Origin of the sequence: Curtobacterium sp. ZW137 (assembly GCF_003762905.1) — a bacterium.
Lineage (GTDB): Bacteria > Actinomycetota > Actinomycetes > Actinomycetales > Microbacteriaceae > Curtobacterium.
On sequence record NZ_RJKS01000007.1, the window covers coordinates 57,013 to 98,435 of the forward strand.

Annotated in this window: 37 protein-coding genes (1 of these 37 running past the window's edge); 19 read left to right on the forward strand and 18 right to left on the reverse strand. The window is 72.9% G+C overall.

The window, feature by feature from the left end; translation table 11 throughout:
• A protein-coding gene (locus tag EDF55_RS18380) for a MarR family transcriptional regulator (protein WP_123656429.1) crosses the window boundary here: on the forward strand, positions 1-438 show its 3' portion. Its footprint begins 30 nt before the window's first position; only the last 438 of its 468 coding nucleotides appear in the window; its start codon lies off the left edge, out of view; the stop codon is at positions 436-438.
• Positions 439-520: 82 nt separating this feature from the next.
• Here EDF55_RS18380 and EDF55_RS18385 read toward each other — a convergent pair whose 3' ends face one another.
• Together EDF55_RS18385 and EDF55_RS18390 are read right to left on the reverse strand one after the other, a co-directional pair.
• Positions 521-1,459 carry a PD40 domain-containing protein gene (locus tag EDF55_RS18385; RefSeq protein WP_123656430.1) on the reverse strand — a complete coding sequence of 313 codons (939 nt, stop codon included), beginning with the start codon at positions 1,457-1,459 and terminating at the stop codon, positions 521-523.
• 71 nt (positions 1,460-1,530) lie between these two features.
• Entirely contained in the window at positions 1,531-2,244 is a 714-nt protein-coding gene (locus EDF55_RS18390; protein ID WP_123656431.1) for an alpha/beta hydrolase, read from the reverse strand.
• 133 nt (positions 2,245-2,377) lie between these two features.
• On the opposite strand from EDF55_RS18390, the gene EDF55_RS18395 reads away from it, so the two are divergent.
• From EDF55_RS18395 to EDF55_RS18415, 5 genes are all read left to right on the forward strand, one after another.
• Positions 2,378-3,295 (forward strand): helix-turn-helix domain-containing protein, encoded by a 918-nt coding sequence (locus EDF55_RS18395; RefSeq protein WP_123656432.1) that lies wholly within the window; start codon positions 2,378-2,380, stop codon positions 3,293-3,295.
• Complete coding sequence (locus tag EDF55_RS18400) at positions 3,252-3,653, forward strand: cupin domain-containing protein (RefSeq protein WP_123656433.1); 402 nt, start codon at positions 3,252-3,254, stop codon at positions 3,651-3,653. Before EDF55_RS18395 ends, EDF55_RS18400 begins: the two co-directional genes overlap by 44 nt.
• Positions 3,650-4,642, forward strand: a complete 993-nt coding sequence (locus EDF55_RS18405; protein ID WP_311317155.1) for an aldo/keto reductase — start codon at positions 3,650-3,652, stop codon at positions 4,640-4,642. The genes EDF55_RS18400 and EDF55_RS18405 overlap by 4 nt, the downstream gene beginning before the upstream one ends.
• Before the next feature lie 132 nt (positions 4,643-4,774).
• Entirely contained in the window at positions 4,775-5,815 is a 1,041-nt protein-coding gene (locus EDF55_RS18410) for a hypothetical protein (RefSeq protein ID WP_123656434.1), read from the forward strand.
• A complete protein-coding gene (locus EDF55_RS18415) occupies positions 5,812-6,894 on the forward strand; it encodes an NAD(P)-dependent oxidoreductase (RefSeq protein ID WP_123656435.1) in 1,083 nt (360 codons plus the stop codon). The genes EDF55_RS18410 and EDF55_RS18415 overlap by 4 nt, the downstream gene beginning before the upstream one ends.
• A gap of 64 nt (positions 6,895-6,958) precedes the next feature.
• Here the strand turns inward: EDF55_RS18415 and EDF55_RS18420 are convergent, their stop codons facing one another.
• The 3 genes from EDF55_RS18420 to EDF55_RS18430 form a co-directional block, all read right to left on the reverse strand.
• Complete coding sequence (locus EDF55_RS18420; RefSeq protein ID WP_123656436.1) at positions 6,959-8,980, reverse strand: DUF6807 family protein; 2,022 nt, start codon at positions 8,978-8,980, stop codon at positions 6,959-6,961.
• Between the two features lie 126 nt (positions 8,981-9,106).
• Complete coding sequence (locus EDF55_RS18425; RefSeq protein WP_221180783.1) at positions 9,107-9,769, reverse strand: bifunctional 2-polyprenyl-6-hydroxyphenol methylase/3-demethylubiquinol 3-O-methyltransferase UbiG; 663 nt, start codon at positions 9,767-9,769, stop codon at positions 9,107-9,109.
• 280 nt (positions 9,770-10,049) lie between these two features.
• Positions 10,050-10,796, reverse strand: coding sequence for a FadR/GntR family transcriptional regulator (locus EDF55_RS18430; protein WP_123656437.1), 747 nt, complete (start codon positions 10,794-10,796; stop codon positions 10,050-10,052).
• A gap of 115 nt (positions 10,797-10,911) precedes the next feature.
• Here EDF55_RS18430 and EDF55_RS18435 point away from each other — a divergent pair, with 115 nt between their 5' ends.
• From EDF55_RS18435 to EDF55_RS18465, 7 genes are all read left to right on the forward strand, one after another.
• Positions 10,912-12,294 carry an MFS transporter gene (locus EDF55_RS18435; RefSeq protein ID WP_123656438.1) on the forward strand — a complete coding sequence of 461 codons (1,383 nt, stop codon included), beginning with the start codon at positions 10,912-10,914 and terminating at the stop codon, positions 12,292-12,294.
• Complete coding sequence (locus tag EDF55_RS18440; protein ID WP_123656439.1) at positions 12,291-14,012, forward strand: dihydroxyacetone kinase family protein; 1,722 nt, start codon at positions 12,291-12,293, stop codon at positions 14,010-14,012. Before EDF55_RS18435 ends, EDF55_RS18440 begins: the two co-directional genes overlap by 4 nt.
• Before the next feature lie 29 nt (positions 14,013-14,041).
• On the forward strand, positions 14,042-14,524 hold the full coding sequence (locus tag EDF55_RS18445; protein WP_123656440.1) for a ribose-5-phosphate isomerase: 483 nt from the start codon (positions 14,042-14,044) through the stop codon (positions 14,522-14,524).
• A complete protein-coding gene (locus EDF55_RS18450; RefSeq protein WP_123656441.1) occupies positions 14,521-15,312 on the forward strand; it encodes a triose-phosphate isomerase family protein in 792 nt (263 codons plus the stop codon). Before EDF55_RS18445 ends, EDF55_RS18450 begins: the two co-directional genes overlap by 4 nt.
• Positions 15,309-16,139 carry a sugar phosphate isomerase/epimerase gene (locus EDF55_RS18455; protein ID WP_123656442.1) on the forward strand — a complete coding sequence of 277 codons (831 nt, stop codon included), beginning with the start codon at positions 15,309-15,311 and terminating at the stop codon, positions 16,137-16,139. Before EDF55_RS18450 ends, EDF55_RS18455 begins: the two co-directional genes overlap by 4 nt.
• Positions 16,136-17,050, forward strand: a complete 915-nt coding sequence (locus EDF55_RS18460; RefSeq protein ID WP_123656443.1) for a phosphogluconate dehydrogenase C-terminal domain-containing protein — start codon at positions 16,136-16,138, stop codon at positions 17,048-17,050. Before EDF55_RS18455 ends, EDF55_RS18460 begins: the two co-directional genes overlap by 4 nt.
• 286 nt (positions 17,051-17,336) lie before the next feature.
• Entirely contained in the window at positions 17,337-18,176 is an 840-nt protein-coding gene (locus EDF55_RS18465) for an alpha/beta fold hydrolase (protein ID WP_123656444.1), read from the forward strand.
• 84 nt (positions 18,177-18,260) lie between these two features.
• Here EDF55_RS18465 and EDF55_RS18470 read toward each other — a convergent pair whose 3' ends face one another.
• The gene (locus tag EDF55_RS18470) at positions 18,261-19,253 is read right to left on the reverse strand and encodes a LacI family DNA-binding transcriptional regulator (RefSeq protein ID WP_123656445.1); all 993 of its coding nucleotides are present in this window, start codon (positions 19,251-19,253) and stop codon (positions 18,261-18,263) included.
• Between the two features lie 223 nt (positions 19,254-19,476).
• Between EDF55_RS18470 and EDF55_RS18475 the strand changes: the two genes are divergently transcribed.
• From EDF55_RS18475 to EDF55_RS18485, 3 genes are read left to right on the forward strand one after another with little or no spacing between them, the layout of a single operon-like run.
• On the forward strand, positions 19,477-20,223 hold the full coding sequence (locus EDF55_RS18475; protein ID WP_123656446.1) for a glutamine amidotransferase: 747 nt from the start codon (positions 19,477-19,479) through the stop codon (positions 20,221-20,223).
• Entirely contained in the window at positions 20,205-20,882 is a 678-nt protein-coding gene (locus EDF55_RS18480) for a TenA family protein (RefSeq protein WP_123656447.1), read from the forward strand. The genes EDF55_RS18475 and EDF55_RS18480 overlap by 19 nt, the downstream gene beginning before the upstream one ends.
• The gene (locus EDF55_RS18485; protein WP_123656448.1) at positions 20,879-22,057 is read left to right on the forward strand and encodes a M28 family metallopeptidase; all 1,179 of its coding nucleotides are present in this window, start codon (positions 20,879-20,881) and stop codon (positions 22,055-22,057) included. The genes EDF55_RS18480 and EDF55_RS18485 overlap by 4 nt, the downstream gene beginning before the upstream one ends.
• A gap of 13 nt (positions 22,058-22,070) precedes the next feature.
• Here the strand turns inward: EDF55_RS18485 and atzF are convergent, their stop codons facing one another.
• The 12 genes from atzF to EDF55_RS18545 form a co-directional block, all read right to left on the reverse strand.
• Positions 22,071-23,780: an allophanate hydrolase gene (gene atzF / locus EDF55_RS18490; protein ID WP_123656449.1), complete on the reverse strand. Its 1,710-nt coding sequence runs from the start codon at positions 23,778-23,780 to the stop codon at positions 22,071-22,073.
• Positions 23,777-24,829, reverse strand: coding sequence for a M20 family metallopeptidase (locus EDF55_RS18495; RefSeq protein WP_185017539.1), 1,053 nt, complete (start codon positions 24,827-24,829; stop codon positions 23,777-23,779). Before EDF55_RS18495 ends, atzF begins: the two co-directional genes overlap by 4 nt.
• Positions 24,819-25,613 (reverse strand): DeoR/GlpR family DNA-binding transcription regulator, encoded by a 795-nt coding sequence (locus EDF55_RS18500; protein ID WP_123656451.1) that lies wholly within the window; start codon positions 25,611-25,613, stop codon positions 24,819-24,821. The genes EDF55_RS18495 and EDF55_RS18500 overlap by 11 nt, the downstream gene beginning before the upstream one ends.
• 42 nt (positions 25,614-25,655) lie before the next feature.
• Positions 25,656-27,098 carry an amidase gene (locus EDF55_RS18505; protein ID WP_123656452.1) on the reverse strand — a complete coding sequence of 481 codons (1,443 nt, stop codon included), beginning with the start codon at positions 27,096-27,098 and terminating at the stop codon, positions 25,656-25,658.
• Entirely contained in the window at positions 27,095-29,149 is a 2,055-nt protein-coding gene (locus tag EDF55_RS18510; protein WP_123656453.1) for an amidase family protein, read from the reverse strand. Before EDF55_RS18510 ends, EDF55_RS18505 begins: the two co-directional genes overlap by 4 nt.
• 92 nt (positions 29,150-29,241) lie before the next feature.
• Positions 29,242-30,261 carry a substrate-binding domain-containing protein gene (locus EDF55_RS18515; protein WP_123656454.1) on the reverse strand — a complete coding sequence of 340 codons (1,020 nt, stop codon included), beginning with the start codon at positions 30,259-30,261 and terminating at the stop codon, positions 29,242-29,244.
• Positions 30,262-30,336: 75 nt separating this feature from the next.
• Positions 30,337-31,380 carry an ABC transporter permease gene (locus EDF55_RS18520; protein WP_123656455.1) on the reverse strand — a complete coding sequence of 348 codons (1,044 nt, stop codon included), beginning with the start codon at positions 31,378-31,380 and terminating at the stop codon, positions 30,337-30,339.
• Positions 31,377-32,120, reverse strand: a complete 744-nt coding sequence (locus tag EDF55_RS18525; RefSeq protein WP_123656456.1) for an ATP-binding cassette domain-containing protein — start codon at positions 32,118-32,120, stop codon at positions 31,377-31,379. Before EDF55_RS18525 ends, EDF55_RS18520 begins: the two co-directional genes overlap by 4 nt.
• Positions 32,117-33,592, reverse strand: coding sequence for an aspartate aminotransferase family protein (locus EDF55_RS18530; protein ID WP_260236106.1), 1,476 nt, complete (start codon positions 33,590-33,592; stop codon positions 32,117-32,119). The genes EDF55_RS18525 and EDF55_RS18530 overlap by 4 nt, the downstream gene beginning before the upstream one ends.
• Positions 33,593-33,595: 3 nt before the next feature.
• The gene (locus tag EDF55_RS18535) at positions 33,596-34,546 is read right to left on the reverse strand and encodes a phosphotransferase (protein ID WP_123656457.1); all 951 of its coding nucleotides are present in this window, start codon (positions 34,544-34,546) and stop codon (positions 33,596-33,598) included.
• Positions 34,539-35,870: a M20 family metallopeptidase gene (locus tag EDF55_RS18540; RefSeq protein WP_185017541.1), complete on the reverse strand. Its 1,332-nt coding sequence runs from the start codon at positions 35,868-35,870 to the stop codon at positions 34,539-34,541. The genes EDF55_RS18535 and EDF55_RS18540 overlap by 8 nt, the downstream gene beginning before the upstream one ends.
• A 132-nt stretch (positions 35,871-36,002) precedes the next feature.
• The gene (locus EDF55_RS18545) at positions 36,003-37,487 is read right to left on the reverse strand and encodes a PLP-dependent aminotransferase family protein (RefSeq protein WP_123656459.1); all 1,485 of its coding nucleotides are present in this window, start codon (positions 37,485-37,487) and stop codon (positions 36,003-36,005) included.
• 57 nt (positions 37,488-37,544) lie between these two features.
• Between EDF55_RS18545 and EDF55_RS18550 the strand changes: the two genes are divergently transcribed.
• From EDF55_RS18550 to rlmN, 3 genes are all read left to right on the forward strand, one after another.
• Positions 37,545-38,318, forward strand: a complete 774-nt coding sequence (locus tag EDF55_RS18550; RefSeq protein ID WP_123656460.1) for a pyridoxamine 5'-phosphate oxidase family protein — start codon at positions 37,545-37,547, stop codon at positions 38,316-38,318.
• A gap of 172 nt (positions 38,319-38,490) precedes the next feature.
• Positions 38,491-39,429, forward strand: coding sequence for a C40 family peptidase (locus tag EDF55_RS18555; protein WP_123656461.1), 939 nt, complete (start codon positions 38,491-38,493; stop codon positions 39,427-39,429).
• A gap of 30 nt (positions 39,430-39,459) precedes the next feature.
• On the forward strand, positions 39,460-40,701 hold the full coding sequence (rlmN, locus tag EDF55_RS18560; protein ID WP_123656462.1) for a 23S rRNA (adenine(2503)-C(2))-methyltransferase RlmN: 1,242 nt from the start codon (positions 39,460-39,462) through the stop codon (positions 40,699-40,701).
• Positions 40,702-41,423 lie beyond the last annotated feature (722 nt).

Consider the following 41,423-nt stretch of genomic DNA (forward strand, 5'->3'; position numbering starts at 1 on the left):
CTCGAGCAGCGCATCGGCGCGATGACGACACGCTTCGAGAGCGAGGGGCTCGCCGACATCGTCGAGCCGCTGCTCTCGCTCCGGCTGACGCTGCAGCAGCTCAAGGTCCTCACCGTGCTCGTGACCGCCGAGGACGGCATGACCCTCACGACGCTCGCGTCGTCGTTCGGCGTCTCACTCGCCTCGATGTCCGGCGTCGTGGACCGCCTGGTCGAGCAGGACGTCGTCGCACGGACGGCGGCCGAGGGGGACCAGCGGGTCCGGCGGCTCCGTGCCACGGCCCGCGGACGCGATGCGGTCGGGCAGCTGATGGCGCGGCGGCCCGAGTACGGGTTGCGCGTCCTGCGGCGGCTCGACCTCGATGACCTGCGGGCGCTGGACCGCGGCATGTCGGCGGTCCAGCGTGCCGTCTGGCCGGAGGGCGGCGAGCGCTCCTGACCCGGCGATGCGCCGGGCCGACCGTCCGGGTCGACCTTCCGGTCTGGCGGTCCGGACTGGCGGTCCGGTATGGCCGTCCGGATCACCGCGCGGGGGCGCCGATCGGGTAGTCGACGAAGGCGAAGGCCGACCCGTCGGGCGCCCAGCCGTTGACGTTGAGGGTGCCCTGACCGCCGTCGAGCTCGACGATCGTCTCGGCGGCCTGCCACACCGCCGGTCCCCAGTCGCTGACGGTGCCCGGCCCGGTCACCAGGCGGAGCCGGACCCGCTCGTCCGCCGGGTGCCCTTGGGTACCGGGTGGGAACGACAGGAACACCGCGGCGTCACCCGTCGGCGTCGGGTGCGGGAACCAGTTCACGTGCTCGTCGACGGTGAGCTGCTCGAGCTCCGTGCCGTCGGGACGGACACGGGCGATCTGCGCATGGCCGGGCGCTTCCTCGAACTGCGCCGTGTTGAACAGGATCCAGGCACCGTCGGGCGTCCACTCCGGGCCGTCGGCGGGACCGGGGGCGGTGGTGACGGCGCGGTCAGCGGTGCCGTCGACGGCGAGCACGTGGATCGTGCCGGAGGACCACACGTCGTCGCCGTCCGGGTCGAGCCGGACGTACGCGAGTTCGGTGCCGTCCGGGCTGACGCCGTGCAGGAAGTGCATCGCACCGTCGTCCGGCGTGACCCGGGTCGCCGGACCGCCGGCGAGCGGGGCGCTCCAGATGTGGAAGTCCTCGGCGCTGACGTGGACCGTGACGCCGTCCGGGTCGAGGACGTGGTCGTTGTTGAGCGGCGGGACGCCCTCGATCGCGACCCGCTCCGGTGCGCTCGCGCCGTCGGACGGCATCGTCCAGAGGACGCCGTCCGCGTTCAGGACGAGTCGCCCGTCGGACGTCCAGTTCGGGGCTTCGTAGAGGCGCTCCGTGCTCTCGTGCACGGTCGTCACCGAGCGGTCCGCCCGGTTCCAGATCCGGACCCGGCAGCGCTGGCCCTCCAGCAGGACTCGTCCGGGCGGGGTGGTGTCGGTCGGCATGGGTTCCCTCGGGATCTGCGGCGTCGTTGCTCGTGCCGGACGATCCAACCACACGGTCGTGCGCTCGCGGCTCACCCTGCGAGCAGCGCCTCGATCCGGTCCACGACCAGGTCGGGTCGGGTGATGAACGGGTGGTGGCCGGTCGGGACCTCGACGGCGCGGGTCGCTCGCGACGCATGCTCCCGTTGCAGTGCGGTCGACGTGCTCCGGTCCTCGGTGCACACGAGGTAGGTCGAGTCGACGCCCTCCCAGCCGGCGGCCGTGGTCGGCGTGACGAAGGCGGCCGCGGTCTGCGCCGTGACCCGCTCCCACGCCGCGCGCTGGGTCGCGTCGTCGGCGTCCTGCAGGAACCGCGCCCCGAAGGACGACCGGTCGTACCCCGCGACCGCCAGGGTCCCGTCGCCGACCTCGGCGATCGACACCGGGTCGGGCTCGCCGCTCATGATCGCGGCCTGCGCCTGCCCGACGTCGGGCAGGTACGACGACACGTACAGCAGGTGCCGGACCGCGGGGTGGTGGCCGGCCTCGGCGACGACGGTGCCGCCGTAGGAGTGTCCGACGACGACGGCCCCGTCGGCCCCGTCCACCTCGTCGAGTGTGCGCCGGAGTGCGGCGGCGTCCTCGACCAGACCGCCCTCGGGGACGCCGGACGCGGTCTCGCCGCAGGACGGCAGCGCCACCGCACGGCTGCGGACACCCGTGCGGGCGAGGAGCAGGTCGGCGGTCGGCTGCCACCACCAGGCACCGTCGCGGACCAGGGCGCCGTGGACGAAGAGGAGTTCCATGGGGCCGACGCTACGGCCTCGTCCGCGACGCCGTCACGACGACCGCGACGGACCGGGCCGGCACGATCCCGACCGCCGAGGGTGTACCAGCAGGGCATTCCTCGTCCAGTTGCCGGCTCGTAGCGTGGTGGGCATGTCGCACAAGGACGACGTCAAGGAGTTCCTGACGTCACGCCGAGCCCGGATCACGCCCGAGCAGGTCTCGCTGCCCGGAGGACCGGGACGGCGCGTGCCCGGACTGCGTCGCACCGAGGTCGCGATGCTCGCCGGCATGAGCGTCGAGTACTACGCCAAGCTCGAACGCGGCGACCTCGTCGGGGTCTCCGACACCGTGCTCGTGGCGCTCGCGGACGCGCTGCTCCTCGACGACGCCGAGCGCGAGCACCTCTTCGACCTCTCCCGCGAGGCGAACGACTCCCCGGTCCGTCGGCGCCGGCGCCAGGTCCCCAAGGACGTCCGCACGAGCGTCCGCTGGGCACTCGACGGCTTCACCGCCGGCCCGGCGTTCGTCCGCAACGGCCGGATGGACGTCCTCGCCGAGAACCAGCTGTTCCGGGGCCTCTACTGGGAGATGTACGAGCAGGAACACCGCCCGGTGAACCTCGCCCGGTTCGCGTTCCTGCACCGCGAGCTGTCCGAGCGCTTCTACCCGAACTGGGCGACGGCGGCCGACATCAACGTCGCGATCCTCCGGACCGAGGCCGGCCGGAACCCGCACGACCGAGCGCTGCAGGACCTCATCGGCGAGCTCTCCACGCGGAGCGACGAGTTCCGTGTCCGCTGGGGCGCGCACGACGTCCGCCACCACGCGCACGGCGACAAGCACTTCCACCACCCGGTCGTCGGCGACCTCGACCTCGTCTACGAGGCGATGGAGCCGATGGGCGAGCCCGGACTGAACTTCCTCGTGTACTCGGCCGAGCCCGGCTCGCCGACCGAGGAGTCCCTCCGGCTGCTCGCCAGCTGGGTGGCGACGAAGGAACGAGAACGAGAACAGGAGCAGCACCATGCGGATCGAACCGAAGCAGCCCACCACGAAGAACCCGCCTGAGCAGTTCACCGGGGACGTGTACCTCGACCCGATCGCCGCGCCGAAGGAACCCGGGCAGACGATGACGGTGGCGAAGGTCCGCTTCATGCCCGGGGCACACACCGCGTGGCACTCGCACGCGAAGGGGCAGACCCTGCACGTCACCGAGGGAGTGGCCCTGATGGGGACGCGCGACGGCGGCGTGATCGAGGTGCAGCCCGGAGAGACCGTGTACACCCCGGCGGGCGAGGAGCACTGGCACGGTGCGACCCCCGACCGGTACATGGAGCACCTCGCCATGCTCGACCTCTCCGACGACCCGGCGACCACGACCACCTGGCTCGAGCACGTCGCCGACGACGACTACCACCGCCCGTGATCGCGCACCGGACCCTCGGCCAGGGGCTCGACGTCTCCGCGCTCGGCCTCGGCTGCATGACGATGACCGGCGGGTACGGCGGCGACCCGGACCGCACCGCGATGACGGAGCTGCTGCGGAGCGCGGTCGACCAGGGCGTCACGCTCTTCGACACCGCCGAGATCTACGGCCCGCACGCGAACGAGGAACTCGTCGGCGCCGCGCTCGCTCCCGTCCGCGACGACGTCGTCATCGCGACGAAGTTCGCCGAGGCGATCGACCCCGACAGCCGGACCCTCCTCGGCCGGATGCTCAGGCCCGACGAGGTCGCGTCCGCTGTCGAGGGCTCCCTGCGTCGGCTCGGCACCGACCACATCGACCTCTACCACCAGCACCGGATCAACCCCGAGTACCCGATCGAGGAGTTCGCGGGCGCCGTCCGGGAACTCATCGCGGCCGGGAAGGTCCGGCACTACGGGCTCTCGGAAGCCGCCGAGGGCACGATCCGCCGCGCACACGCCGTCCAGCCGGTGACCGCGGTCCAGAGCGAGTACTCGCTGTGGTGGCGTCGGCCGGAGGACGGGGTGCTCGCAGCGTGCGCCGAGCTCGGCATCGGGTTCGTGCCGTTCAGCCCGCTCGGCAAGGGCTTCCTGACCGGGACGATCGACCCGTCGGCGACCTTCGGGGCGAACGACCTCCGGGCGAGCATCCCGCGGTTCGGACCGGAGGCGCTCCGGACCAACGTGGAACTCGTCGACGGCGTCCGCGCGATCGCCGGAGAACACGATGCCTCGCCGGGCCAGATCGCACTCGCCTGGCTCCTGGCACGGGCACCGTGGATCGTGCCGATCCCGGGCACGACGAAGGCGCACCGGCTGGCGGAGAACGTCGGCGCGGCCGAGGTCGCCCTGTCCGCGGCGGACGTCGACCGGCTGACGGCGCTCTCCGACTCCGTCGAGATCGTCGGCGGACGCTACCCCGAGTGGCTCGAGTCGCAGACGAACCGCTGACGCCGGGCCCTGCGGTTTCCCGCACGATCGGGGATCCGTCATCGACCACCGGCACCTCCCGGGATCACACTGTGCTCACCGCGGCGCACTTCCCCGCGGGCAGCGGCAACACCGTCCCGCGAGGAGCAGGCGATGTCCGAGCCCCACCCCGAGCCCGACCCCCGGATCTCGCACGCGCCACCCCGCCTGGCCTACGTGCTCACCTCCTACGGTGACGGCGAGCAGCTGCTCCGCCTCGTCCGGACGCTGCGCCGCGGCGACCCGCGCGCGGAGGTCGTCGTCCAGCACGACGAGACCCACCACCCGTTGGACCGTGCACCGCTCGAAGCGCTCGGCGTCCACGTCCTCCTCAGCCCGGAGACCATCGGCTGGGGCGACATCACCCTCGAACGCGCCCGCTGGCGACTGTTCGACTGGGTCCTGACGAACCTCGACGTCGACTGGGTGATGCTCCTCTCCGAGCAGGACTACCCGACGGCCCCGTTCGCGGTCCTGCACGCCCGCCTCACCGCCGCGACCGCCGCCGGGGACAACGCCGTCATCGAAGCCTGGCCGATCGCCGAGGTCCCGGACCCCGCGATCCGTGCCGAGGCCGAACAGCGCTACCGGTTCCAGTACCGCGCGCTCCCCGACATCGGGTTCGAACGCCGCCTGCCGGAGCCGCTCGCGAAGGTGTTCCGCTGGGTGCGCGGTGTCGCGATCCACCGGCTCCGCGAGCACCGGCTGCCGGTCCGCCTGTACGCCCCGGCACCCGCGGTCGGCGCGCCGGCACGCATCGGGTTCCTGGCGCTGCGCAGCCCGTTCACCACGGACGCGCCGTGCTGGTTCGACAGCTGCTGGTTCGCCATCGACCGCCGCGCGATGCAGGCCGTCGTCGACCGCACCACGAACGACCCCGCGCTGGTCCGGTACTTCGAGCGCACGATGATCCCGGTCGAGTCCGCCACGGCGACGATCATCGGCAACGACCCAGCCCTGCACCTGGAGCGGGCGAGCCTGCACACCATCCGCTGGTCGGACACCACCTCCGGCCGACCGGACGTATTCACCCTGGACGACGTCCCGATGCTGACGGCCGCCGGGCTGCCGTTCGCGCGCAAGTTCGGCCCGGACCCCGCCGTGTTCGTCGCCCTGGACGAGCACGTCCTGCAGCATGCCGAGGAGGCATCATGACCCGAACCGTCCTGATCACGGGAGGCGCCGGCTTCATCGGCTCCCGTCTGGCCGCCGACCTCGCCGGAGCCGGCGACGACGTCGTCCTGCTCGACTCCCTGCACCCGCAGGTGCACGCCTCCGGCTGGCCGGCCCTGCCCGCCGGCATCACGGCCATCCCGTTCGACGTCACCGTCCCGACGATGTGGGACGCGGTGCTGCGGTCGGTGCACCCGGACGTGGTCGTGCACCTCGCCGCGGAGACCGGGACCGGACAGTCGCTCACCGAGGCCAGCCGCCACACCCGCGTGAACGTCGTCGGCACGAGCGAGCTCCTCGACGGTCTGCACCGCGCCGGGGTGGTCCCGGAGCGCTTCGTCCTGGCGTCCTCCCGCGCGGTCTACGGCGAGGGCGACTGGGCCACGGCCTCGGGGGAGCGCTTCGCCGCCGACGCACGCGACGTACACCAGCTGGAGCGCGCGCAGTGGGACCCGGCGTCGCCGGACGGCTCGGTCGCGACACCGCTCGCCCACGCCGCCGCCACCACCCACCCGCGTCCGTCCAACGTGTACGCGGCGACGAAGCTCGCCCAGGAACACGTGCTGCACGCCTGGGCCTCCGCACACGGTGCGCCCCTCTCGGTCCTCCGGCTGCAGAACGTCTACGGACCCGGCCAGTCGCTGACGAACCCGTACACGGGCATCGTCAGCCTCTTCGGTCGCCTGGCCCGCGATCACCGCTCGATCCCCGTCTACGAGGACGGCTCGATCACCCGCGACTTCGTCTTCGTCGACGACGTGGTGCGGGCGCTCGCCGCGGCCACCCGCAGTGACCGCGCCGGCACGACGACCGTCGACATCGGTTCCGGTGCGCCGATGACCCTGCTCGACCTCGCCGGCGTCATCGCCGAGCAGGCGGGCGCACCGGCACCCCAGGTGACCGGCCAGTACCGGCTCGGCGACGTCCGCGCCGCCTTCGCGGACGTCACCGCGGCGGGCGCGCTGCTCGGTTACGAACCGCGCTTCGACCCGTCGCGCGGCGTCGCGCTCCTGCTCGACTGGATGGCGACCCAGGACGCACCGACGTTGCGAGCGGCCTGACGCGGTGGTCTGACCACGACCCGACGGGAGGCTCGGTGCCAGCTGGCACCGGGCCTCCCGTCCGTCAGTGGGCTGCGGAAGACCGCCCGAGCAGCTCGACGGGATCGGCTCGCCCGTCCGCGACCACCGCGCGGAACGCCCGCACCAGCGGGACGCCGGGGCGGACCACGGCCGGCGTCGACCACGCGAGCGCCGACCCGATCGCCGGGTACTCCGCGGCGCGGACGAACCAGGGGTCGCGGTGCCCGAGCGCCTCGAGCGCGATGGTCGCCGCACCGCCGTCGAAGTCCGCAGACCAGGACACCCACGGGGCGACCGAGCCGTGCACCGCGGCCTCCCCGGTCGCGGAAGCCGTACGCACCTCGACGTCGTCGCACGCCGGGAACCGCCAGAAGAACCCGCCGTACCCGGCACCGACGCGACCGTTGCTGCCGGGGCCGCCGAGCCGCACCGGGGCGTCGCCGGGAGTCCGGAACGACGACGCGATCCGGAGCTCCCACGCGTCGGGCCCGAGCGCCCTGGCGCTCGTCACACGTTCCTCGTGCAGGACCGGCCGACCGTCCGGGCCGCGCCAGGAGACGTCGACCGTCCGGGTGTCGCCGAGCGCGGCGGCCCAGTCGACGGTGACGGTGCCGTGGTCGTCGCGCCAGACGTAGCCGGCGCCGTGCACGTACGTCCGGCCGCCCCAGCAGTTCACGCCGTCGACGTCCGGGATCGCCGGGCCGACGCCCGCGTGCCAGTCGTGGTCACCGGGGTGGTGCGCACTGACGTGCACCCCGCCGAGCGTCCGGACCGGGTGCAGGTACGGCCGGGGGACCGAGCTCGGGACGGTGCCGGCGCCGTCGAGGGACGTCGCGACCTCGGTGCGGGCGCCGTCCGGGCCGTCGACGACGAAGCGGTGGAGCACCTCGTCCCTGACGGCGTGCGCCCACGGTGCGCCGACCTCGGAGAACAGCGCGAGCTCGTCCGCGGCGCGGGCCACGATCGCCTCGACGTCGGCGACGACCGGGTGCCGCTCGGCGCCCTCGCCCGTCCAGGTCACGTGCGGGTGGTCGATCTGCACCGGCTCGGTGGCGCGCACGGCTTCGAGCACCTCGACGAACGCACCCGTCGACGCGAGCGGCACGAGCAGGTCGGCGCCGGTGCGGCGGTGGTCGAGCAGGTTCTCGAGCAGGTCCGTCCGGTCGTGGTGGACGGTGTCCGTGTCCGTGTCCGTGCCCCGGCCGTCGCCGTCGTCGCGGGTGACCTCGTCGAGCGTGTACGCGAACGTCGCCGCGCCGGTCGCGCCGCGGACCCGGACGCGCGGGATCGTCTCCTCCGGTGCGCAGAGCGTCACGGCGGCGGTGGCCTCGAGACCCGCGGCCGTCGTGACCCGCACCGCCGAGGTGTCGTCGCCGTCGATGGCGTTCGCCCGGTACAGCTCGACCTCGACGCGCACGACGTCCTCGGCACGACGGCACCCGACGACCGCCAGGGCCGTGGCCACCGCGTGGGCGAGCGGGTTCGCGACCACGCCGTCGAGCACGTCGACCCCCGCGATCCGGCGCTTCCCGGCCCACGAGGACCGCTCCCAGTACCCGGCGTCCCGTCGCCAGGTCCCGACCGCGGCGGCCGAGCGGACCCGGCCGACGACCGCGCCGGAGCGGAAGGCGGGGACGGCGGCGGACCCGAGGCTCTGGAACCCGACCTGCACCACCCTGCCGGTGCGCCGTTCGGCGTCGAGGAGCTCGGCGAGCGCAGCACGGGTCGTCACGGGCGGCTTCTCGAGGAGCACGTCGGCGCCGGCATCGAGCGCGGCGAGCGCCAGCGGGAGGTGTGCCGCGATGGGGGCCGCGACCACGACGACGTCGACGGGGCCGACCGACCGGGCAGCGGCGACGTCCGCGACGACCGGGACGCCGCCGTCCTCGGTGCTCCCGAGCGTCGGGTCGACGACGGCGGTCAGCGTGCACGCCCCGGCGGCGACGAGACGGTCGATGTTCGCGCGGTGGTGCAGGCCGTAGCCGCGGGCACCGACGAGCACGACGCCGGGCGGCTCCGCTCCGGCAGCCGCTCTCGTCCGGTCACCACCCACGTCGGTCGTCACCTCGCGAACCTATCGCGCGGCGTGCCGATCGGCTGCGCGACTGCCGACGCGGAACGACAGCAGCGCTGTCGTACGACGACGACGGTGTCGTTCCGGGTCGGCACCTCGCGCCCGCTCGACCGAGCGTCAGGCGCGGCGGACCAGCACGACGCTGTCCAGGAGCTCGTGGACTGAGCCGTCGTCCCGCGGTACCGCGCGCGGGCGGAGCTCGGCGGCGACGACCTCCCACGAGGCGTCCAGGTCGAGCACGCGCAGGTCGTCCTCGGGCGTCGGGAAGCGGTACCCGTCCAGCTCGTGCTCGTGCTCGTGCTCCTGTGCGTGCTCGTGGTCGTGCGCGTGCGGCGCCGCGGCGTGCGCCGTCACCAGGAGGTGTCCGCCCGACTCCACGAACCCCGTCGCCCGGCGCAGGATCGCCTCCCGCGGGATCTCGACCGGCCAGGACTGCAGGAACGACGCGGTCACCAGGTCGAAGCGTTCCCCGGGCTCCCACGTCGCCAGGTCCGCCGCGACGAACCGGGTCCTCGTGTCGAGGCCCGCGGCTGCAGCAGCGGCGTCGCCCCGTGCCGCGGCGGTGGGGGAGAGGTCGACCCCCGTGGCCGTCCACCCCTGCTCGGCGAGCCAGAGCACGTCGCCGCCCTCTCCGCACCCGAGGTCGAGCGCGGTCCCGGGCACCAGCTGCGCGGCGACGTCCGCGAGCACGGCGTTGACCCGGCCGGACCACATCCGCTGCTCGTCGGCGTACCGCTGCTCCCAGTAGGTGGCGGCGGAGGGCTCGGCATCGATCGGCATACGCCGAGTCAGACACAGCTGGGGTTCCGGGGCAAGTCCCGTTGCCGGACCGGCAACGGACCGGAGGCTCGGTGCCGGACGTGCCCCGAGCCTCCCGTCCGGCACAGCGCACGCCGCGCCTGCTGGTGCGGTCCGCCCCGCGGGTGTGGTCGCGCAAAGCGACAGTGCTCGCGGGTGCCGCGACCGAGGACTGTCGCTTTCCGCGACCACTCCGCGACAGGGCCTCCGCGCCCCGGCCCAGCGCAGCCTCCCGCCCGGCCCAGCGCAGGTCCGCGCCCCGCTACTCCGCGGGGACGGGGTCCGCGTGCTCGATGCGGGCGCTCGCCGTCGCCATGTGCGCGTCCATCGCCCGCTGGGTCGCCGCGACGTCCCGGGCGCGCATCGCGTCGTAGACCTCCCGGTGCTCCCGGTACGCCGCCTCGGTGGCCTCGCGCGTGGTGACCCGGCGGCCGACCCACACGCTGAGCATCGAGCGGAGGCTCTGCAGCAGGTCGGCGAGGACGTCGTTGTCGCCGGCCCGCGCGAGCAGGATGTGGAAGCGGACGTCGGCCTCGATGAACACCGGCGGGTCGTCGAGGGCCGCGGCCTGCTGGTCGAGCGTCGCGCCGAGTGCGTCGAGTTCCTCGTCGCTGGCACGCTGCACGGCGAGGATCGCGGCGGTCCGCTCCAGCGAGGACCGGATCTCGAGCAGCTCACGGGTGCGGTTCGACGCGAGCATCAGCCCCCAGGACAGCGTCGTCGGCAGCAGGTCGGACGTCCCGCCACGGAGGTACGTGCCCGATCCGGGCCGGATCTGCACGATGCCGAGGATCTCGAGGGCGGCGAGGGCCTCGCGTACCGCCGACCGGCCGACGCCGAGTCGTTCCGCGAGCACGCGCTCCGACGGCAGCCGTGAGCCGGGTGCGAGGTCGCCGGCGGTGAGCAGCGCGACGAGCTGGCGGGCGACCTCGGAGGCGGGGGACCCGGTCGGCACGGACTCGAGTTCGAGCCGGATGTTGAGGGGGTCGTTCTCGCTGAACGCGGGCATGGGGGAAGCGTACCGGTCGGTCAACTGGTCAACCGGTTGACAAATCGCGACGACGCGCTGCACACTGTTCTGGGCACACCGAAGCGCCCGTCACCATCACCGAGCAGGAGTCATCGTGGACATCCCCGCCACGCGAGGCATTCCGACCTCCATCGTCGAGAAGACGACCATCCGGAAGATCGCCATCCGCATCGTGCCCTTCGTGGCGCTGATGTTCTTCATCAACTTCCTCGACCGCACCGCGATCTCCTTCGCGGCGCCGAACGGGATGGAAGCCGACCTCGGCCTGACCGCAGCGCAGTTCGGCTTCGCGTCCGGGGTGTTCTTCATCGGCTACCTCGTGCTCGAGGTGCCCTCGAACCTCGCGCTGCACAAGTTCGGTGCTCGCGTGTGGCTCGCCCGCATCATGATCACGTGGGGCCTCGTCTCGCTGCTCTTCACGTGGGTGCAGAACTACCCGCAGCTCGTCGGGCTGCGCTTCCTGCTCGGCGTCGCGGAGGCCGGGTTCTTCCCCGGCGCGATCCTGTTCCTCTCCACATGGGTCCCGGCACGGCACCGCGGCAAGATGCTCGCGCTGTTCTACCTGGCGCAGCCGCTCACGAGCGTCATCGGCTCCCCGCTCGCCGGCTGGCTGATGACCCACGAGGGACTGCTCGGCGGCCTGGCCGGCTGGCGCTTCATGTTCCTCTGCGTCTCGATCCCGGCGATCATCGTCGGCATCCTCTGCCTCTTCGTGCTCCGCGACAAGCCGTCCCAGGCGAAGTGGCTCGACGAGGACGAGAAACTCTGGCTCGAGTCCGCACTCGCCAAGGAGAACACGGCGAAGGACGACGGCCACGGCAAGGGCGGCCTCCGCGCGGCCTTCGGCAACGGCCGCGTCTGGATGCTCGCGTTCGTCTACTTCGGCTTCATCTACGGCCTCTACGCCCTGAGCTTCTTCCTGCCGACGATCATCGACGGCTTCCAGGAGCAGTTCGGCACCACGTTCGACCTGTTCCAGAAGGGCCTCATCACGGCGATCCCGTACGTGCCGGCGGCCGTCGTCCTCTACTTCTGGTCGCGTGACGCGTTCCGTCGCGGCGTGAAGGTCTGGCACATCGCGCTCCCCGCCCTGGTCGGTGGCCTCAGCATCCCGGTGGCGCTGTTCATGAACTCGCCTGCCGCCACGGTGGCCGTGATCGCGATCACCGCGTGCTCGATCTTCGCGGCGCTGCCGAACTTCTGGACCGTCCCGACGCAGTTCCTCTCCGGGGCCGCAGCGGCCGCCGGTGTCGCACTGATCAACACCGTCGGCAACCTCGGTGGCTTCGCCGCCCCCTACATCACGGGTGCGGTGAGCGAGTGGACCGGTGGCTACCAGGTCCCGATGTTCATCGTCGGGTTCTTCATGGTCCTCTCCAGCGTGCTGATGGTGATCGTCTCCCGCCGGCACCGGCTGGGCGACGCACCGACGACGACCGACGCCGAGCGTGCGGTCACGCAGGAGGCAGGAGCATGACCCGGCTGTTCAACGACCCGGCGGACTTCGCCGACGAGATGGTGGACGGCTTCGTCGCCGCGAACCGGGCACGGGTCCGGAAGGTGCACGGCGGCGTCGCCCGCTCGACCACCAGCCCGGACGGCACGGTCACCCTCGTCGTCGGCGGTGGCTCCGGCCACTACCCGGCGTTCGGCGGGCTGGTCGGCCACGGACTCGCTGCCGGAGCGGCGATGGGCAACCTCTTCGCCAGCCCCAGCGCCCAGCAGGTCACCGCGGTGGCGAAGGCGGCCGAGCACGGCGGGGGCGTCCTCCTCTCCTACGGCAACTACGCCGGTGACGTCCTGAACTTCGACGCGGCGGCCCGCGCCCTGACCGAGGCCGGCATCGACGTCCGCACCGTTCGGGTGACGGACGACATCGCCTCGGCGCCGAGTACCGAGGCGCACAAGCGGCGCGGCATCGCCGGTGACCTCTGCGTCTTCAAGGTCGCCGGGGCCGCGGCCGAACGCGGCGACTCCCTCGACGAGGTCACCGCGATCGCGAGCCGCGCCAACGACCGCACCCGGAGCTTCGGCGTCGCCTTCTCCGGCTGCTCGCTCCCCGGCGCCGACGAGCCGCTCTTCACCGTCCCCGAGGGCCGGATGGCGATCGGCATGGGCATCCACGGCGAGCGCGGCATCGACGAGGCCGACGTCCCCACGGCGTCGGAGCTCGCGACGCTGCTGGTCGGCAAGCTCCTCACCGAGCTGCCGTCCGGTGTCGCGGTCGACGGTGCGCGGGTCGTGCCGATCCTCAACGGCCTCGGTTCGGTGAAGTACGAGGAGCTCTTCGTCGTCTTCGGTGCCGTCCAGCAGCAGCTCACCGCCGCCGGTGCGATCGTCGTCGAGCCCGAGGTCGGCGAACTCGTCACGTCGTTCGACATGGCCGGCGTCTCCCTGACGCTGTTCTGGCTCGACGCCGAGCTCGAGGAACTGTGGGCAGCGCCCGCCGACAGCCCCGCCTTCCGCAAGGGCGGTGCGGTGCCGCAGGAGCGCCTGCCCGAGGCCGTGCTCGCCGCAGGCGTCGAGGTCCCGGTCACCCCCGGCACCCCCGAGTCCCAGGAGTCCGCCCGCGTCGTCGCCGAGGCGATCACCGCGGTCCGCCGCACGATCGACGCGCACGCCGACGAGCTCGGCCGGATCGACGCGGTCGCCGGGGACGGCGACCACGGCATCGGCATGCAGCGTGGGTCCACCGCCGCCGACGCGGCCGCGACCGACGCCGCAGTGCGCGGTGCGGGCGCCGGCAGCGTCCTCGCGATCGCCGGAGACGCCTGGTCCGACAAGGCCGGTGGCACGTCCGGTGCGATCTGGGGAGCCGCCCTGGAGGCCATGGGTCGCGTCATCGGGGACGAGGAACGTCCGGAGCCCGCCACCGTCCAGAGCGCGGTGCACGCCGCGGTCGACGCGGTCCTCGCCTTCGGCGCGGTCGTCGGGGACAAGACCATGGTCGACGCGCTCGTCCCGTTCGACGACGTGCTCGCCGCCCGGATCGCTGCCGGTGACCCCCTCGTGACCGCATGGTCGGAGGCCACCGCCGCTGCGACCGCCGCCGCCGACGCCACCGCCACACTGCTGCCGAAGATGGGCCGCGCGCGGACCCACGGCGAGGACGCGGTCGGCACGCCCGACGCCGGAGCGATCTCGTTCGCCCTCATCACCGCGGCCGTCCTGTCGACGATCTCCGTCCCTGCCTGACCCGCACGCACCACACGAAAGGCACACCCATGAGCACCCAGTTCCGTCTCGTCGTCGGCTCGGACGACGCCGGCTTCGACTACAAGGAGATCATCAAGCGGGACCTCGAGGCGGACCCGCGCGTCGTGTCCGTGGTCGACGTCGGTGTCGACGCGGACGGGCACACCGCCTACCCGCACGTCGCCGTCGACGCGGCCCGCATGGTCGCCGCCGGTGAAGCGGACCGGGCGATCCTGATCTGCGGCACCGGCCTCGGTGTGGCGATCGCGGCGAACAAGGTCCCCGGCATCCGGGCCGTGACCGCGCACGACTCCTTCAGCGTCGAGCGTTCGGTCCTCTCCAACGACGCGCAGGTGCTCTGCATGGGCCAGCGCGTCGTCGGGGTCGAGGTCGCCCGCCGGATGGCCAAGGAGTGGCTCGGCTACGAGTTCGACACCGCGTCCGCCAGCGCCGAGAAGGTCGCTGCCATCTGCTCCTACGACGGCAGCGCCCCGGTCGGGACCGACGCATGAGCCTGGCCACGGCGACGCCCCGGCTGACGATCGGGGTGTCGCTGAAGATGTACTTCGGGCACGCCCGGACGTTGGCGTGGGCATCCGCCGTGGCCGACATCGCCCGGCACCACCCCGCCGTCACCAGCGGTGCGGTCGAGCTGTTCGTGATCCCGACGTTCCCGTCGCTCGTCCCCGTCCGTGCCGCGCTCGAGGGGACTCCGGTGCTCCTCGGCGCCCAGGACCTGGCGTGGGCGGACGAGGGCGCCTTCACCGGTGAGGTCTCCGGCCGCGAGCTCGCCGAGATCGGCGTCGACCTCGTCGAGATCGGGCACGCGGAGCGTCGCGGACTGTTCCACGAGACGGACCAGGACGTCGCCGGGAAGGTGCACGCCGCCTTCCGCAACCACCTGCGACCCCTGATCTGCGTCGGGGAGCCGACCCGCGCCTCCCGGCAGAGCGCGATCGCGGACGTGACCGGCCAGCTCGACCGGTTCGTCTCGACGGCCGTCGCCGACGGCATCGCCGGTCCCGTCATCGTGGCGTACGAGCCGGCCTGGGCGATCGGGGCACCGCAGCCGGCGCCGGACGACCACATCGTCGAGGTCCTCGCGGGCATCGAGGAGCACCTCGCCACCCGGCCCGAGCTCGCCGGCAGCGTCGTGGTCTACGGCGGCAGTGCCGGACCGGGCCTCCTCACCCGCGGGCGGGGCCGCATCGGCGGCCTGTTCCTCGGGCGGTTCGCGCACGACCCCGCCGCGATCCGCACGATCCTCGACGAGGCCCAGGCACTGGCGGTGACGGCATGACCTCCCTCCTCGGCCTCTCCACGTACGCGTACTTCTGGCGGATGTCGGACCGCGTCCCGTCGCCGATGTCCCTCGACGACGCGATGCGCGACGCCGCCGCACAGGGTGTCGACCTCTTCCAGATCTGTGACCACCTGCCGCTCGACACCGCGTCGGACGAGCGTCTGGCGTCGATCCGCGGGCTCGCGGCGTCGCTCGGGCTCACGCTCGAGGTCGGGACCAGGGGCACCGCGCCCGCCCACCTGGCGCGCTGGCTCCACATCGCGCTCGCGCTCGGGGCGACGCTGGTCCGCTCCATGTGGAGCTCCGGCGACGACCTGCCCTCCGCAGCCGAGACCGAACGACGCCTGCGCGAGGCCCTTCCCGCGTACGAGGCGGCCGGCGTGATGCTCGCCCTCGAGACGTACGAGGTCGTGCCCACCGCGGAGCTCGTCACCGTCGTCGCCGCGATCGGCTCACCGTCGCTCGGGATCTGCCTCGACCCGGCGAACACCGTGGCGAACCTCGAGCACCCGTCCGACGTCGTCGAGGCGTGCCTGCCGTACGTCGTGAACTGGCACGTGAAGGACGCCGACTTCACCCGCTCGCCGGGCTGGGTCGGGTTCCAGTACACCGGCGTCCCGATCGGCACCGGCCGCATCGACCACGACGCCGTCCGTGCCGCGATCGCCCCGGAGGTCCGCGGCATCAACCGGGTCATCGAGTTCTGGCTGCCGTGGCAGGACGCCACCGTCGGAGCGACCGGCGACCCCGCACAGACCACCACCCGCACCGAGGCGGCGTGGACGACACAGACCATCGAGTACACCAGGAGCAAGGAATCATGACCGACACCGCCATCAGCCACACCACCGCAGCCGGCTCGGGCACCGCCGACGTCACCGTCGCCGTGATCGGCGCCGGCGGCAAGATGGGCACCCGCGTCTCGAACAACTTCGCCAAGAGCGAGTACACGACGCTCTACAGCGAGGCCTCGCCCGCAGGGCAGGAGCGCATCGAGGGCCTGGGCCGTTCCATCACCGACAGCCTCGAGGCAGCAGCCGCGGCGGACGTCGTGATCCTCGCCGTCCCCGACGTCCTGCTCGGCAGCATCTCCGAGCAGCTCGTCCCGGCCATGAAGGCCGGCGCGACGATCCTGACGCTCGACCCGGCCGCCGCCTACGCCGGGCTGCTCGCGAAGCGCTCGGACATCCACTACGCCGTGGCGCACCCGTGCCACCCGTCGGTGTTCCTCGAGCGCACCACCAAGGAGGAGTGGGACGACACCTTCGGTGGCATCGCCGCCCCGCAGGAGGTCATCGCGGCGTTCGACGCGTCGGAGTCCCTCGGCGACGAGGGTGACCGCGCGAAGGCGATCGCCGAGGCCGTGATCTCGACGATGTACGCGCCCGTCATCCAGGTGCACTGGGTCACCGTGAAGCAGCTCGCCGTGCTCGAGCCGACGCTCGTCGAGACCATCGCCTGCATGATCGGCGACTTCCTCAACGACGCGCTCGAGGAGACCGTGACCGGTGTCGGCGTGCCCCGCGATGCCGCCCGAGCGATGCTCTACGGCCACACCTGGATCGCGCTGACGAACGGTCTCCGCGGCTCGAACCCGTTCTCCGACGCCTGCCACATCGCGATGGGCTACGGCCGCGAGAAGCTCATCAAGGAGGACTGGAAGCAGGTCTTCGACGACAGCGAGCTCGACTCGGTCATCGCCAAGATGCTGAAGATCGACGCCGTCAAGCGCTGACGCGCGCTGCGGCCGCGCGCTGCCGCTGCGCGCTGCCGCGACAGTCCCCGTCCGGATCCCGGGCGGGGACTGTCGCGTTCGCTGTCGCGTTCGTGCTGCTCGCCGTGCGAGCGATGCGACATCGGGTACACGATTGCGCGCCGCTTTGCCTGGGGCGCTGTCGCTTTCCTCGCGCGCGGGGCGCACCTGGCCTCGATCGTGGCCGCGCTGTCCTGAGCCGCACGTCCTGAACGACGTCTCCGGTTGGTGGCAGCGTGCGCATGGGCGCGGCCACTAGGTTCGGTGCATGCACGTGGAGGCCACGACCAGGGGCGCCGGTGTCCCCGTCCTCGTGCTCCACGGCTCCCCGGGCGGGATCGACGCCGCCCGGGTGATGTCCCGCTTCCTGCCGGAGGACACGTTCCGGAGCGTGCTCGTCTCCCGGCCCGGCTACCTCGGCACCCCGCTCGACCCGGCGCACGCGTCGATCGACGACGAGGCCGACCTGCTCGCCGGTGTGCTCGACGGCCTCGGCATCGACCGGGTCGGGGTCCTCGCGTGGTCCGGTGGGGGACCGGCCGCCTACCGGCTCGCGGCGCGCCACCCGGACCGGGTGCACGCGGTCGTCGGGGCCTCGGCGGTCAGCGGTGCATGGGCCCCGGCGCGACCGCACCCGGCGGAGTACGTCGTGTCGCACACCGCCGTCGGCGCCCGGGTGTCCGGGTGGCTCGCCGCGCACGCCCCGCGGGCGACCGTGCTCGGCGCGATGTCCGGCGTGAGCTCGCTCCGCGGTCGAGCGCTGCGGGACCACGTGTCGGACGTCCTCGCGGACCCGGATCAGCGCGCCTTCATGCTCGACGTCGCCGCGACCGGGAACACCTCGGGCCGGCACCGCACCGGGTGGTCGAACGACGTCCGGACCCTCGGGGCGATCACGTCGCTCGGACTCGAGGAGGTCCGTGTGCCGGTGCTCCTCGTCCACGGCGACGCGGACACCGAGGTCCTCCCCGTCCACAGCACCCGGGCGGCGTCGGAGCTGCCGGACGCCGAGCTCGTCATGCTCCCCGGCGGCACGCACTTCGCCTTCTGGGACCACCGCGACGCCGCAGCCGTGCAGGCCCGCGCGCGGGCGCACCTCACCCCGTGACCCGAGCGCCTCCCACCGAGCGCGTCCCAGCGAGCCTGCCCGCCGCCCGCAACGCGCCGAACGCGCCCAGCGGAGGCACCTGCCTCACGCGGAAGCGCGCACCACGAGCTCCGGCGGCAGCATGACCCGCTCGCCGGGCGTCCGCTCGGCACCGGACCGGTCGAGCAGCCGGAGCACCTCGGCCGCCATCCGCGCGACGGGCTGCCGCACGGTCGTCAAGGGCGGCGCGACGTACGGTGCGAACGCCAGGTCGTCGAGTCCCGTCACCGCGACGTCGTCCGGCACCCGGATCCCGGCGGCACCGAGCGCGTGCACCACACCGATCGCGATGAGGTCGTCCGCGCACACGACTCCCGACGGCAGCGTCGGCAGGTCGAGCAGTACCCGTCCGGCCGCGATGCCGTCCTCGATCGAGAACCCGCACGGCACCACCCACGCCGGGTCCGTGCGGATGCCGTGCCGGGCGCAGGCGGCGTCGAATCCGGCCTGCCGCTCGCGGACCGACGAGTTCGACCGTGCCGCGGTCACGAAGGCCGCGGACGTGACGCCGCGCGCGGCGAGCCGTCCGACCACCAGGTCCATCGCTGCCCGGTCGTCGATCCCGACCCAGTCGGCCACCGGTTCCGGAACGTGCCGGTCGAGCTGTACGAGGGGCACGGCGGCAGCAGCGGCGACGACGGCCGTGGTGCTCTGCTCGTCGGCGCAGGGGCTCACGACGATGCCGTCCACCCCTCGGGTGACCAGGGAGCGGAGGTGCGCGGCCTCGACCCCGGGGTCGTCCCGGGCGTCGCACAGGTAGAGCACCCGGTCGCTCGTCTGGAGCGCCTGCTCGACAGCGTCCACGAGCGCGGTGAAGAACGGGTTCGTGATGCTCGGCACGACCATCCCGACCGCGTCGGTGCGCTGCCGGCGGAGTGCCCGCGCCACGCTGTTGCCCGCGTACCCGAGCTCGTCGGCCGCCCGTGTGACCGCGGCGGCGACGGCGGGGGAGACCGCGCGTGAGCGCGCCAGCACCCGGGAGGCCGTCGTGATCGAGACGCCCGCGCGGGAGGCGACGTCGGCGAGGGTGACGGCCATGCGACCTCCTGAGGACGATCTGGGCAACGATTGCCGAGCCTCCCGGCCCGGCGTAACGCAACCGTAACCCATGGCGAGCCGATGCTGGGTACCGTGATCGGGCAATCGATTGCCAAGCAGGGTGGCGACGAACCAGCTCCACCCCACCAGGCAGACAGCTCCAACCCAGACAGCTCCAACCCAGACAGCACCAACCCAGACAGCACCGACCCAGAGGACGACCATGGCCCGCATCCTGATCGCCGGCGAGAGCTGGATCACCACCACCACCCACGCCAAGGGCGTCGACGAGTTCACCGTGCACTCGTACGCCGAGGGCGTCACCCAGCTGCGGACCGCCCTCACCGCGACCGGTCACGACGTCGTGCACCTGCCCGGCCACCTCGTCCCCACCGACTTCCCGGAGACGGCCGAGGCCCTCGGTGAGTACGACGTCATCGTGCTCTCGGACATCGGCGCGAACTCGCTGCAGCTCGCACCCGGCGTCTTCGAGCGGTCGATCCCGGGCGCCGACCGCGTCGCGACCCTGGCCGACTGGGTGACGGCCGGCGGCGCGCTGCTGATGATCGGCGGCTACCTCTCGTTCTCCGGCTGGCAGGCTCGCGGTGCCTACGCGGGCACCCGGATCGCGGAGGTCCTCCCCGTCGACATCGCCCCGTACGACGACCGCGTCGAGCTGCCCGCCGGCGGCGTCGCCGCCGTCGTGGACGCCCACCCCGTGATCGACGGCGTGGACGGCGCCTGGCCCGCGCTCCTCGGGTACAACCGCACCGTCGCGAAGCCCGACGCCGTCGTCCCCGTCCTGATCGACGGCGACCCGCTCGTCGCCGTGCGCACCGAGGGCTCCGGGCGCACCGCCGTCTTCACGAGCGACTGCTCGCCGCACTGGGCACCGCCCGCGTTCTGCGAGGACTGGGCCGGCTACCCGGCACTCTTCGACGGGCTCGTCCGGTGGCTGACGGCACGGTGACGACGCCCTCGCGCCGCAGCGTCCGCGTCCTCGCCGCGTCGGCCGACGCGCTCCGGGCGTCGGCCGACGTCCGCTTCGTCCGCGAGGCCACCGACGGATCCATCGACGACGACGCCTTCGCCGCGTACCTCGCCATCGAGGAGCGCTTCGTCCGCACCGCCACCAGGGTCACCGGGTACCTCGCGTGGGCGTCCGACGACTGGCCCGCCGTCGCCGGTCACGCCCGCGCCGTGGCCGGGCTGGTCGGCCAGCAGCTCGGGTGGTTCCGCACGGTCCGGTCGCGATGGCCGGGAGGCCCGGGTCGCCTCGCCGACGCCGTCGCGCGTTCCGAGGTGCTCGCCTCGCAGGTCCTCGGTCTCACCAGCACGCACGGTGCGCCCGGCGCCGTGACCGCGATGTTCGCCGCGGAGACGCTGTACTCCGAGTGGTGTCGCCGTGCTGCGGCCGCACCGGTCGAACGGTTCACGGACCTCCGGGCCTGGATCGACATGCACGCCGCACCGCCCTTCACCGCCGGCGTCGAGGAGCTCGCGACGGCCGTCGACGCGATCCCGGACACCATCGACGACGACACCGTCACGCGCTGGTTCCGCGACACCCTCGCCGCCGAGGACGCCTTCCACGACGCCGCCTACCCCGCACTGGAGACCACCGGATGACCACCCCCGCCCGCGCGCTGGCGCTCCTCGAGGAACTCGTGTCCCACGGTCCCCGGTTCCACGGCACACCCCAGATGGCAGCCGCGGTCGACTGGGTCGCGTCCTCCGTCCGCGGGCTCGGACTCGCGGTGCGCCGCGAGACGGTGGCGCTGCCCGGGTGGGACCCCGGCACGGTGCGGAGCGTCCGGGTGACGTCGCCGGTCACCCGCGACCTGCCCGCCTGGCCGATGCTCTGGAGCGCCGGGACGTCCGGCGAGGTCACCGGCACGCTCGAGGTCCTCGGCCCCGAGGGCATCTGGGGCGACTCCATCGTCTGGCAGCGCTTCGGCGTGCGGGACGACGCCGGACGGATCGTCGTCGTCGTCCACGCCCGGGACGGCGGGCCCGCCGCACCGCAGCCGCTCCCGAGCGGGTCGGCGCCGGACGTCGCGCACCTGGCGATCGGGCACCTCGACGGGCTGCAGCTCGCCGAGTGGATCGCGGACCGGGGGCCTGGCGGCGTCACGGTGTCGGTCGACCTCGACTCCGGGCCGCGCGACCGGTCCGCGTCCGACAACCTCGTCGTCGACATCCCGGGAACGGACCCGTCCGCGGGGACCGTCGTGGTCTGCGGACACCTGGACAGCTTCTACAACACGCTCGGCGCGTACGACAACGGCAGCGGCTCGATCGCACTGCTGGCGCTCGCGGAGCTCTGGGCAGCCGCGCCGCCGGCCCGGTCGATCCGGATCGTGTGGTTCACCGCCGAGGAGTGGCACCTGCTGGGCTCCAGACACCACGTCGCCGGACTCTCGGAGGGCGACCGCGCGGCGATCGACTTCGTGCTGAACCTGGACGGGCTCGGGCGGGGCGACCACCTCGAGACGTTCGTCGGGCCGGAGTCGTTCGGCTTCGACGTCCGCGACGCGATCGCGGCACACGCGGCGGCGACCGGGCGGACCCTCAGCACGGTGGACCGCTTCCCGCCGACCCGTGGCACCGACGACGCGTCCTTCCACGCGGCGGGGATCCCCTCCGTGTTCCTGACGTTCAACGACCTGCACCGGCTGCACCAGCCGACGGACACCCCGAACGCGGGGATCGCGGCGAACATCGCATGGACGGTGCCGCTCGCCCGTTCCCTCGCCGAGACGCTCCCGCGGCCCGCGCGGGTCCCGGCCCCCGACCTGCTCTGACGCCCGGGGGTCCCTACGCCAGCAGCCAGTCGCCGGCGGCGGTGACGTCCTCGGCGCCGTCGAGCGCGCGGGGCTCGCAGAGGAACCCGAGCACGTCCGAGCCGTCATCGAGCTCCACACGACCGATCGTCATCGGCGCCGCGAGGCCGGCGACGAAGGTCGCGAAGCCGGCGCGGGGGAGCGCCCAGCGTTCGCCGACGAGCGACGCGCCGCCGGACGCCACCCGCCACACCCCGGGCTTCGGCGGCGTCGTGGCGAGCCGGGCCATCCGGTACTCGGGCGACGTCGTCACGGTGCCGAGCAGCCGAGCGCCGGCCCGGACGAGCTCGTGGTGCAGCGGCTGCCCGGTGCGGTGCGCGCCGAACACGACGAGGTCGACGCTCGGCGCTCCCCACAGCGCGTCGGGCGCCCCCGCGGACGCCGCCAGTCCGAGCCCCACCGCCAGGTCCGCCAGTGCGTGGTCGCCGAACGCCGGCCCGACCAGGCTCACACCGACGGGTTCCGCCGCGGTGGACCCGACCGCCGGCACGGCCAGCGCACTGAGGTCGAGCAGGTTCACGAAGTTCGTGTACGTCCCCACCCACGCGTTCACCCCGACCGGGTCGTCGGCGAGTTCCGCCAGTGTCGGGTGCCCCGGCGCGGTGGGGAGCAGCAGCGCGTCGACGGACTCCCAGAGCGCGTCGGTCGTGGCCCGCGCAGCGACGAGTGCCTGCTGGTCGCGGACCAGGTCGACCGCGGTGAAGTCCATCGCGGGGAGCACGATGCGTGCGACGGTCGGGTCCGCTGCTCCGCCGAGTGCGGCCAGTGCCTGGCCGAACGCCTGTGCCCGCTCGGCCAGGAGCGCGCCGCCGTAGAGCAGTGCGGCGACGTCGACGAGGGGCGACACGTCGAGCTCGACGACGGTGGCCCCGGCGGTGCGAGCGGCGGCGACGGTGGCGTCGTACGCGGCACGCCAGGACGGCGACATCGGCGTGAGGTCCGCAGACCGTGCGATGCCGATCCGCCGACCGGTGGCCCGGAACGGCGCCGAGGAGGGCCAGGGACGCGGTGTCCCGGCGGCGGTCATCACCTCGGTCGCGGCGGCGGCGGTCGCGAGGTCCCGTGCGAACACCGACACGGTGTCGTACGACGGCGACGCCGGGACCACGCCCTCGGCGGACAGCAGCCCGAGCGTCGGTTTGATCCCGACGACGTGGTTGAACGCCGCCGGCACACGACCGGACCCGGCGGTGTCGGTGCCGAGCGCCACGTCGACGATGCCGTGCGCGACGGCGAGGCCGGACCCGGCGCTCGACCCGCCCGACACCCGGGTGGCGTCGCCGGCTGCGTGCGGGGTGCCGTACGGCGACCGCGCGCCGACGAGTCCGGTGGCGAACTGGTCCAGGTTCGTCTTGCCGACGACGACCGCCCCGGCTGCCTCGAGCCGCGCGACGGCCGGCGCGCTGCCGTCCGGCGTCCGGAGCACCGACGGCGACCCGGCGGTCGTCGGCAGCCCGGCGACGTCGATGTTGTCCTTCACGGCCACGGTCCAGCCCGCGAGCGGCAGGTGCGCCCCGGCCGCGACCCGCTCGTCCACCGCGGCGGCGAGCTCGCGGAGCACCGACGCCGGTCGAAGGGTGATCCAGATCTCGGGCTGGCCGAGCTCCTCGATGCGGACGAGTGCGCGCTCGACGGCGTCCGCGGCGCTCGCCGAGGTCGGGACGGTGGTGGTCGTGGTGCTCATCGGGTTCCCCATCGGGTGATCAGGTCGGTGTACTGCGCGACGGCATCGTGCAGGGCGTGGATCGCGACGGACTCGTCGCGGCGGTGTGCCAGGTCGGTCTCGCCGGGCCCGAGGAGCACCACGCGGTCGCACCCGAGCGCTCCGACCAGGACCGCGGCGTCGGTGAAGTACCCGACGATGCGGTCGTCGGGCTCGATGCCGAGGGCGTGCACCACGGGGTCGGTGGCGTCGAGCAGCACCGCGGGCAGGTCGAGCACGGGCTCGACGGTGGCCAGGTCCGGCTGCGCCCGCCACCACGCGGCGGGGTCCGCCCCGGGTGTCGTCGTGCGGAGGTCGATCTCGGCCCACGCACGGTCCGGCACGACGTTGACGGCGGTGCCGCCGCCGATCGTCCCGACGTTGAGGGTGTCCCACCCGGAGCCGGACCGCGCTGCGCGGTCGAGCACGTCCGCCAGCCCGGTGATCGCGTTCCGCCCCAGGTGCGGCGCGCTGCCGTGGGCGGCGACACCCGCCGTGGCGATGCGGAGCCAGGTGACCCCGCGGTGTCCACGCACCACGCGGCCGTCGGTGGGTTCCGCGACGACCAGGAGGCCGGCCTCCCGTCCGTCGAGCAGGGTCGCCGCCTCCGCGGCGCCGCGACTCCCCGTCTCCTCCTCGACCGTGAACAGTGCGGCCACGGCGGCGTCGTCGGGTGCGGCGTCGAGCGCCGCGACGATCGCGGCGACGCCACCCTTCATGTCGGTGGTGCCACGGCCCCACACCCGGCCGTCGACGACGTCGGCACCGAACGGCGAGTGGGTCCACGTGGCGGCGTCCCCGGTCGGGACCACGTCGACGTGGCCGGTGAAGACGAGCAGTTGACCGGTGCGTGTGCGGGGGACGGCGGCGACGGCACGGAGGGCACCGTCGGCGCCGGAGCTGGTGCGCACCTCGTACCGGTCGCCGAGGAGCGACACGAGGTGTGCGAGCACCTCGGACTCCCCGGGGGTCCCGGAGACGGAGGGGATGCGGACCAGCTGGCGGGTGAGTTCGACGACGTCAGTCGCCACGGTGCGTCTCCAGCGCACGGATCACCTGGATGCCACGGGACTCCAGCGCGTCGGCGGTGTCGTTCGGGCCGACGGCGTCGGTGACGACCGTGGTGACGCCGTCGAGCGTGGCGACGGGCGCGAAGGAGACCTGCCCGAGGTGCCGGCCCTCGCAGAGGACGACGACCTGGTCGGCGCTGCCGATCATGGCCGCCTTCAGCCGTGCGTCGGTCTCGTTGAAGTCGCTGACCAGGTCGCTCTCGGCGCTGATGCCGGCGACGCTCACCACGGCGACGTCCCATCGGTGCGCGCGGAAGAACTGCTCGGTGACGGAGCCGTGCAGGCTCAGCTCGCCGGCCTTCAGCTCGCCGCCCGGCACCAGGAGGTGGATGTCCTCCTCTTGTCCGAGGGCCTCCATCACCTGCACGCTCGTCGGGGCGACGAGCGCCTGCAGGTGCCGACCGCGCATCTCCATCGCGACGTGGTACGCCTTCGTGCCGAAGTCCAGGGCCACGTTCGCCTTGCGGGGGATCAGGTCGACGACCGCGCGGGCCATCGCCTGCTTCTCGGGGACGTTGGTGCGCACCCGCAGGCTGAACGGCGGCTCGAAGCTGCGACCGGCCGCGAGCACCGCGCCGCCGTACACCCGGCGGGCGATGCCCTGGGTGTCGAGGTGGTCGATGTCCCGGCGGATCGTCAGCTCGGTGACGCCGAGTTCGCCGGCCAGGGTCGCGGTCTCGACCTTGCCGCCCTGCTCGAGGAGGTCGACGATGCGCAGCAGCCGCTGGTCGCGCTTGTCACCCACGTCGTCCCACCCCTTCGTCGCTGATCACTGTAGTGGCCGACATCAGCCGAGCTCGGGGTGCACGCCGGCGACGCCGAGGATCGTCTCGAGCCGGTCGCCGAGCGCCAGGAGCTCGTCGTCCGCGCCGTACCGGCCGACGACCTGGATGCCCACCGGCAGGTGCCCGGAGAACCCGGCCGCCATCGCGAGCACCGGGTGCGCCGAGGGGACGAGCCGGCACGCCAGGCGCTGCCAGAGGAAGTACCGGTCGAAGGCCACGCCGTCGACCTCGGCGACCCACGGGACCTCGGCCGGCGGCGCGACCACGGGCGCACCGGGGACCACGAACGCATCGAAGCCCTCCAGGAGCGATGCCATCTCGGTGTACGCGCGGTAGCGGCGGTCGAGCGCTGCGACGATCTGCCCGCTCGGGTAGCCGGACGCCTCGGTGACGTTCCGCACGAAGTCGTCCCGGTACGACTCGGGGTGCTCGAGGGGGTCCGTGCCGAGGAGCGCGAACCACCCGAACAGCTCGATGGTCTGCCAGGTCTCGTCGAGGCCGTCGGTGTCGAGCTCCACGTCGACGACCTCGACCCCCGCTGCCTCGAGCGTGGCACGCGTGCGGGCGTGGGACTCGCGCACCTCGGGCGAGATCGGCAGCCCGCCGAGGTCGGCGCTCCACGCCAGGCGGATCGGGCGGGTCGACGGCGCCCCGAGCTCGGTCGTGACCGTGCGGCCGGCGGAGAGCGGGGCGAGCTGGTCGGTGCCGGACATCCCGGTCAGGAGGAGCGCGACGTCACGGCAGTTCCGGCCGACCGGGCCGTTCACCGAGTGCGGCTCCCACGAGGTGGCGCCCTGTGCGGCCGGCACGAGGCCCGGCGTGGTGCGGAGACCGACGGCGTTGCAGAACGACGCCGGGTAGCGCAGGCTGCCGCCGGAGTCGGAGCCGTCGGCGAAGGGCAGCATCCCGGCCGCGACCGCAGCGACGCCGCCGGTCGATCCGCCAGCGTGCCGGGACAGGTCGAACGGGTTCCTGGTGATCCCGAAGACGTCGTTCCAGGTGACGGTGCCGACGCCGAACTCAGGCGCGTTCGTCTTCCCGATCACCAGCGCCCCGGCGGCCTTGAGCTTCGCGACGTGCGGCGCGTCCGTCGGCATCGGGCCGCGGTCCGCGAATGCCCGGGATCCGCGGGACGTCGGCATCCCGGCGACGTCGACCAGGTCCTTGATGGCGATCGGCAGGCCGTGCAGCGGGCCGAGCTCCGCGCCGGACTCCCGGGCCGCGTCCGCTTCCGCAGCGAGGACGAGTGCCTCGTCGCGCGGCAGCCGGTACACGATCACGTTCACGGCGTCGTTCGTCGCGTCGATGCGGTCGTAGAAGGCCGTCATCACCTCGACGGCGGTCAGGGTCCCGTCCGCGATCGCGTCGCGGAGGTCCGTCGCGGTCCGGAACCACAGCGGCGTCGTCGTGGTCGTGGCGGTGTCGGTGGCGGGGATGGTCGTCACGGGGTGCTCCTGATCGGTACGGAGTGGGCGGGTGCCGCAGCGGGGGCGGCGGGGCGGTGGAAGGGGAGGTCGATGGTGTCGGCGGCGGCGACGAGGCCGTCCGGGCCGACGACGGTGAGCAGGGCGAGGACCCGGGTGGCGCGGTGCAGCCGACGGACCTCGGGGCCGAGCCGGAACCGGGCGGCGGTGGTGCCCGTCGGGGGGACGACGACCGACTGGGAGCCGACCTCGACCCACGCGGTGACGGCGGCGACCTCGTCCAGGCCGTCGACCGTGGCCCACACCTCGACGACGACGCTGCCGTCCTCGTCGATCGTGGCCGTGCCGGTCAGCGCGGCGCGCGCCGAGGTGACCGGACGCGCGGGAGCCGTGGGAGAGCGCACCGCGCCCAGCTCGGCAACCTCGGGGAGCCGCGCGCGTGCACGGGGGGCGAGCCGGGCCTCCAGGGCGGCTGCGACGTCGACGAGGTGCGCGTCCGTCCAGGCCGGACCACAGATCGTCGCACCCACCGGCATGCCGGTGTCGGCCATCGTGCCCATCGGGATCGTGACGCTCGGGATCCCGACCCGGCGCATGACGTGGTTCGTCGTCGAGAACACGGCGCCGTCGGCCCACGCCGCCCGGGCGGCGGCCGGGTCGACGTCGGCGTCGTGCGGACCGATGTCGGAGTTGGCGGGGAAGGCGAGGACGTCGAGACCGGACGCCGTCAGCCAGTCCTCGAAGAGCTCACGCCGGGCGCGGTCGAGGCCCGCGATCGCCGGGGCGGCGACCCGGGCGACCTCGTCCTCCGACAGCGGTGTGGAGCGCGTGATCGCGGTGAAGTCGAACACGTCGCGGCCGGGGTGGACCCGGCCGTTCTCGATCGCGTCGACGGCGTCGGGCGGATCCGGACGGATGGCGCCGGGGGCCAGGTCGGCGAGCGCGAGCGGCTCACTGGCGTGCTCGTCGAGGAAGCGCTGCCACGAGTGCGTCACCAGCTGGTCGAGCTCGAACGCGGTCCAGTCGGCGGGCAGGTGGCCGGAGTCCTCCAGCGAGGGCAGGTCGCCGCGCTGCTCGTACGCCTCGACCAGGGGGAAGCGGACCCGGGTGACGTGGGCGCCGGCGGCGACGAGCTGCGCTTCGAGGTCGTCCCAGAGCGCGCGGATCGACGGCCGGAGCGGCACGGACGGCGGGGCGTCGGACGGACCGGCCGCCTCCGGCACGTACAGCAGGGGGACCCCGACGCGCAGCCCGGCGAGCGGTGCCGCGACAGGCGGGGCGTCCTGCGTCCGGAAGGACGCGGCGACCTCGGCGGCGGGGAGCACGTCCACCGCGTCCTGCCGCCACCACACGTCGCGCTCGTCCGGCCCGGCGATGACGGCGAGGACCTCACGCAGGTCCGCGACCGATCGGGTGTGCGGCACGACCACGTCGCGGTACGGGTGCAGCGGCCAGTTGCCGGTGCTCGGGACGACACCCCACGACGGCGTGTACGCCACCAGGCCGTTGTTCGACGCCGGGGAGCGGCCGGAGGACACCGTCTCCTCGCCGAGCCCGAAGGAGCAGAGCCCGGCGGCGACCGCGACACCGCTGCCGATCGAGGACCCGGAGTGCCACGCAGCAGCGAGCCACTCCGGTGAGTACGGACTGCGGGTGCGGCCGTACAGCCCGGCCTGCCCGCCGCCGATCGCCATCGGCGGCATGTTCGTCTTGCCGACCAGGACCGCGCCGGCACCCAGCAGCCGCTCGATGACGACGGCGTCCCGGCGGGAGACGACCCCGGCGAACGCGGGGGAGCCGGCGGCGGCGGTGAGGCCGCTGACGGCGAAGCTGTCCTTCACGGTGAACGGGATCCCGTGCAGCGGACCGGTGCCCGCACCGGCGACTCGGGCGGCGTCGCTCGCGGCTGCACGTTCCAGCAGCCGCGGATCGAGTACGGGGACAGCGCCGAGCCGGGGCCCGTCGCGGTCGATCCGGGCGATCCGGCGGAGGGCGTGCTGGGCGAGTGCGAGTGCGGTGGTCGCACCGGACTCGAGCCGGTCGCGCAGCGCCTGGATGTCGGTGTCGAGCATGAGCACCTCCTGGGATCGAACGGGACGGACGGGTGGGGGCGGTGAGCAGGGGACCGGGCGCGGGGGGATCAGGGCCCCGCGCCCGGCGCTGGTCAACCGAGCGCTGAGCAGTCGGTCGAGTAGAGGTACTTCTTGACGTCGGCGTCGTCGACGTTGTCCTGCGTGACGAGCTTCCACGGCGAGTACACCGTCTGCTTCGTCACGTCGTCCGCCTTCGTGTCACCGTTGACGAGCTTCGCCATCAGCTCGGTGGCCTCGTAGCCTTCGGTGTACGGGTCCTGCGCGACGAGCGCGTCGTACTCGCCCTTCTTCAGCGAGGCGACCTGGTTCGACGCGGTGTCGTAGCCGACGTGCACGATGTCGTCCTTGCCGGAGGACGAGATCGCGTTCGCCGCACCCGTGCCGGCACCGATGTTCGTCGAGAAGACGAGCTTCACGTCGGAGTTCGCGGACAGCTGCGACGAGACCGTCTGGGATGCCTTCGCCGAGTCGCCGCCGACGTACTGGATGTCGAGCGCGGTGAGCTTGCTCTCCTTCTCGATGGCGTCCTTGAAGCCCTTCGCACGGTCGGACTGCACCTGGTTGCCGGGGGAGTCCGTGACGATGACGACCTTGCCCGATGTGAGCTTGAAGTCCTTGATCGCCTGCACGGCCGCGTCGTACGACGACTGGTAGTTGTCGGTGCGGATCGACTGCACGTAGTCCTTGTTCGACAGGAACGAGTCCGGCATCACGAGCGGCTTGCCGCTGTCCGTGTAGGACTTCAGGGTCGAGTTGAACGCGGTGTTGTCCCAGACGGTGAGCAGGAGTCCGTCGGGGTTCGTCGCGAGCACCGACTGCAGGACCTGCATCTCGGCATCCGTCGTCGTCTCGGGGGTGCCCTGGATCTTCAGGGTCACGCCCTCCTTCTTGGCGGCGGCCTTCGCACCGCAGTACATGGTGCCGTAGAACTCACCGGTGGACTCCGGGGTGACCATCGCGATGGTCTTCTTGCCCGACGACGATGCGTCGCCGGCGGCTGCGGTCGATCCGGTGGAGCAGCCGGCGAGGACCACGGCGATGCCGATGGCCGACGCGGCGGCGAGGACGGAGGTGGTCTTGGAACGGAACACGGGGGTCTCCTAGCAGGGAGGGGGTGGACAGGAGGTGGTGCCGTGGAGCGGGGTGGTTCTCGGACTGCGGGGCCGCTAGGTCGTTCGTCTGTTGCGGCTGCTGCGGTCCAAGCTGACCGCGACGAGGAGCATGGCTCCGATCGCGATGGTCTGGTAGAAGGGCGACAGGTTGATGATCACGAGCCCGGACTGCAGGATGATCGCCAGGAACGCGCCGACGATCACGCCGAGGAAGTTGATCCGGCCGCCGGTCAGGGCGGTCCCGCCGATCAGGGCTGCGGCGATCGCGGCCATCGAGTCGTTCGTGTGCCCCGAGATGTTCGTCGTCGAGTAGCGCGCCAGGTCGATGAACCCGGCGAGGCCGGCCAGCCCGGCGGAGAGGACGAAGATGCCGATGGTGTTGGTGAGGGTCTTGATGCCGACCCGGCGGGAGGCCAGGAAGTTCGAGCCCATCGCCAGGGTGTGCGTGCCCCAGGCGGTGTACCGGTAGAGCAGCCAGATCACGACGAGCAGCGCGAAGCCGAGCAGCGTCGGGACGGGCAGCGCTCCGATCGTCGCCGACCCGAAGGACGACGCGAGTTCGGCGGGGATGCCGACCAGGTTGACGCCCTTCGTGGCGACCTGTGCGATGCCGGTGGCGAGCGAGAGCATCCCGAGCGTCGTGACGAGCGAGTTGATGCCGACCACCCCGACGAACAGGGCGTTCACCGTCCCGAGCACCGCGCCGGTCAGGATCGCGACCACGAGTCCGACCAGGATGACGACCCCGACCGGGGACGACGTCCCCATCGCGATCATCACCTGCCCGGAGACCACCGACGACAGGATCAGCACCGCGCCCTGCGAGATGTCGATCTGCCCGGCGGACATCAGCACCGCCTGGCCCGCCGCGAGCAGGAGCACCTGCGATGCGGTGAGCATGATGCCGCGGATGTTCGCCTCGCTGAGGAAGGCACCGCTCGGGGAGAGGATCTGGAAGACCGCGATGAGCACGATCTCCACCGCGATGATCTGCACCGCGCGGTTGCTGAAGACCCGGGCGATGCCGTGCTTCAGCGCGGGCGCCGACCGCATCGAGGTGTCGGGTGCCGCTCCGGCACCGGGGGCTGCTGCGGTCATGCTGCTACCTCGTCTCCGACCATCACGGTCATCACGTCGGCCACGGAGAGTCCCTCTGGCTGCAGGTCGGCGATGATCGTCCCGTGCCGCAGGATCACGATGCGGTCGGCGAGCTTCAGGACGTTCGGGATGTCGTGCGACACGAGGATCACGCCGAGCCCGTGGCCCGCCGCCGACCGGATCGAGTCGAGCACGATGCCGACCTGCTTCGGCCCGAGCGCCGCGGTGGGCTCGTCGAGCAGGATCAGGTCCGTCGCCCAGTTCATGGCCCGGGCCACGGCGAGCACCTGGCGCTGCCCACCGGAGAGTGACCCGACCGGCAACCGGACGTCGCGGAGCGTCGAGATGCCGAGCTTCTCGATCGCGGCACGCGCCTCGGCGTGCATCCGCTTCCGGTCGAGGAACATCCCCCGGCGGAGCTCGTTGCCGAGGAACAGGTTCTCGGTCAGGGACAGGTGGGGGGCGAGGGCGAGGTCCTGGTAGACCACGCCGACTCCGAGCCGCTTGGCGTCGGCGAGACCGGACATCGGCTGCCCGCTGACCAGGATCTCGCCGTGGTCGGCGGTGTTCGAGCCGCAGATGATGTTCATCAGCGTCGACTTGCCGGCGCCGTTGTCGCCGAGGAGCGCGACGATCTCGCCCGCGTGGACGGTGAGGTCGATGTCGCGCAGGGCTCGGACGGCGCCGAAGTCCTTGCCGACGCCGGAGATGCTGAGCACCTCGCGTTGTTCGTCGCTCATGCGGTGGGTCCTTCCAGCTGGAGCACGGATGCGTAGACGGCGAGGAACGCGTCGGCGTCCTCGCGGGTGAAGACGAGCGGAGGCCGGACCTTGAGGACCTGGCCGTGCGAGCCGACCGCCGAGATGAGCACGTTCCGCTCACGGAGTGCGTTCACGACGCGGCGGGCCCGTGCGCCGGCGCTCGCCGCCTGGTCGGCGATCGTGCTGCCGGGCCCCGGCGCCATCTCGACGCCGATGAAGAGTCCGGCGCCGCGGACGTCGGCGACGAGTCCCGTCGGTGCGGAGACGGTGGCGATCCCGGCCTGCAGGTACGCGCCGACCTCGTGGGCGTGCGCCACGAGGTCCCGCTCCTGCACCTCGTCGAGCACGGCCGTGGCCGCCGCGATCGACGCCGGGTTGCCGCCGAAGGTGTTGAAGTAGCGGTGCCCGGCGGCGTACCCGTCGCTCAGTGCGGAGGTGAGGACGAGCGTCCCGATCGGCAGGCCGCCGGCGAGCGGCTTGCCGCAGGTCACCATGTCGACGAGCGTCGCGTCGGACGCGGTGTCGGTGGCACCGGACGGGAGGCCCGGCTCACCCCCGCCACCCCGGTGGAGGCCCGCCTCGGTGTGGCGTTGGAACCCCCACATCGCGTCGCCCGTGCGGCCGACGCCCGGCTGCACCTCGTCCGCGATCACCAGGCCGCCGGCGGCGTGCGTGGCGCGGTACGCCGGCAGGAGCAGGCCCGGCTCGCCGGGGAAGATGCCGTCGGTCGACATGATCGAGTCGAGCAGCAGGGCGGCGAGCCCGAAGCCGTGGCGGTCGAGGTCGGCGGCAGCGTCGGTGATCGCCTGGGCGAACAGCTCGGCGGCCCTTGCGCCGTCGCGGTGGGTGTCCGGCGCCGGCACGGTGCGGACCCAGGGGTGGAGCGGCATCGTCGAGCCGTTCTCGGGGGAGACCCCGGCGAGCAGCTGCGTGGTGCCGTGGTAGGCGTTCTCGGTGACGATCACGCCCTGGCGACCGGTGCGCCACTGGGCGATCGTGATCGCGAGGTCGTTCGCCTCGGAGCCGGAGTTGGAGAAGATCACCCGGTCGAGGTGCTCGGGATGGGTGGCGAGGAACCGCTCGGCGAACGCGACGATGCCGTCCTGGAGGTACCGGGTGTGCGTGTTCATCTGCGAGAGCTGCGCGAACACGGCGCTCGCGATCCGGGGGTTGGCGTGCCCGACGGCCGGCACGTTGTTGTACGCGTCGAGGTACTCGGTGCCGTCGGCGTCCCAGAGTCGGGCGCCCTCGCCGCGGACGACGTGGACCGGGCGCTCGTAGAACAGCGGGTAGATGTCGCCGAGGACGCCGCGGCGACGGGTCAGCAGCTGCTGGTCGGCCTCCGGCAGGAGTCCGGCGTCGGCAGGGTCGAAGCGGTTGACCATGGCGTCCGCCGCGGCGGTCGGTTCGGCCGGCGCCGGCACCGGTGGGGTGTCGAGTTGCTGGTGCACGGGTCAGGCGCCTTTCGTCAGGAGCGGGGTGGACGGGCTCGGCAGCGCGGCCGTGGCGTCGAGCAGTGCGACGGCGGCGCGGTCGTAGCGGAGCACGTAGTCGGCGCGGTCGGGGTGGCGCTTCGCGGTGTCCCGGGCGAGGACGACGGCCATGACCAGCCGGCACGCGGCGAGCGGCAGGACGAGGGCGGCCTCGGTCGTGTCCAGGTGCAGCGCGGTGCCCACGCGGTCCAGGTAGCGGTGCAGCATCGGGTGGTCGAACGAGCCGAGCGCGACGGCCAGGTAGCAGGCGGTCACGGCGACGTCGAGCACCCGCGGCGCCGCGATCGCGTCCCCGAAGTCGATGACCCCGCTGACGCGACCGTCGGCGACGAGCACGTTCGACAGGTTCGCGTCCGCGTGCAGCACCTGACGCGGCATGGTCGCGAGGGCCGGAGCGAGTTCGGCGCGGTACACGTCGAGCGCACCGTGCATCGCGGCGCGGTGCCGCTCGTCGGCGACCGCGTCGACGAGCGGCTCGTGGTCGGTCGCGGCCTCGATGGACCAGTCGTTCGTCGTGGGCACGGACGCGGCGCCGGCATCGGTCCAGCGGAGCGCGTCGACGAGACCGGCCTGCACGTCGGCGAGGTCGTCCACGAGTGTCGGCCACAGCTCCACGTCCTCGAGCGGGACGCCCTCGAGCGCGGTCATCACGAACACGTCGCCGTCGTCGGTCGCGGTGACGCCGTCGCCCGTCGCGGTGCGGAGCACACGGGGGACCGGCAGCGTCGGTGCGGTGGCCGCGACGACCTCGAGCAGGGCTGCCTGCATCCGGGACGTCTCCGACACCTTCAGCACGACCGACCCGCTGCCGGCGTCGACGAGCACCGTGCGGTCGGTCTCGGATCCGGTGTCGCGGAGCGCACGGACGTCCGTGACGCCGCGGTCCGTCAGGTGGAGGAGGAGGTCAGGCACGGTCGCTCCCGCAGAGGTCGAGGATCATCAGCGCCATCGCCTCGATGCACGTGCGGTACTCGGCGAGGTCGAGGTGCTCGTCGGGCTGGTGCGCGACGCTGAGCTGCCCCGGGCCGAAGGTGATCGTCGGGACGCCTGCCTTGATCGGCAGGCCCATGTCCGTGTGGCACGTGACGCCCTGCACGACGGGCTCGATCCCGAGCGTGCCGAGCGCGGTCTGCGGGGCCACGACGAGCGGGTGCCGATCGTCGGTCTCGCCGCAGTCGGCGTCGACGAGCCAGGTCACGACGGGTGAGTTCGCGACGAGCCACGGGTCGTCGCCGACGAACGCGCTCACCATGTCCTCGATCTGCGCACGGACCAGACCACCGCCGCCGTGCTCGTCGAGCTCCCCGGGGAGGTACTGGACGTCGAAGCGGATCGTGAACGACCCCGCCCAGGAGCTGGGGTACGTGCCGGCGTCGATCTCGGCGACGTTCACCTGGCAGGGGAGCGGAACGTGCCGGTGGTTCTTCTCCGGCAGGTCGCGCCACGTGGAGTTCAGGGCGTCGACCGCGTCGAGGAGCCTGCGCCCGTACGCGATCGCGTCGACCGCGCCGCCGTCCTGCCAGGCGGGCTGCTCGATCTCGATGTGGCCGCTCTTGCCCGGGATGGTGATCTCGCCCCAGATGATGCCGCGGCAGAGTGGCGCGACCTGCAGGCTCGTCGGCTCCGGGATGACGATGCCGAGCTCGGGGCGGTAGCCGCGGTGCACGAGTGCGAGCGTGCCCATGCCGCCCGTCTCCTCCTCGGTCACGGAGCCGAACTCGATGTCGCCGGCCAGCCGGACGCCGCTCGAGCGCACCGCACGGATGGCCGCCAGTGCGGCAGCCATGCCGCCCTTCATGTCGCACGCGCCGCGGCCGATGACACGGCCGTCCTGCACCGAGCTCGTGAACGGGCCGTCGGTCCAGCCCGGACCGCCGGGGACGACGTCGCAGTGCCCGAGGAACATCAGTGCCGGCGCGTCCGTCGGGCCGCTGCGGAAGCGTCCGACGAGGTTCGGGCGCCCGGTGAAGTCGCGGTCCGCGAAGTACCCGGGGCCGTCGGAGTACACCGCGAGCTCGGCGGCGGAGGGCTCCCACTCGTCGACCGTCGCACCGAGGTCCTCCAGGTGGCGGCGGAAGAACGCCTGGACGTCGCCCTCACCACTGACCGCGGCGTCGTCACCGAACCAGGGACCGACGCTCGGGATCTCGATGAGGTCCCGGACCAGCTGGACGGCATCGTCGAACTGGGCGCTGACGAGGTCGAGGACCTCGCGCTGCTCGGGGGTGGTGGTCACCGGATCTCCTGTCGCCGTGTCGGAACGTTCACGAATCATGTTCGAGAAGTAACCAAAAGCGCTAGGCAAATGATCGCAACGTTACTTTTCTTCACGCTCACGAAACAGCCCGGAAACCGACCACCGTTCGGTTCACCCCGCGCCGAGCACCTCGACCAACGCGTCGAGCGCACGCTCCAACGCCGGCAGTGACACCGCCCCGTACCCGAGGACCACCCCCTCGCCGGCGCTCCCCGCCGTGACCTCGTATTCCGCCAGGTCCGCCACGAGCACCCCGCGCGACGCGAGCCGGTCCACCACGGCCGCACCGCGCAGCGGACCCGACCACGACACCACCGTGTGCAGCCCGCCGGTGAGGGCCCGAGCCTCCAGGCCGGGGACGGAGCCCGCGGCGGACGTGAGCCGCGCGACGATCAGCGCACGCCGGTGCGTGTAGTCCCGCCGCACCCGGCCGAGGTGGCGCCGGAACGCGCCCGTCCGCAGCAGGTGCGCGACCGCTGCCTGCACCGGTTCCGCGACGACGGCGCCCCGCGCGACCCGGGCCGCCGTGACGGCGAGCGCGACGTCGGGGCGCCCCGCGGGCAGCACGACGTACGCACACCGCAGCCGCGGGTCGAAGGACTTCGAGAACCCGCCGACGTGCAGCACGCCCGGGTCGAGCGCCGCGAGCGCCGGGACGGGCTGCCCGCGGTGCCGGAACTCGGAATCGTAGTCGTCCTCGATGACGAGCGTCCCGGTCGCGTCGGCCCAGTCGAGGAGCGCTTGCCGCCGCGCGACCGGCATCACCGACCCGAGCGGGTACTGGTGCGTCGGCGTGACCATCACGGCGTCGAACCGGCTGCCCGCGCGCAGGACGTCGAGGTCGAGCCCGTCCTCGTCGAGCGGGACCCCCACGACCTCGCCGCCGGCGCTCACCACCGCCCGGTGTCCGGTCCGGTACCCGGGGTCCTCGACGGCGATCCGCGGGGCGCGGCCGAGCGAGACCCGGAGCGCCTCGGTGACGAGGGAGAGCGCCTCCGAAGTACCCGCGGCCACGACCACCCGGCGGGGATCCGGCGCGAAACCCCGGCTCAGGCCGAGCTGGGCGGCGACCTGCTCGCGGAGCGGGGGAAGGCCGAGCGGGTCCGAGAGCGCGTTGCGGAGTGGCAGGTCGGCTGCGGCGCGCCAGGCTGCCCGCCAGTCCCGGTCCGAGATGGCGGTGACCGCGGGGATGCCCGGGCGGCAGTCGATCACGGCGGCCCGCGGTGCGTCGGCGGAGACGGTCGGCGTGTCCGTCGCCGAGGCGGCCGAGGCGGCCGAGGCGCCCGAGGCGGCCGAGGCGCCCGCGGCCGCCGAGGCCGCCGAGACTCCCGGCACGACCGGGACGCCGGCAGCGGCACCGACCGGCACCGGACCGTCGACCGAGGCCGCCACCCGCGCCGCCGCCCCGTGCCGCGTCCGGATGTACCCCTCGCCGTCGAGCTGCTCGTACGCCGCCACGACCGTGCCGCGCGCGACACCGAGCTCCGCGGCCAGCGCACGCGTGGACGGCAGCGCGTCCCCGGACCGCAGCGTCCCGTCGTGGACCATCCCACGGATCCGCGCGACGACCCCGGCCGTCTTCCCGAACTGGTCCATGCATCACCCCGTCATCTGGACTACTGACTAGTCCACTCCCGAACCTAGCGTGGGCCCATGACGACGCCCCACCCCGCCCCGCACACACAGGCCGTGCCCCACCCCGACCACCCCGACATGACCGTCCGCCGCAAGCGCGACCGCCAGCAGACCGACCCGGAGGCCCTCCGCGAGGTCCTCGGCGAGGCCTTCGTCGCCCACGTCGGCCTCGTCCGTGGCGGCCACCCGATCGTGCTGCCCTTCCTCTGCGGCGTCGGCGACCTCGGCGCGGGTCCGGTCCTCCTGCTGCACGGATCCACCGGCGGTGGCCTGTTCCTCGACGCCGGTCCGGAAGGAGTCCAGGTCGCGGCGACCGTCACGCACCTCGACGGCATCGTCTTCGCGCGCTCGACCTTCGACAGCTCGGCGAACTACCGCAGCGCGATGATCGCCGGTCGCGCCACCGTCGTCCCGGCCGAGCTCCGCGCCGAGGCGCTCTGGCAGGTCAGCGACCACCTGATGCCCGGCCGCCGCGACGAGGTCCGCGAGATGACCGCGAAGGAGGTCCGCCAGACCCAGGTCCTGCAGCTCCCGCTCGAGCACGCGAGCGTCAAGGTACGGTTCGCGGGCGTCGGCGAGGCCGCCGACGACGGCGAGGACCACGGCGTCTGGGCGGGGGTCCTGCCGCTCGCGGTCCGCGCAGGCGCTCCGATCCCGGGGACCGTTTCGGGGGACACGCCGGGGGACGCGCGCGTGGACCCGTCCATCGTCGGGCTCGCGTCACGTCTCGAGGCCGTCGCGACCGCCCGGGAGGCCCGACTCGCCGCCGTCATGCGGCCAGCGGCCGTCTGACGGGTCAGCTGCAGGGCCCCGAACGGCTCGGGAACGGCTGGACCGGACCGTCGTTCCTGTGACGGGCTGCAGGAAACGACAGCGCTTCCCCAGCCGGGATCAGGTTCGTGACCAATACGTTATCTTCCCGAGTCCCGTTCCCGAGGCGGTCGACTCGTACCCGGAAGGAACCATGGGACGCCACGCTCTGCCCGCAGCCGACGACGGCCTGCACGCACCGACCCCGTCGACAGCAGCACCCGTGGCACCCCCGGCTCGTCCGCGCGGACGTCGCTCGGCCGCCGGTCCCGTCGTGGCCCGTTCCACCTTCGTCGAGCACCAGAGGCCGGCCCGCGTCGTCTCGCTGGCCCCGGCGCGTCCGTCGGAACCCGTCGCCCGCGTTGCCGCCGGTGCCGCGTTCGTCTCGCGCACCGGAGCGCTCCGTGCCGAGCGCGCCCTGGACCCGCGGCACGTCCGCCGTGCCGCCAACGCCAAGCGTGCGGCGATCCTGCTCGCACCGGCCCTGGCCTTCACCTCGGCGCTGACCCTCTCGATGCCGGCGAACGCCGCGACGCCCGAGGTCACGGCGGCGCCGACCACCACCACGACGTCGCAGCACCTGCAGACGTACACGGTGGCGCACGACGTCGAGATCCCGATCACCTCGACCGACGGCATGACGACCACCTCGGTGGTGTCCTACCCGACACTCGTCACCCGCTTCGGCGTGACGACCGCGCAGGCCGAGGCCACGATCTCCGCCGCACTGTCCGCCGGCGGCGACCGGGCGACGATCCTCCAGACGGCACTGCAGTACCTCGGCGACCCGTACGTCGAGGGCGGCGCGAGTCACGCGGGCATCGACTGCTCCGGCCTGACGATGGTGGCGTACCAGGCGGTGGGCATCCAGCTCGCGCACTACGTCCCGACGCAGGACGCCGCCGCGACGACGATCCCGGACTCCGAGGCGAAGCCCGGCGACATGGTCGTCTACGACAACGAGGACCACGTCGGGCTCTACCTCGGCGACGGCCTCGTGCTGCAGGCGCCGCACCCGGGCGAGGTCGTCGACATCGTGCCGATGTACTCCGCCGCACACCACTTCGCACGCCTGCTGCCCGCCGGTTCCTGACGGGGCGCGCCCGTCCCGTAAGCTGGAGTGATGGCCACCGAGACCCGCACCCCGTTCGAGGAACAGCAGGCAGCACGTTCTGCCCGCCCGCAGGTGCGTCCCCGGACCGAGGGCTGGACCCAGGCCACCGACGGCGAAGGCCGGCCGCTGCTGCAGTTCGCGTCGCCGAAGCGCGGCAAGCCGCCGGAGCACCTCGCGGACCTCTCGGTCGCAGAGCGTGAGGCGAAGGTCAAGGAGCTCGGGCTGCCCGGCTTCCGCGCCAAGCAGCTCTCGACGCACTACTTCACGCACTACACGTCCGACCCCGACCGGATGACGGACCTGCCCGCTGCCCAGCGCGAGGAACTCGTCGCCGGTATGCTTCCGCCCCTGCTGACCGAGACCCGGCGTCTCGCGACGGACAAGGGCGACACGATCAAGTTCCTCTGGAAGCTGCACGACGGCGCCCTCGTCGAGTCGGTGCTCATGCGGTACCCCGGGCGCATCACGCTCTGCGTCTCGTCCCAGGCGGGCTGCGGCATGAACTGCCCGTTCTGCGCGACCGGCCAGCAGGGCCTGACGCGGAACATGTCCACCGCGGAGATCATCGAGCAGATCGTCCGCGCGAACGCCGCCATCGCCGCCGGGGAACTCGGCGGTGACCCGCGCAAGGGCGGCAAGGACCGCGTCGACGCCGAGCGCGTCACGAACATCGTGTTCATGGGCATGGGGGAGCCCCTGGCGAACTACAAGCGCGTGATGGACGCCGTCCGGACGATGGTGGCCCCGCAGCCGCACGGACTCGGGATGAGTGCACGCGGCATCACGGTGTCGACCGTCGGCCTGGTGCCCGCGATCCTGAAGCTCGCCGAGGAAGACATCCCGATCACCTTCGCGCTGTCCCTGCACGCGCCAGACGACGAGCTCCGCGACGAGCTCATCCCGGTGAACTCGAGGTGGAAGGCGGACGAGGCGATCGATGCCGCCCACAACTACTACCTCAAGACCGGTCGACGGGTCTCGATCGAGTACGCGCTCATCAAGGACATGAACGACCACGCCTGGCGTGCCGATCTGCTGGCGGAGAAGCTCAACAAGCGTGGCAAGGGCTGGGTGCACGTGAACCCGATCCCGCTGAACCCGACGCCCGGCTCCGTGTGGACCTCGTCGGAGGTGCACGTGCAGGACGAGTTCGTCCGCCGCCTCAACGCCGCCGGCATCCCGACGACCCTCCGCGACACCCGCGGCAAGGAGATCGACGGCGCCTGCGGGCAGCTCGCCGCGGCCGAGTAGCCGCTCGGTCCCTGGCGCCCGGTCCGAGGGCACGATGCGTTCGCGCATCGTGCCCTTCGTCGTTCCCGGGGAGCCCGGCCCGCGCTGCCCGGCCCGCTGCCCGCGGTGCCCGCTGCCGGCTGCCGGCTGCTGCCCGCTGCTGCCCGAAGCCTGCGGCCCGCGGCGCCGCGCGAGCCGCTCCCGATCCGCGCAACCCTTCCGACACAGCGCTCGACGATCGACTCGCGCGCTGTCGACCCATGCGGACGCAGCGGATGCGTCCGCATGCTCCGACACGACGGAAGTCGATCGACCTCTGCACTGTCGGACGATGCGCGCGCACTCGCCTCCCGCCGCCACATCCGGAGCCCCGATCCGCGGAATCACGGGGATCCAGCCCCGCGACACGCCCGGGAGGCACGACGGTTGGCGGGGCCCCCAGGCCCTGTGTAAAGTAATCACTCGTTGCCGCTGAGGCGGAGAACGGAACGGCCGAGACGGTCACAGGGTGCAAGCCCTGGAGACGCAGTCCGGACGGGGTCCCGCTCAGGCAACCAGCCCCCGAAGAAGTCGAAGTAATTCGACGTGTCCTCGGGCGGTAACAAGAACGAATGCCTCTCTGGCGGAACCTGTTACGGGTCGAGCGTTGAGTGCGTCTGGTCCTTGAGAACTCAACAGCGTGCACATTGTCAATGCCAATTTATTGACCCCGTGGCGTTCCACTTGTGGGACGTCCGGAGACA

What these genes read in the sequence shown, in the direction of transcription:
- EDF55_RS18395 (WP_123656432.1), top strand. Translation starts at nt 2,378, where the DNA reads ATGTCGCACAAGGACGACGTCAAGGAGTTCCTGACGTCACGCCGAGCC.
- EDF55_RS18385 (WP_123656430.1), bottom strand. Translation starts at nt 1,459, where the DNA reads ATGCCGACCGACACCACCCCGCCCGGACGAGTCCTGCTGGAGGGCCAG.
- EDF55_RS18415 (WP_123656435.1), top strand. Translation starts at nt 5,812, where the DNA reads ATGACCCGAACCGTCCTGATCACGGGAGGCGCCGGCTTCATCGGCTCC.
- EDF55_RS18550 (WP_123656460.1), top strand. Translation starts at nt 37,545, where the DNA reads ATGACGACGCCCCACCCCGCCCCGCACACACAGGCCGTGCCCCACCCC.
- EDF55_RS18450 (WP_123656441.1), top strand. Translation starts at nt 14,521, where the DNA reads ATGAGCCTGGCCACGGCGACGCCCCGGCTGACGATCGGGGTGTCGCTG.
- EDF55_RS18460 (WP_123656443.1), top strand. Translation starts at nt 16,136, where the DNA reads ATGACCGACACCGCCATCAGCCACACCACCGCAGCCGGCTCGGGCACC.
- EDF55_RS18545 (WP_123656459.1), bottom strand. Translation starts at nt 37,487, where the DNA reads ATGGACCAGTTCGGGAAGACGGCCGGGGTCGTCGCGCGGATCCGTGGG.
- atzF (WP_123656449.1), bottom strand. Translation starts at nt 23,780, where the DNA reads ATGAGCACCACGACCACCACCGTCCCGACCTCGGCGAGCGCCGCGGAC.
- EDF55_RS18425 (WP_221180783.1), bottom strand. Translation starts at nt 9,769, where the DNA reads ATGCCGATCGATGCCGAGCCCTCCGCCGCCACCTACTGGGAGCAGCGG.
- rlmN (WP_123656462.1), top strand. Translation starts at nt 39,460, where the DNA reads ATGGCCACCGAGACCCGCACCCCGTTCGAGGAACAGCAGGCAGCACGT.
- EDF55_RS18475 (WP_123656446.1), top strand. Translation starts at nt 19,477, where the DNA reads ATGGCCCGCATCCTGATCGCCGGCGAGAGCTGGATCACCACCACCACC.
- EDF55_RS18390 (WP_123656431.1), bottom strand. Translation starts at nt 2,244, where the DNA reads ATGGAACTCCTCTTCGTCCACGGCGCCCTGGTCCGCGACGGTGCCTGG.
- EDF55_RS18470 (WP_123656445.1), bottom strand. Translation starts at nt 19,253, where the DNA reads ATGGCCGTCACCCTCGCCGACGTCGCCTCCCGCGCGGGCGTCTCGATC.
- EDF55_RS18520 (WP_123656455.1), bottom strand. Translation starts at nt 31,380, where the DNA reads ATGACCGCAGCAGCCCCCGGTGCCGGAGCGGCACCCGACACCTCGATG.
- EDF55_RS18525 (WP_123656456.1), bottom strand. Translation starts at nt 32,120, where the DNA reads ATGAGCGACGAACAACGCGAGGTGCTCAGCATCTCCGGCGTCGGCAAG.
- EDF55_RS18430 (WP_123656437.1), bottom strand. Translation starts at nt 10,796, where the DNA reads ATGCCCGCGTTCAGCGAGAACGACCCCCTCAACATCCGGCTCGAACTC.
- EDF55_RS18445 (WP_123656440.1), top strand. Translation starts at nt 14,042, where the DNA reads ATGAGCACCCAGTTCCGTCTCGTCGTCGGCTCGGACGACGCCGGCTTC.
- EDF55_RS18440 (WP_123656439.1), top strand. Translation starts at nt 12,291, where the DNA reads ATGACCCGGCTGTTCAACGACCCGGCGGACTTCGCCGACGAGATGGTG.
- EDF55_RS18510 (WP_123656453.1), bottom strand. Translation starts at nt 29,149, where the DNA reads ATGCTCGACACCGACATCCAGGCGCTGCGCGACCGGCTCGAGTCCGGT.
- EDF55_RS18400 (WP_123656433.1), top strand. Translation starts at nt 3,252, where the DNA reads ATGCGGATCGAACCGAAGCAGCCCACCACGAAGAACCCGCCTGAGCAG.
- EDF55_RS18455 (WP_123656442.1), top strand. Translation starts at nt 15,309, where the DNA reads ATGACCTCCCTCCTCGGCCTCTCCACGTACGCGTACTTCTGGCGGATG.
- EDF55_RS18555 (WP_123656461.1), top strand. Translation starts at nt 38,491, where the DNA reads ATGGGACGCCACGCTCTGCCCGCAGCCGACGACGGCCTGCACGCACCG.
- EDF55_RS18410 (WP_123656434.1), top strand. Translation starts at nt 4,775, where the DNA reads ATGTCCGAGCCCCACCCCGAGCCCGACCCCCGGATCTCGCACGCGCCA.
- EDF55_RS18465 (WP_123656444.1), top strand. Translation starts at nt 17,337, where the DNA reads ATGCACGTGGAGGCCACGACCAGGGGCGCCGGTGTCCCCGTCCTCGTG.
- EDF55_RS18485 (WP_123656448.1), top strand. Translation starts at nt 20,879, where the DNA reads ATGACCACCCCCGCCCGCGCGCTGGCGCTCCTCGAGGAACTCGTGTCC.